The following is a 57,671-nucleotide window of genomic DNA, read 5'->3' as shown; positions in this document are numbered from 1 at the left end:
TTGATGATGTTGTAGCTAAAATACTGAATCATAATAAAATCGAACAAAAATTTGCAATTTATGGACATAGTATGGGCGCTTACATCGCTTATGAGGCAGTACAGATATTAAACAAACTAAATGATAATAGATTAGTTCACTTATTTGTTTCAGGGAAAGGAGCGCCTAATCTAACAAAAAAGGAATTTATAAGTGATTGGTCTGATGAGGAATTGATTAAGAAAATTGATGAATTAGGTGGTTTACATAATAGATTGAAAAATAACCGGGAACTTCTTAATGTGTTTATTCCTGTAATTAGAAATGATTACAGAATAATAGAGACATATAATCATAATATAAAAAATAAAATAGAAACTAAAATGACAGTTATTTCAGGTAAATATGATGAATCAATTTCCATGCAAGAGATACTAGGATGGAAAGAGTATTCACATAAAGAAGTTGATATCTTCCAAATTAATGGAGGGCATTTTTTTATAAATGAAAACGCCAAGGAAGTTATAAAAATTATAAAAGAAAAGCTTTTATTGAAGTAAGGAGGCTCTTTGTGAATAAATATTTTTGGGCACCAAGCATACAATGGAGACAAGAGGATAACGAGATAATAATTGGAGAATTAAAGTTTAAGGGTAAAGTAATTGATTTCTTCCCCGAAATATATTTTGAATTTCAAAAAGGGATTTTTTTAAATGAACTGCCTCTAATTTTTCAAGATTTTAATATTAAAATCTTGAAAATGTTTGTACGTGATTTAATTCGTAATAGGGTTTTGATAGATAGCTCTAGTACACCTAATGAGCTATTTAAAACTCAAAATCAATTTGTTCACAGTAATTTTGAAGAGAACTACTTTTTGAACAGTGAAAATATTAATGAATATAGGAATAATCAATTAAACAGGCTCGCCTCACTGAAATTTAAAGAAACAATTCAATTAAATGATTGTGAGGAAATACCCTCTTTTATTAAAGAGAGAAAGAGCACAAGAAATTTCGATTCATCAAAACCTATGAGTTTTTCAACATTTAGTAACATTCTTGGGGTGTTCCAACAAAAAAATATTAAAGGAAATACACAGTATTTTTATCCAAGCGCCGGAGGGCTTTATCCAGTCAATATATATCTATATATTAAAGAAAATAGAGTTGAGAATATTAAAAAAGGACTTTATTTATATAAACCTTCTGATAATTCAATCAACCTAATCGAGAGAGCAGAATTTAGCGAGATTAATTTTAATTACTTCATGAATTACGAAATATTCGAAAAATCAAATTTCACGGTTTTTTATACATTGGACAATGATGTGATTATACCCAAATACGGCGGAAACGGTTATTATTATGGGCTGCTAGAGGCGGGTGTGATGACTTCTCTTCTTTCATATATAACGGAGTATTTCAAAGTTGGATCATGCTCTATTGGTGAAATAAAATTCGATGAATTAAAGGAATATTTTAAACTTAAAAAAAATGAAGTCTTCTTGCATACAGTCGAAGTGGGTATAAAAAAATAAGGGGAAATTAAAAATGATAGAGACAAAGGCAAACATCATAAGTTTTAGAGATATAAGCAATTTTGTTTTAGATAATATTAACAAAGAGACCAAAAACAGAAATATTAATTTATCCTCTAGAATTTACGATTTTCATGTTTCATCTTTAGGGATATTAAGAATTTTAGGGGAAATAGAAGATGCTTATGGAATAAACTTAGAGATTTATGACTATGTGGAAAGTGAAAGTTTGTCTTCTTTCTGTGAGCTCATCTTTCATAAGGTTAAAAATCTAGATGAAGAACAGGAAAAGGATGTTTGCTTTTTAGTTAAAGATAACGAAGATGAAGAATTTGAATTGACAAACGTACAAATGGCTTATCTATCAGGAAGAGAAAATGAATTTGAATTAGGCAATACTTCAACACACGCTTATATTGAGCTTGAATGTAAGTTAGATATCTTAAAATTACAGTATTCTTTAAACAAAGTCATAGAGCGTCAAGGTATGCTTCGAGCTGTCATAATGCCTAATGGAAAACAAAAGATCCTTAAGAGTGTCCCATTATTTGAAATAGAAATTAATGATATTAGCAAACTTAGTAGCTTAGAACAAAAAAACAAAATACTTGATGAACGGAACAAAGCTTCACACAAAACGTTTGAACCCGATGTTTGGCCCTTATTTGAATTTAAAGCTTTAAAGTTAGATAAAAACAAGTATCGCTTGTTCTTTGGTATGGATATGTTAATTGCAGATGGGGCAAGTATTCAGCTGTTATTTAAGGAAATATCAACTATATATAATTGCGAAGAGAATTCTATAGACCCACTAGAAATCAGTTACAAGGACTATTTATTAGCTTATAAAAAGATCAAACAATCCAGTAAGTATCAAAAGGATAAAAGATATTGGTTAAACAAAGTTGGAGATTTTCCAGACCCTCCTTCATTACCTTTAAAAATGGATTTAAGAAGTGTTAAAAAACCCAGTTTTAAAAGATTAAAGAAAGTGTTAGATGAAAAAAATTGGGTGAAATTGTTGAAAATGTGCTCTGAGAATAATATTAGACCTAGTATGTTGTTCTTACTTATTTATTCTAAAGTATTAGCTAAGTGGAGTAATAAAAATGATTTGGCTATTAACACAACTTTATTCAATAGAAGAGCAATACATAAGCAGGTAAATGAAATTATAGGTGATTTTACAGAAATTATGATATTTGATGTTTGTTTTGATTCTAATAAAAATTTTTGGGATGATGCTAAAAGAATACAAAATAACTTCTTTGAATCCTTAGCTCATAATGATTTTGACGGAATAGAGTTTACAAGGGAATATTCTAAAATTAATAATTTGACTAATGGAAAGGCAGTTTTTCCTGTAGTTTTTACTAGTATGTTATTCGATGAGGAATTGAATCATCTTAATTCACTTGGTTTGTTTAAGGATAGTATTAGTCAGACATCTCAGGTTTACTTAGATCACCAAGTTATACAACTAGGCGATGGAGTTATGCTTAGCTGGGATTATGTGTCAGAGCTTTTCGAAGAGAATGTTATAGAATCCATGTTTAAAGACTACGTTGCTATAATAGAGAGTTTACTGGCTAATAATCAGTTTTCTTATCCTAGTCATTCTAATTTAGAGAGAGTGATTTCAGAGTATAATGATACTTCAAAAGTTATTCAACCTGATACTCTTTATCATCTTTTTGAAAGACAGGCTGTAGAAACACCTGAAAATATCGCAATTGAATATAAAGACAGAGATATTACTTATCAGCAATTAAGAGTGATGTCTAATCGAATAGCCCGTTATCTTGAAATTAATGGTGTCCAGTCTAATGATTTTGTAGGCGTCATTGTCAATCGTGAGATTGAAACAGTTGCTAACATTTTGGCTATCCTGAAAATTGGAGCTGCCTATATTCCGATTAACCCAGACTTTCCAAAAGAAAGGCAAACATACATCTTGCAAGATGGTGAATGTAAAGTCACATTAACATCTGAACTTGCAAAAAGTATTATATCTACTTATGAAGAATCTAAAAGTGATTGTAAAGTATCCCCTGATCAAATTGCTTATGCGATATATACCTCTGGAAGTACTGGAAAACCTAAAGGGGTAGTGATTACCCATCAAGCAGTAACTAATACAATCATTGATATTAATACAAAATTTAAAGTGAATGCCAGAGACCGTTTTATTGGCTTGTCCTCAATGTCTTTTGACTTATCAATTTATGATATTTTTGGAGCCTTTTCTGTTGGGGCAACATTGGTAATGATCGAAGATCAGAGAGATGTTAAGACTATTTATCATATAGTAAAGGAAAACGGTATTACAGTTTGGAACTCCGTTCCCATGATTATGGAAATGCTAGTAAACTATATGGATGAGGAAGAAAAAAAACCTAGTATTGAAGCAATTGACTATGATGCACTTCCAGATCTACGGCTAGTTTTATTAAGCGGAGACTGGATACCTGTTACTTTACCTGAAAGAATTCATGATCACTTTGTAGATAGTAAAGTAATTAGTTTAGGAGGAGCTACTGAGGCTTCAATATGGTCTATTTACTATCCAATTAATAAGGTAAAGAAAGAATGGACCAGTATTCCTTATGGCTATCCTTTAGCTAACCAGACATACTATGTTTTAGATTATAATAACGAACTTTGTCCAATAGGAGTAAAAGGAGAGTTATTTATAGGAGGAAAAGGGGTAGCAGAGGGATATTTGAATGCTAAGGAGAAAACAGAAGCTTCATTTATTGAACATCCGTCTTATGGGAGATTATATAAAACAGGTGATATGGGAGTCTTTACTCAAGATGGCTATATTGAGTTTCAAGGACGTAAAGATTATCAAATTAAAATCCGTGGATATCGTGTAGAACTAGGGGAAATTGAGAGTGTGATCTTGGAATACCGCAAGGTGAAAAATGTTACAGTCATTAATCGAAAAGACAAGAGAAATCAAGATGTTTTATGTGCGTACGTTGTAGGAAATCAATCATTAGACATAAATGAACTTAAAACATTTATTGGAAACCAGGTCCCTGGCTATATGGTGCCAACTTATATACTGCAAATTGGGGAGATTCCTCTTACTGGTAACGGGAAGGTAGATAGAAAAAGATTATTAGAAAAAGACATCACAGATCAAGACGAGGTTATCCAAAAGACTATAAAGCAAGCAAGAACTGAAACAGAGAAAAAACTTGTGGAAATTTGGCGAAATGTTCTGGATGTTGAAGACATCAGTATTGATGATAACTTCTTTGAATTAGGCGGAAACTCTATATTAATTATTAATTTAATTTCAGTTATTGAAGATCATTTCAATGTCAAATTAGATTTTAGAAGCTTTATCTCAAATAGTACGATTGAAAAATTAGCTCCATTCATCGATGTTCACGACAAAACAGTGAATGGAGAAAATATATACAATAACATTACAGTAGATAAAGAAAATGAGAATGAAGAGTTCGATTTAACTGATGTGCAAATGGCTTATTTGATGGGAAGGGATACACAATTTGAGTTAGGTGGTACATCAACCCATGCATATTTAGAAATTGAATCACAATTAGATATTGAGAGGTTTAATAAAAGTCTCCAAAAAGTTATAGATCGCCAAAGTATGCTCCGAGCAGTCATTTTGCCGAACGGAAAACAAAAAGTATTAGAACATGTGCCTCCTTATAAAATCCAAGTAGAAGATATAAGCAAATTGGGTGTAGAAACGAGAGAAAATAAAATATTAGAAGTTAGAAGAAAAACTTCTCACCATATTTTTGATCCAAATACATGGCCGTTATTCGAATTTAAAGCACTCAAACTAGGGGAAAGTAAGTACTTACTCTTCTTTGGGATAGATATGCTAATTGCTGACGGCGCAAGTATCCAATTATTGTTTAAAGAAATTTCTCAAATTTATAGTGAGAAAGAAAATGAAATATCTCAGTTGAAAATTAATTATCGAGATTACATGCTTGCTTATAAAAAAGTCAAAGATACAGAAAAGTATAAGAGTGATAAAGCATATTGGATAAACCAATTAGAAGACTTTCCAAGAGCACCGGTGGTGCCTTTAAAAGAAAAACTAAATAAAATAAGTAATCCTACTTTTAAAAGAAAATCAAAGATAATAAATATGCAAATGTGGGAGGAATTTAGCAGAAAAGCAGCTAATCACAATGTTACACCTGCAATTGTATTATTTACGGCCTATGCTAAAGTACTTTCAAAATGGAGCAATCAATCAAATGTAGCGATAAATACAACTGTATTTAATCGACAACCACTTCATCAACAAGTTAATGATATAATAGGTGACTTTACATCTTTAATTATGTTGAAAGCAAACTTTGCAGAGGAAAAAAGCTTCTGGGAAGAAGCAAAGAAAGTACAGCTTACGTTTATGGAAGCATTAGAACATAGGGATTATGATGGTGTTGAATTTATTAGAGAATATGCTAAATATAATGAATTAGATCAAAAAAGTGCAACAATGCCAGTCGTATTCACAAGTATGCTATTTGGAAAGACGTTTGATTTTGATAATGATTTATTAAATCTAAGTGAATTGAAAATGGCTGTAAGTCAGACATCTCAGGTTTACTTAGATCACCAAGTTATACAACTAGGCGATGGAGTTATGCTTAGCTGGGATTATGTGTCAGAGCTTTTCGAAGAGAATGTTATAGAATCCATGTTTAAAGACTACGTTGCTATAATAGAGAGTTTACTGGCTAATAATCAGTTTTCTTATCCTAGTCATTCTAATTTAGAGAGAGTGATTTCAGAGTATAATGATACTTCAAAAGTTATTCAACCTGATACTCTTTATCATCTTTTTGAAAGACAGGCTGTAGAAACACCTGAAAATATCGCAATTGAATATAAAGACAGAGATATTACTTATCAGCAATTAAGAGTGATGTCTAATCGAATAGCCCGTTATCTTGAAATTAATGGTGTCCAGTCTAATGATTTTGTAGGCGTCATTGTCAATCGTGAGATTGAAACAGTTGCTAACATTTTGGCTATCCTGAAAATTGGAGCTGCCTATATTCCGATTAACCCAGACTTTCCAAAAGAAAGGCAAACATACATCTTGCAAGATGGTGAATGTAAAGTCACATTAACATCTGAACTTGCAAAAAGTATTATATCTACTTATGAAGAATCTAAAAGTGATTGTAAAGTATCCCCTGATCAAATTGCTTATGCGATATATACCTCTGGAAGTACTGGAAAACCTAAAGGGGTAGTGATTACCCATCAAGCAGTAACTAATACAATCATTGATATTAATACAAAATTTAAAGTGAATGCCAGAGACCGTTTTATTGGCTTGTCCTCAATGTCTTTTGACTTATCAATTTATGATATTTTTGGAGCCTTTTCTGTTGGGGCAACATTGGTAATGATCGAAGATCAGAGAGATGTTAAGACTATTTATCATATAGTAAAGGAAAACGGTATTACAGTTTGGAACTCCGTTCCCATGATTATGGAAATGCTAGTAAACTATATGGATGAGGAAGAAAAAAAACCTAGTATTGAAGCAATTGACTATGATGCACTTCCAGATCTACGGCTAGTTTTATTAAGCGGAGACTGGATACCTGTTACTTTACCTGAAAGAATTCATGATCACTTTGTAGATAGTAAAGTAATTAGTTTAGGAGGAGCTACTGAGGCTTCAATATGGTCTATTTACTATCCAATTAATAAGGTAAAGAAAGAATGGACCAGTATTCCTTATGGCTATCCTTTAGCTAACCAGACATACTATGTTTTAGATTATAATAACGAACTTTGTCCAATAGGAGTAAAAGGAGAGTTATTTATAGGAGGAAAAGGGGTAGCAGAGGGATATTTGAATGCTAAGGAGAAAACAGAAGCTTCATTTATTGAACATCCGTCTTATGGGAGATTATATAAAACAGGTGATATGGGAGTCTTTACTCAAGATGGCTATATTGAGTTTCAAGGACGTAAAGATTATCAAATTAAAATCCGTGGATATCGTGTAGAACTAGGGGAAATTGAGAGTGTGATCTTGGAATACCGCAAGGTGAAAAATGTTACAGTCATTAATCGAAAAGACAAGAGAAATCAAGATGTTTTATGTGCGTACGTTGTAGGAAATCAATCATTAGACATAAATGAACTTAAAACATTTATTGGAAACCAGGTCCCTGGCTATATGGTGCCAACTTATATACTGCAAATTGGGGAGATTCCTCTTACTGGTAACGGGAAGGTAGATAGAAAAAGATTATTAGAAAAAGACATCACAGATCAAGACGAGGTTATCCAAAAGACTATAAAGCAAGCAAGAACTGAAACAGAGAAAAAACTTGTGGAAATTTGGCGAAATGTTCTGGATGTTGAAGACATCAGTATTGATGATAACTTCTTTGAATTAGGTGGCAACTCAATCACTTTATCACTCCTTTACTCAAAAATGCAGAGTGATTATAAAGATTTAAACATAGCGGATTTATTTAAATATCAAAGTATAGAAGAAATATCTCAGTATTTAAATAGTCAAACCAATTCATTGTCTAATTTACTATTAGATTCAATAGAAGTTCCTCAAAAAATCTTAAATGATGAACATAACTATGAGGGTAAGAAAATTATTATTTTAGAAAAAAAGATAAACTTAATCTTTAATAAGGAAGCAGAGTCTAACATTGTTAATACTTTTCTTTATTTATTATCAAGCTTTGTAGAAAAAGAAGAATACTATATATCTAGTTTGCAAAATAACGGCTATATATTATTTGAAAAAGTAGCAACAAAAAACTATCAAAGTCTTGATGAGCTCAGAAAACTTATAAAAAGTAACTCTGTTAAAAAAAGTTTCCTCAGTAAATTCCATTATTCAAAAAAAATAAATTTAAAAAACAATTCGTCTTCTATAAATGTAATAATGATGAATGGAGAGAACTCAAAAAATCCGCAATATAATCTGAGTAAGTATTATGATTTTATTTTTGAATATACTCAGAGGACAGACAAAAAAATACAATTTTCAATGATGTATTCGAATGATAAATTAAAAAATGATTCGATGGAATTGTTTTTTAAAACTTTTATAGATGTAATTTCTAAATTGAATTAAAAATAGAGCACCTTTTGATGAGGTGCTCTAAAGGAAGGAAGAACAAGTTTATGTTCAATATATTTGAACACATTAATACTAATGATCAACAAACATTCAATAGAAAAGAAATAAAAGATAAGATTGCTGTTATTGGTATTTCTTCGAAGTTACCTAAGGCAAATAACTATAAAGAATTTTGGGAAAACTTGATGAATAAAGTGGATTGTGTAGATTATATTGACAATGAAAGAAAGTTAGATTGTAATAATTTTTTCAACCATATAGGTATGAACTCAGAGAATTTAAAATACCAACAAATGGCGTTTGTGAGTGATGTAGATAAATTTGATTATAGATATTTTAAAATCCCGTATCAAGAAGCATGTTTAATGGATCCTAGACAAAGACTGTTTTTGGAAACGAGTTTTAATTCTTTATTGGATGCAGGATATACAGCAAATCATATTAAAGGGCAAAATGTTGGTGTATATGTTGGAAGTAGTAATAGTGATGCTATATATAATTACGATAAGATTATTTACGATTCATCAATTAGAGATCCAATTAGTATTGTAAACAATTTGCCATCAATGATAGCTAGTAGAGTTTCACATTACTTTGATCTAAAAGGACCAAGTTTGACCATAGATACCTCTTGCTCATCATCTCTAGTAGCTGTTCATGAAGCATGTAAGGCTATTTTATACAAAGAATGTGAAATGGCTATTGCTGGTGGATGTAACTTAAATCTTATACCTCTTCAACATGATGTAAAGTTGGGGATTGAATCAAAGAATTATAGGACAAAAGCATATGATGATGAATCGGATGGAACTGGTTTTGGAGAGGGGATAATTTCTTTCGTGTTAAAACCCTTATATAGTGCCCTAAGAGACAAAGATAATATCCATGCGGTAATCGAGGCAAGCAGCATTCAAAACCATGGAAATTCACTTGGAATAGCTACACCTAGTTTGGATGGCCAGAGAAATCTGATATCTGAAAATTTAAATAAATCTGATGTAGATGTTAATAATCTATCGTTTATAGAAGGTCATGGAACTGGAACAGCTATAGGTGATTTAATAGAATTGGAAGCGATGAGTCAAGTTTTAAAGGACAGAACAGCAAAAAAACAATATTGTCCTATAGGATCTGTTAAGAATAATATAGGTCATCTGCTCAGTGCCTCTGGAGCAGCAGGACTACTGAAATCTATATTGGCAATAAATGAGAAAAAATTTCCTCCTAATATAAATTTTAAAACACCTAACAAAAAAATTGACCTTAGTGACTCACCAATATACATAAATAAACAAGAAGTTAATTTAGATGAAAATGAAAGGTTATTTGCAAGTATAAGTTCTTTTGGAATGAGTGGAACTAACTGTCACATTATTATTTCTAATTACAAGAAAGAAAGAAATTTAACCAAAGAAAAGCCTCTGATTTTCACATTATCTGCTAATGATCTAGAGATTTTGAAAATTAAATTACAAGAATTTTATCACTTTATTTACAACGAGCAAGAATTGATTTTAACTGATGTATCATATACTTTAAACTGTAGAAGGGATCATAACAAATATAGATTAGCTATTATAGCCTCCAATAAAGAAGAATTAATGAAAAAACTCTATGAATGCCTGACTGAACTTGGAAAGGGGAATGAGAGTTTCCAATTACAAGATGCATTTTTAAACAATAATTTGGACATGAAGTATGGACAAATAGAGAGCGGGATTAATCCACTTAATCATGATTTACAGAATATATGTATACAGTATATCAAAGGTAAAAACATCGACTGGCATGAAATTTATCAATATGATTGTCAGGTTGTCTCGTTGCCTGTTTACCCATTTAAAAAAACAAGATGTTGGTATAGTGAAGAAAAAAGAAGTTATATCTTAAAGGATGACATTATTTTAAATAAAAATGAAAAACTTATTGTCGATGCATGGGCAAAAATCTTTGGCGTTAATGAAATTGATTTAAAGCAAGACATTTATGAGGTTGGAGGAGATTCATTAAGCCTAGTGAGTATGTATCATGAAATAAAGGATAAGTTGCCAGAAATAGTATTAGAAACTTTTATTCAAAATGAAAACCTAAGAGAGATACTAGATTATGTTAATCAAAAAGCTAAAAAGTGTGCAGAAATAGATGAACTAATATATGAAACGGATGATTATAAAATTTTTAAATTTTCTAATGGGGTGAATTCTTCAAACACATATTTAATCAGTAGTGAAAATCAAACAATCCTTATTGATTCTGGGGTTAGCATCGATTATTTAACACATTTCTGTGAAAAAGAAAAAATTAAAGGTATTAATCATATTATATTCACCCATTCCCATTTTGACCATACGTATTCAGCTCAAGAAATAAAGAAAAAATTCAAATGTAGTTTTGTAATACATGAAAAAGAATTGAATTTTGCAAAGGATTTAGTGAATAATGGATTGGGACTCATGGGAAAATCATTTATATTCGAAAAAAGCGATATTCTCCTTAAAGAAAATAAAATGATAAAACTTAAAGGATTAGAATTCCTGCCTATTCTTAGCCCGGGACACACATCCGGAAGTATATGTATAAAAATTGATGAATTATTATTTACAGGAGATACTCTATTTAAGGACGAAAATTCTGGAGTTGACAAAAAAACGGGTAACGGAGAATTATTACGAAGATCGATCTCTTATTTACTGAATAACATGAATGAAGATACTATTGTTTGCCCGGGGCACGGAGAAACTTGTTCAATTAAGTATATTAAGGAAAGGTATAAAGATAATAATATTATTTAGACAGTATAAGGGGTTTTTAAAAATGAAAATAAGGTTGAATGACAATGTTGCTGATTTCTCCGATAAAATATCTTCGATTTTATTTTTAAAACATACTAACTTTTTTATAGAATACTGTAATGAAATGAATTTGAACTTAGAAAAAGAATATTATCAATTGTTAGAGGAATTGAAAAAAATAAATAATTTAAACGAAGAATATTTAAACTTTTATTTTGGGAGTTTTTGTGAATATAAGGATGTTGTTAATGCTAATGTTTTTTGTTTAGCAACTTCCTTCTTTAAAGTGTCTGATATATATGACAAGAACTTTTCCGAAGTCATAGATTTTTTATTGAATTATTCTGATAAAGAAGTACAAACAAATATAATACAATCTTTATTGTATTTAAATGGACAATTAGATAGAACTGACATAGATGGATATTTAGATAATATAGATAAGACTTTTTCATTATTAAATGAGTTGAAGATAAAAAATGAATTTAAATGGATTATATTTAAGGTTTTAAAATCTCCGAAAAAATATATAGAACTTTTTTGTGAAAAATTACTATCCATTAATGATAGACTTAATCATGCTTTAACGATATTAATACCATTTAGAGATATTTGGATTGATCAATTGAAGAATATTAATGATGAATTCCCAAAATATATTATTGAGACAATTAAGGGGAAAGAGTATCTAAACTGTAGTTATATTAACATCTACCCTACTCTAATCCCGTATACGGCTACTATATCTAAAAAGCTTGATGAAATTTATCTAGGTCTTGGATATAAAGTTGACCAATTATTTAAAAATGAAAAAATAGATGTTGATCAAATAGTAAATTTATTAAAATTAATATCTGATAAAAGTAAGTTCAAAATATTAATTTTACTAAAAAATAAAAAGTTTTATGCTAACGAAATAGCGGAAGAATTAAATTTGACAAATGCAACAATATCTCATCATATGAGAGTTTTGACAATTCAAGGGTTAGTACAAAGTACCAGAATTCAAAATAAGACTTATTATTACCTAAATACAAAAAAAATAAAATTTCTTTTAGATAACTTAAATGAAAATTTTAAAAATATTATAGATATAGAGGAGAAAAAATGAATAATACAGTTTTTGACATAATAACCGATGCACAACACCGGAATAACAAAGGTATTACATTTATTAGCGGAGCTAATGATGAAACTTATGTTTCTTATCATGATTTATATGAGAAATCAATAAAAATTCTTGGTGTGTTACAAAAGAAAGGTCTGCAAAAAAACGATGAATTAATTTTGCAAATAACAGATAACACTACGTTTATACAAGTTTTTTGGGCATGCATTTTGGGTGGAATTATACCTGTCCCATTAAGTATAGGTTACAATCCTGAACATAAATTAAAGGTAATTCGTATATGGAAAATCCTCAATAATCCGTTTATTATAACAGATTTAAAAAATCTAACTTCTTTACAAGAAATTGCGGAATCGGATATTTCTAATGCTATGTCAAATAAGTCTATACAATTAAATGAAATTAAAGTTGATACTAATTTAATTGGAAAATTAATGCCACCCAAACCAGAAGATATTGCTTTTATTCAGTTCTCTTCAGGGACTACAGGGGATCCAAAGGGAGTTGTTTTGACCCATAAAAATCTTACTACTAATTTATCGGATTTAAATGATGCTTGGGGGACTACAGATGTTGATTCATCGTTAAGTTGGACGCCATTAACTCATGATATGGGGCTCATAGCTGTACATTTAGCATCAACTCTAAAAAAAATTCCACAATATATTATACCAACATCAGTTTTTATAAGAAGACCGAATTTGTGGTTAATGAAAGCAGATGAACATCGAATTACTCAGCTTTATTCACCAAACTTTGGTTTTAAATTTTTTTTAGATCATTATAAGAAAAGAGGTTCTTATAATTGGGATTTATCGTGTGTAAGGCTTATCGCTAATGGGGCTGAACCTATTTCTGCCTTATTATGTGATAACTTTCTACAAGAAATGCGTCAATTTGAATTGAATCCTAATGCGCTTAATACTGTATATGGTTTGGCGGAAGCGACCGTTGCTGTTAGTGTTCCTAAAGTTGGAGAACTTTTTGTTCCTGTCAATGTTGACAGGACTTCTGTTGGTATTGGTCAAAAAGTGAGGGAGATAAATAATCAAAAAGAAAGTATTACTTTTGTTGAAGTCGGAACAGCTGTTAATAATTGTTTACTCCGTATTTGTGATGATTTTAATAATGTTTTAAAAGATGGGTATATAGGTTTTATACAAATAAAAGGTGACAATGTAACATCCGGGTACTATAACAATGAAAGTGCTACAAATGATATTTTGACACCAGATGGTTGGCTAAATACAGGAGATATAGGTTTTATACGTGAAGGTGGTCTTGTTGTTACAGGCAGATCTAAAGATATTATTATTAAAAATGGGCAAAATTATTATGCCCATGATATAGAACGGATTGCAGAAAATGTAAAAGAGGTTGAATTAGGAAATATAGTTGCTTGCGGAATTTATAATGAAGTAAAAGGTGAGGAGGATCTTGTTCTCTTTTTTAGGTGTAAAAAAAGTTTTGACATGACTTTAGTGGATCAAGAGATAAAGAAAGAAATTTCCCAACAGTTAGGATTAGAGGTACATCAAATAATTCCAGTAAGAAAAATTTTAAAAACAACGAGTGGAAAAGTACAAAGAGGAAAAATGAAGGAATATTATAAAGATTATATTAATTAATTTTGTTTATCTAAAAAAAGTTAAATGAGTAGCTTATTGCATATTATTTATTTTATCAAATTGTTAAAGCTATAAATAAGCCTTTATGGAGGAGGTTTTTTATGGCAACAAGACAATCAGTAGATGAACATCTCCAGCAATGTATGCAGGCATATGATTATGCTGAAGAACAGCTGACAATCGCTTCTAAACAAGAGCATTATAATGACCAGGAATACAGCGATGCACAAATGCAGCTTGAAAATGCGGTAAATGCCATAAATAAGCTGTGGCTGTCATCAAATGATCAGCAAAGAGAACAGCTGTACAGAATGAGGCTTCAGCTTCAAGCTTTACAAAATAATATGATCCTGCAGCACCCTCTTGATGTGTAAGAAACGGACCCTTTTGATAAGGGTCCGTTTTTTTGTAGAAAAGGATTGACTTTGTGGATCATAGTGTTTATTGTATTAGGTGTACTAATTGAAGTAATACACTATAGACACTGATAGAAGTCATTTATATATTGAAATTAAAGGGAGGCAGTTATGAAACATAAAAAACGTAACAAACGCAATCTGCCGATGCTGATCGCGGCATCTGTGATCGCTTGTTCTTTTTTTCTTATTCTTGTGATGATCGGATTTGAATGGCAAAAAAGTATAATTGATCAGTTTTATCTATAAAAGGTTCAGATCGTATAGAAAGTAGGGAAGTAAATGATTCAAATCGATCCAAGGAGCTCAACACCTATTTACGAACAAATTATTCAGCAGATGAAAGAGCTTTGTTTGAAAGGGATCATGAAGCCTGGTGATAAGCTTCCTTCTGTCAGAGAATTGGCGACGATCATTATTGCGAATCCGAACACTGTCAGCAAAGCGTATAAAGAGCTTGAGCGAGAGGGGATTATTGAAACGCTTCGGGGCAGAGGGACCTATATATCGGAGAATGCAAAAACGACACTGGTTGAAGGGAAGATGACGATGATTAAAGAGCAACTGAAACAGCTCATCATCGATGCCCATTATACAGGGGTTGAGCTGGAAAAACTGCAGGAATGGATGAAGGAAATCAGCGCTGATGTGAAAGGAGGGCGAGAGAATGATTGAATTACGGCAGCTGTCAAAAACGATTGACGGAAATCAAGTATTAAAAGATGTTTCATTGACAATTGAAAAAGGAGAAATCTTCGGGCTGCTCGGCCGCAATGGGTCAGGCAAAACGACAATGCTTCGCTTAATCCAGCAAATCATTTTCGCCGACAGCGGGACGATCTTGTTTGATGGCGTAGAAATCAAAAAGCATCCGAAGGTCAAACAGAATATCATTTACATGCCTGTTCAAAATCCTTTTTACGACAAGTATACATACAAGCAGCTAGTCGATATCCTAAGAAGAATTTATCCGAAATTTGATGTCACGTACGCGAATGAGCTGATGAACAGATATGAAATTCCAGAAACGAAAAAATACCGCGAACTGTCGACAGGTTTGAAAAAACAGCTGTCGCTCGTTCTGTCGTTTGCAGCGAGACCGGCACTGATTCTTCTTGATGAGCCAACGGATGGAATAGACGCGGTGACAAGACATGATGTATTGCAGCTGATGGTCGATGAAGTGGCGGAGCGTGATACGAGCATCCTGATCACCTCCCACCGCCTTGAGGACATTGAGCGGATGTGCAACCGAATTGGTTTTCTCGAAGATAACAGACTAACCAACGTCATGGATCTTGATGAGTTAAAAGAAGAATACATTAAAATTCAAATGGCCTTCGATACAGATGTCAATTTGGCCATCAGAGAGCAAAACATTCCGATGCTCGATCAGGCCGGTGTGTTTTACACGGTGCTGATCCCGAAAAGCGATGAGGAGAACAAGAGCTTTTTGAGAGAGCTGAAGCCAAAAGTGTGGAATGAGCTTCCTGTCAACTTGGAAGAAGTGTTCATTGCGAAGTTTGGAGGGAAGCGGAGATGGTAGACCGAGGTCTCCTCTATCGAGAGTGGAAGCAGAATCAAGTGGTGATTTTGTTAAGTATTGTGTTTTTAGTGCTGGCAAATCCGCTTTCTATCGTTAATACGTATTTGTCTTATCAAGGGTGTTTGGCTCATCATGACCCGCAATATTGTGATTTTATTGTAAATTATCATAGAAGCAATCTGATAGGTATCAACTGGGTGCCGGGTGTCATTTTGGCGGTTTGCTTCCTGGGAATGGAACGTTCGAAAGGCACGATGGATTTTATATTAAGCCTCCCTTATAACAGAAGCCACATTTTTCAGACGAAATTTTGGTTAGGCGGTTTAGTGATTGTACTATCACAATTGATTGGCTTTTTACTCGCATGGCTGCTGATACTTGTTTACCAACCTGAGCATGTGTACTATTTCGAGCACAGCAGCGTTGGTGTAATGGTGATTAGTTTTATGGCTTACTGTTTGTTAATGGCCGCAGGGGCATTAACGGGGAATGTTTTTGCCCAATTATTAACGGCATTTGCTGCTGCGGTATTGCCCTATTTAATTGTTGCTTTGCCAGCTGGAAACGTTGAAGTCGTGCTTGGAGTGAGTATATGGGAACTATTCCCTTCCCCAAAGGCTTATTTTTCTCTAACGAGCAATTTATTGTATCTAGTACCGATTAGTTACGTTGCAAATGAATGGCTAGCTAACAGTAAATATATTTTGTTGATTCCATCGGTAATGAGCATTCTATTTTACTTGATTGGCTTTATAAGCTTCAAAAAGCATCCAAGTGAACGAAACGGACACTTTTTCCTTTGGAAGAGATTAGACCGTCCGGTACAAATACTGGTTATGTCTTTCGGAATTCTTGGATTTGGGTTATTTGGATATTACTCTGGAAATTCCTTCATTGGTTATGTTTTGGGGATGGTTATTGGAGCTGTAGTTGGATTCTTTGTGAGCTACTTCTCTATTTATAAGAAAACGAAACATTAAGAAATACTTTCGGTTTGGAGGGAAGTGATTTGCCGGACTTTGGGCTGTTTTATAAAGAGTGGAGGCAAAATAAAGCTCTGTTAACTACGATTTTTGTGGCATTTATGATTAACAATCCTTTTACCGTTTTAAGTAAGTATAACTCATATCGAGGTTGCGCCGCTCAACAGAGTGAGTGGGGAGGAACCTGCCTATTTACAATCGATTATTTTCACGGCACATTTATCTCATTGTTTTGGATTTGGGGTGTCGTTTTGGCCGTCAGCCAGATTGGGATTGAACGTAGTAAGGGTTTGTCTGAATTTACTTTAAGCCTTCCTTATACAAGAGGCCAGGTATTTAACGCAAAGTTTATGATAGGCGGCATGGTGATTGTGGTACCGCAACTCATAGGCTATGTTTTATCTGTTTTGTTGCTGGTGCTTTTGAAACCTGATCAGGTGTTTTATTTTCATTACTACAGCTTAGGCATGATTATCGTCAGCATGTTGGCTTATTCTCTTGTCATGGCGGGCGGAGCTCTTACAGGCCATATTTTTGCCCAGCTGCTAGTGTCATTTACCGTCGTTATTTCACCTTTTTTAGTTATTACCTTGCCTGCAATTAGTATGGATATCCTTTTTGGCGGGAGATTGGCATTTTTGGATTTCCCTATACCAGAATGGATGATGTATGTATTTCCGATTACGTATGTTGTTCCAAACTGGGTTGGGCATTCACCGTATTACTTAGTAATTCCGACTGTGATGAACATCATGTTTTACATCATCGGGTACATTAGCTTCACCAAAATGTCAAATGAACGAAACGGGTCCTTCTTTTTGTGGAAAGCATTGGATCTACCGGTGCAAGTGATTGTCATTATATTTGGCATTTTAGGCTTCGGCTGCTTCGGATACGCCGCAAGCGGGGGTATCGGAGGCTATCTCTTTGGCATGGCCGCAGGCGCTGTGATTGGTTTTCTTATCAGCTATTTTGCGATTTATAAAAAAACAAAACATGTATAAGGGAGAGAGAAAAGATGATTGATGTTCAGCATATTAACCATTCTTTCACGATCGGAAAAAAGGGCCGTGAGAATGAAGTGCCTGTCTTAAAAGATGTCTCGTTGACTGTTGCGAAAGGGGAAATCGCCTGTATCGTCGGACGAAGCGGGTCGGGGAAGTCAACGCTTCTGAATTTGATTTCAGGCTACATCTCACCAACAAAAGGGCGTATTGTGATTAACGGAACTGATGTCACGGGCTTTAATGAAAAGGAATGGGCTCAATTCCGCCTTGAACACTTTGGGTTTATATTTCAAAGCTTTCAGCTTATCCCGGGATTAACGACGTATGAAAATGTTGAAATGCCGCTGGCGTTAAAAGGGATTAAACCGTCTGAACGCAAGCAAAAGGTGCAGGACATGCTGAAACGCGTCGGTCTGGAAAATCACGCCGCCCATTATCCGAATGAACTGTCAGGCGGCCAGCAGCAGCGTGTCAGTATTGCGCGAGCGTTGATTTTAAACCCATCCATTATTTTAGCGGATGAGCCGACGGGAAGCCTTGATTCAGAAACGGAACAGGAAGTGCTGAATTTGATTCAACAGCTAAACCGTGAGCGGGGCATTACATTTGTGATCATTACTCACGATGATGAAGTGGCTTCCATCGGACACTCGAAATTTCAGCTTCATGACGGCGTGTTAAAAGGGGGAATTACCGTTGAGGTTTAAGGATCAGGTTCATTTTATTAGAAGAAATATGAAGAAAAACAGGCTCCGTGTCTTTATGACAGTGCTGGCGACGACAATGGCGTGTGCGTTTTTGGTTGTGCTGTCATCTGTTGGATTCGGCATTCAAAAGACGATTACGGATATCACGATGAGCCAGCAGGTTGTGACCAAAGTCAGTGTAATGGGCAAGGAAGGCGATAAGCCCATTAAAAAAGCTGATTTAGAGAAGTACAATCATGTAAGATCAGTTGTAGAAAGAACGCAAGTATATGAACCAAACAAAGCAACTTTAGGCAATCGTACAAATGAAAGCTCTAATTTAATCTTTACCAATATGAATGATGAACTGAAGGCCAATATGGAGTTGGAAAAAGGAAGAGTCGCAAAGTCGGAAAACGAAATCGTAGTAGGATACGACTTTGCAAAGAGATTATTAACGAAAAAAGAATCGGAAGATTATAACAAAAAAATCGAGGAAGCAAGTGGAAACCTGGATGATATAAAAGAACCAGAGGGCTATACGAAAGATATTCTGAACAAAACGATTGAATTAAGTGTATCAAAGACAGATTCTAAAACAGGGGATGTTGAAAAAACAAAAACATATGACTTTAAAATTGTCGGTATTACAAAAAAGCCATCTCAAGATTGGATGGAGGACTCAAACATTTTTATCAGTGAGCAATTTAAGAAAGATTTTTCGGAATTCTTAGACTTCAAAGGCGGAAATGCTGAAACAAACATTAGTGTTTTTGCTGATAAATTTGAGAACGTGGAACAGCTGACAAATGATCTGACAGATGACGGATACTATGTCACATCAGTTACGACCGAACTTGAAGGAGTCAACACCTTCTTCATGGTCTTTAAAATCGGCTTGATCTTTGTCGGATGTATCGCTGTTGTTATCTCAGCAATCGGCATTTTTAACACGATGACGATGGCAGTTACTGAAAGAACGCAGGAAATCGGCATTATGAAAGCGATTGGGGCGAGCCCGTCTATCATTCGCCGAATGTTTCTAATGGAAAGCGCGTATATTGGGATTTTAGGCTGTGTGATTGGGATTATTATTTCTTACGGCGTGAGCTACCTTGTCAACCTGGCCGTTCCAGTGATTCTCGCGGCGACAGGCGGAGGCGAAGCGGGCGATTTGAATTACACATTCTCCTATATCCCGGGCAGCCTTGTGATCATTGCCGTTGTGATTTGCGGAGGGGTTGCGGTGATTTCCGGTATGAACCCGGCAAGAAAAGCGACCAAAACCAACGTGCTGACTGCGTTGAGAAGAGAATTATAATGGTTACGAGCCGGCTGAGACAGCCGGCTTTCTCTATAGCGTATGAAGGTGTTTTGCTATACACTTGATAAAAAAGGAAAAAGTGCGGTGAGTCGATTGTTTAAACTTTTGCTGATTGAAGATGATGAATCGCTGTTTCATGAAATCAAGGATCGCTTAACGGGATGGTCCTATGATGTATATGGCATTCAGGATTTCAGTCAAGTGCTGCAGGAATTTGCGGCGGTTAAGCCTGATTGCGTCATTATTGATGTCCAGCTTCCTAAATTTGACGGGTTTCATTGGTGCCGGCTGATCCGCTCCCGGTCAAATGTTCCGATTCTCTTTTTATCCTCCCGTGATCATCCTGCTGATATGGTCATGTCCATGCAGCTTGGTGCAGATGACTTTATTCAAAAGCCGTTTCATTTTGATGTGCTGATTGCGAAAATCCAAGCGATTTTCCGGCGCGTGCATCATTATAATACGGAGCCGAGCACGATCAAAACATGGTGCGGGGCTGCCATAGACACAGAGCAGAACATCGTCAGCAATGACGAAGGCTCTGTTGAACTGACTAAAAATGAAATGTTCATTCTAAAACAGCTAATAGAACAAAAAAACAAGATCGTCAGCCGGGAAGAGCTGATCAGAAGCTTGTGGAACGATGAGCGTTTTGTGAGTGATAATACGCTGACCGTCAATGTCAACCGCCTGCGGAAAAAACTGGATGACTTGCAGCTTGGCACATATATCGAGACAAAGGTCGGCCAAGGCTACATGGCGAAGGAAGAGGATCATTTCTATGATTAAAGCATTCCTTACCGAAAGGCGAAGCTGGATTGCCGTGTTTTTGTTTCAGCAGGTTTTAATTTTATTCGTTGCTCTTGTTGATCCCTCTATTTCATTTGAAAATGTTCTTTATATGGTGTATTTGTGCGGCTTGTTCTTTATGATATTTCTTCTTGCCCGCTATCGGAAAGAAACGGTGTTTTATAAAAGCCTGCAAACATGGGAGAACAATCTTGATGTGACAGCGATAAATGAACCGGAAACGCCGTTTGAATCAATGGTTGAAAGAAGCATTATCGGGCAAACGGAACACTTGAAGCAGACAGCAGCCCGGCATCGCTTGGCATTAGAAAATGAAAAAGATGAGCTGATGGCATGGATCCATGAGGTCAAAACCCCATTGACAGCGATGCATTTAATCATTGATAGAATGGAAGACCAAGCTTTGAAATCCCAGCTATCATATGAATGGCTGCGTATTCACCTGCTTTTAGATCAGCAGCTGCATCAAAAGCGCATTTCATTTATTGAAAACGATCTGTCTGTGGAATTCATTCAGCTTCAGCCATTGATCTTTAAGGAAATCAAAGATTTACAATCGTGGTGTATCCAAAAAGGGATCGGCTTTGATATTCAGCTGGAGGCTGAAGAAGTGCTGAGCGATGCAAAATGGCTGGCGTTTATGATCAGGCAGCTGCTTACAAATGCGGTGAAATACAGCGAAGCCTCTGAAATTGAAATCAAAAGCTTTCAAAAAGGGGAACAGACACAGCTCCAAGTGAAAGACTTTGGCAGGGGCATTGCGCCAAAAGATATGCCGCGTATTTTTGAGAAAGGATTTACATCTACAACGGACCACCATGATCAAGCGTCCACTGGCATGGGACTGTACTTGGCAAAAAAAGCCGCGGCGCCGTTATTGATCCATATTGATGTTGATTCAAAGTTAGGTGTGGGGACAGTTTTTACATTAACCTTTCCGAAACGGAATCAATTTGAACGTGTCATAAGCATGTGACGAAAATGTCACATGCTTTTCTTTTTTGTTCGCCGTATCGAAGGAAAAGCCCGGCATTCCTTTTTATAATGAGATTATCCAATATAAAGGAGATTATAGAAATGATGATCTTACAAGCAAATAAAATTCGAAAAAGCTATGGAAACAAGCTGAATAAACAAGAAGTGCTCAAAGGCATTGATATCCATATCCAAAAAGGCGAATTTGTCAGTATTATGGGGGCATCAGGGTCCGGGAAAACCACATTGCTTAACGTACTGTCTTCGATTGATCAGGTCAGTCACGGAACGATCAACATTAACGGAAACGAAATGACTTCTATGAAGGAAAAGCAACTGGCTGAATTTAGAAAACAGCATTTAGGGTTTATCTTTCAAGATTACAATTTGTTAGACACATTGACAGTGAAAGAGAATATCCTTCTGCCATTATCGATCACGAAGCTATCAAAAAAGGAAGCCAATCGCAAATTTGAGGAAGTTGCAAAGGAACTGGGAATTTATGAATTGCGGGATAAGTACCCGAATGAAATTTCTGGCGGCCAGAAGCAGAGAACATCCGCCGCAAGAGCGTTTATTCATGATCCGAGTATTATTTTCGCTGATGAACCGACCGGTGCGCTCGATTCAAAATCAGCCTCTGATCTATTAAACAAGCTGAGCCAGCTCAATCAGAAACGCAGCGCCACGATTATTATGGTCACCCATGATCCTGTCGCGGCCAGTTACTGCGGGAGAGTCATTTTCATTAAAGACGGGCAAATGTTTACACAGCTGAATAAAGGAGGCCAAGACAGGCAGACGTTTTTTCAGGATATTATGAAAACGCAGGGCGTGTTAGGCGGGGTGCAGCATGAACATTAATCAGCTTATCCTGCGAAATCTGAAAAAGAATATCAGGAATTATTACCTCTATGTGTTTGCCTTAATCTTTAGTGTGGCGCTTTATTTCGCATTTGTCACACTCCAATATGACCCGTCCATTAATGAAGTAAAAGCTTCCATTAAAGGCGCCGCGGCTATTAAAACCGCTTCAATTTTGCTTGTGGCTGTTGTATCAATCTTTATTTTGTATGCCAATACCATTTTTATTAAAAGACGGAGTAAAGAGATCGGGCTGTTTCAACTAATCGGAATGACAAAACACAAGATCTTTCGTATCTTAAGTGCGGAAAATATCATGCTGTATTTCGGCTCCTTGGCGATTGGGGTAGTGGCTGGGTTTTCGATATCGAAGCTTGTTTTGATGATCCTGTTCAAAATCGTCGATGTCAAAGCTGATGCAAAACTGCATTTTTCAGAGCAAGCCTTGGTTCAAACAATCATTGTGTTCTGCGGCATTTACCTTTTGATTATGATCATGAATTATACATTTATTAAAAAACAAAGCATTTTATCTTTGTTTAACGTAACGTCTTCCACTGAGGATAAAGTGAAGAGAATCTCTTTTTTCCAGATGCTGATCGGGGCGCTGGGCATCGTGTTGATTTTAACGGGATATTACGTGTCTTCCGAGCTGTTTAGCGGAAAATTCAAGACCATAAACGAACTGTTTTTCGCAATGAGTTTTATCTTAGGGTCCGTCATTATCGGGACGTTTCTCTTTTATAAAGGATCGGTTACGTTTATCTCGAACATCATTCGGAAAAGCAAGGGCGGCTACTTGAATATCTCAGAGGTTCTGTCACTGTCATCAATTATGTTCAGAATGAAATCGAACGCGTTGCTATTGACGATTATTACAACCGTTTCAGCGCTCGCCATCGGGCTGTTATCGCTCGCTTATATTTCGTATTACTCGGCAGAAAAGACTGCTGAACAAAATGTAGCAGCTGACTTTTCATTCATGAATGAGAAAGATGCCAAACAATTTGAGAGCAGTTTGAGTGAAAATGACATTTCGTATGTTCGAAAAGAAATGCCTGTCCTGCAAGCGTCTTTTGATCTCACAAATATCATGGATGGAACCTCGAAAGAGATGCAGGGCGATCCCAGCAACACACAGCTTGCTGTTGTTAGCGAAAAAGATGTAAAAGGAGTCGATGTGGCGGCTGGAGAAGCCGTTTTCTCAGGATACACCGACTTGCTGAAAAAAATAATGGTTTTAAAAGATTCCGGCAGCATCAAAGTAAAAAGCAAGCATGAGACACAATCATTACACTATAAAGGATTAAGAGAGGAGTTTCTGGTATCCTACACGTTTACAAGCGGGGGAATGCCCGCAGTCATAGTGGATGACAACCTGTTCAAACAGCTGAACAAAGATAAAGACCCTCGCATTCAGCTGGCGCAACCTGAATTTATCGGCTTCAATATGAAACATGAAGAACAGCTTGAAAAAGCAAATGCGCTTTTTTATAAGGTGAACAAGAATGATCAGCATTTATCAAGATTGGATACAAGCATTGTCCAAAAATCACTGTTTGGTCTCGTGATGTTCATCGTCGGCTTCTTAGGATTAACGTTCCTGATTACATCAGGATGTATCCTTTATTTTAAACAAATGGGTGAAAGTGAAGATGAAAAACCGAATTATACGATTTTGAGAAAACTCGGTTTTACGCAGGGCGACCTGATAAAGGGGATACGCATTAAACAAATGTACAACTTTGGCATTCCGTTGGTTGTCGGCCTCTTCCACAGCTACTTCGCCGTCCAATCCGGCTGGTTCTTATTCGGATCTGAGGTGTGGACGCCAATGATAGTGGTGATGGTGTTATACACTGCGCTCTACTCCATTTTTGGTTTTCTGTCAGTTGTCTATTATAAGAAGGTTATTAAATCTTCGTTGTGAAACAGCAAAAGCTCCAGAAATTCTGGAGCTTTTTGTTTACCGTTTTGGTGCCCGGTAGCCGGCGGCTTCAGCTTCTTCAACTGAACAAAACATGTCAGCCGGGTCGGTTGTTCGGTCATAGTATGTACTGCCCGGCGTGTGGTAGATGCCGTTTTTGCTTCCTTTAATATTACAGCCCACTGCTGTGTCAGCTGTTGGGGCTTCATCGCTTGTATAGGTATTGTTTGAAGAATTTCCAGTGTCTTCAAGCGAACTGGCAGTTTGGCTTTTTGCCTCTTTCAATTGTTTTTCAAGCTTTGTGTTATCTTGGTGGAGTGTTTCATTTTCAGCCTTTACCGTTTTTGTATCTTCTTTGAGCTTTTTTTGATTTTCTTGAAGCTCTTTAATCTCAGTTTTTAATGATTTCTGAGTCTTTTTTAGCTCGCTATTTTCTTTTTCAAGCTGTTCAAGCTTGTCCTGATCTACTGTATTGTTTTTCAATTTTTTTGCTTCAGTGCTGACAGACTTATATTCTTTCTCAAGTGCTTCATGCTCTTTTGTGAGACTTTTATATTCGGCGTGTAGCGCTGAATACTTTTTTTCAGCATTAGCTGCAGCAGCATCAGGTTCTGACAATCCTGCTCCAATGAAAAGCAGCACCAGGCCTCCTATCAAAAGCGGCCAAAAGAGTTTCGTAGAGAAACGTCTTTCTTTTTTCAGCACATATCTGACGAGGTGATACAATCCATAGCCAAGCGAAATGAGACATGTGAGAAAACCTAAGAATGCGAATGCCATTTCCATAATATTCCCCCTTTTTCTACTTATTTTACAATTTTTGAACAATATTTGTTAGATTTTTTCACGCTCATCAGTTGAAAAATGTGAGACGGAGAGATAGAATGAATGTGCTATGATAACTCGATTCGTACGGAGCCGTTTTAGGTTTCGTTTTTTTCATGAGCTTTTTTAGGTAAGAAAGGGGGATTAGTATGCCGCGTGCTCTTAAAATTTTAATCATTGGAATGTTTATCAATGTGACGGGTGCTTCTTTTTTATGGCCGCTGAATACAATTTATATCCATAATCATTTAGGAAAGTCATTAACAGTAGCCGGGCTTGTGCTGATGCTGAATTCCGGCGCCAGTGTAGCAGGAAATTTATGCGGCGGTTTTTTGTTTGATAAAATCGGCGGCTTTAAATCAATTATGCTTGGGATTGCGATTACATTAGCAAGCTTGATGGGCCTTGTCTTCTTTCATGAGTGGCCTGCCTATATTGTGTTGCTGACAATTGTGGGCTTTGGTTCCGGTGTTGTTTTTCCGGCCAGCTATGCAATGGCTGGATCGGTGTGGCCTGAAGGGGGAAGGAAGGCATTTAATGCGATCTATGTTGCGCAAAACGCGGGGGTGGCCGTCGGCTCAGCGCTTGGCGGTGTCGTGGCGTCTTTCTCGTTTTCTTACGTATTTTTGGCGAATGCTGCATTGTATCTGCTCTTTTTCTTTATCGTATATTTCGGATTTCGAAATATACAGACGAAGGATGCGTCTCAAACATCGGTGCTTGATTATGATGCTGTAAACAGCAAAGCAAAATTTGCTGCACTCATCATATTAAGCAGCGGCTATGTGCTTGGATGGCTGGCATATTCCCAGTGGTCTACCACGATTGCTTCGTACACGCAAAGCATTGGGATATCTCTTTCCTTATACAGCGTGCTGTGGACGGTTAACGGAATTTTAATTGTGCTTGGCCAGCCGATTGTCAGCTTTGTGGTGAAAAAATGGGCAGAGTCGCTGAAAGCGCAAATGGTCATCGGATTTATCATTTTCATTGTATCCTTCAGTATGCTGCTGACGGCAAAGCACTTCCCAATGTTTTTGGCTGCCATGGTGATCCTGACCATCGGGGAAATGCTTGTCTGGCCTGCGGTGCCGACGATTGCCAACCAGCTTGCCCCTAAAGGGAAGGAAGGATTTTATCAAGGCTTTGTCAACAGCGCGGCGACAGGCGGCAGAATGATTGGTCCGTTGTTCGGCGGTTTGCTTGTCGATCACTTCGGCATTCAGGCTCTTGTTTTATCTCTTATGGTTTTGCTGTTGATTAGTATTGCCACAACGCTTTTATATGACAAACGAATAAAACCGGCTACAGAAACAAATAAGCGAGCATCAATCTCTTCATAATAAAAGATCCCGCCGGATGAGCGGGATCTTTCAGCGTGTCGACAAACCCTCGCATTCGTTGTCAGGCCTGCGCTTCGGTGCTCACGAATTAGAACATTCGCTCCGCTCCTATGCTCGTCCTTCCTAGACTTCAAGGGTTTTCAATCACGCTGAAAAGATGACAAAATCCTAAAATGAAAACCATTTTAGGATTTTGTCAACAATCTGAAAGATCCCGCCGGATGAGCGGGATCTTTTTACATTATCGGAAGCACGTTCACGGCATCCTTTACATTAGAATATGTTTTCAGCGATGAGAAATTGGCGTCCAGTTTATTCATTTTCATGGCCAATTCAGGCTTGATGCCGGTAATGATTAATTCGGTTCCAGTCAATTTCAGCAAATGGCTTAACTTGAAAATCTGGTCGGCGGTTTGTTCATTTACTTGGGCCAAACCCGATAAATCAATGATCAAATAATCGTCCTTGGATGTTGATAAGATATTCGTTAATGTGCTGACGATGTAATTAAATCGCTCCTCTGTCAGGTTGCCGACTAGCGGAAGAGCCGAAATGCCGTTGCGAATCGGGACAATAGGCGTTGAAAGTGCAGTAATTTCTGTGAGGGAATCCTCGAGAAGCTTTTCATACTCTTTTTGCTGGGTGATGTCCTTTTGAATTCCGACAAAATAGGTTTTGTCTTCGATCTCCAGCGGATCAATACTCAATTCATTCCAGAACATCGTTCCGTCTTTTTTGTAGTTTTGGATCTGAACGGTAACCGGCTCTTTATTTTGCAAAGCAATTCTGATGTTGTCTATATCAGCGGGTTCTGTATGTTTCCCCTGTAAGAAGCGGCAGTTCTTTCCTAGAATCTCCCCGGCTTCATAGCCGGTCATTTGAACAAAGCCTTGGTTTACGTAAACAATAGGATTATCTTCAAGTGCAGGATCTGTGATTACCACACCGACTCGTGCGTGGTCAAGCGCTTTTTTGATGACATCCAGCTGTCCTTGTATTCCAAATGATTGAAAACTAGCCATATAAATCCCCCTTAGGCTGTCAGCTAACTGTGCGAAAGCCTGATATTCCCCTTTTTTTAATGAATTCTACAGTAACCGTAGCACAACACATGTTCTGATTCAAGCAAGCGCAGTTTGATGTTTGTCATCAAGGCTTGTCCTCGTATACACTAAAAATAAGAACAGAGATTGAACATATGAATGGAAGTAGCTAAGTGAGTGACTAGGTCAATGTCACTGGGTGAAAAATGAATCCAATGCATCAAGCTTACCGATCATATGTTCACATATAATGGAAGAAACAAGCTTTTCTCAGATTTGCCAGTATGTAGATATCGAAAATCATCGGAATTGTTTAAGGGGGCTGGATGGCCTGAAGTCGCTTTACGAAATAAGGGCTTTAGGAAGGTGATGATGAAGATGCTGCATCAGGTACTCATTGCTTGTGTAATTGGAGGAATCATGGGGATTCTCGGTCATGTGAAAAAGAGAGGCAGGCTGGAGAAGCCCAGAATGACGAAGCGGTTTATTTATCTTGGATTTTTGGAAGATTGGTTTATCGGAATGACAGCTTCCATTTTACTTGTATTATCCGCTGACCCCGATTCAGGAATTCAACTTGTCATCTTATCCATTATCTCAGGCTACGGCGGTGAAGCTGTTCTCAGAAGCTTTGACTTTGTAAGAGAAATGAACAGCGGCGGCGAACCGGCCGAGTCCAAACGTCAAACCAAAACTCCACCCGAATAATTGTCCTCAATCTTCGCCCGTTCAGGGTACATTCCCATTGTATACAAACCTGCTTGCACTTATGAACAGAATTCTATAAAATACAGTTAAGATTACGGTTGCGATAAGAACAATGAAGAGGAGCAGTAAGAAGCAGATATTGTTGCAGAGAGTTGACGGCTGGTGAAAGTCAATCAAGTTTGTTTCCGAACTCACCTCAGAGTTGCAGCGGTGAAAAGCCGCTGACGCATAACTGCGTTAAAAGTATCAAGTGAGTGCGGCTCATGCCGCGCTAACGAGGGTGGTACCGCGGGAAAACGAAAGTCTCTCGTCCCTTTTTGGGATGAGGGAGTTTTTTTTAGTTTGGGAATATTCTGAATATAATTCTCTCCTTCCCGTCACTACTTAAACCATAAACGCCGTATTCAATCAGAAGGAGGTTTTTACTTTGAGTTTTCAGCACAAAGAGATAGAAAAGAAATGGCAAACATATTGGCTTGAAAACAAAACATTTGCCACTCTTGATCATAATGAAAAACAAAAATTTTACGCGCTGGACATGTTCCCTTATCCGTCTGGAGCAGGGTTGCACGTCGGCCATCCTGAAGGATATACAGCGACAGATATCCTGTCCCGTATGAAGCGTATGCAGGGCTATGATGTCCTTCATCCAATGGGCTGGGATGCATTCGGCCTGCCGGCTGAACAATACGCGCTTGACACAGGGAACGATCCCGCTGTGTTTACGAAGCAGAATATTGATAATTTCCGCCGCCAAATTCAGTCGCTTGGCTTCTCATATGACTGGGATCGTGAAATCAACACGACTGACCCCGAATACTATAAATGGACACAATGGATTTTCTTAAAACTTTACGAAAAAGGCCTTGCTTACGTTGACGAAGTGCCTGTAAACTGGTGCCCTGCGCTTGGGACGGTTCTTGCTAACGAAGAAGTCATTGACGGCAAGAGCGAACGCGGCGGCCATCCGGTCGAGAGACGCCCGATGAAGCAGTGGATGCTGAAAATTACAGCATATGCGGACAGGCTTCTTGAAGACTTGGAAGAGCTTGACTGGCCGGAGAGCATTAAAGACATGCAGCGCAACTGGATCGGCCGTTCTGAAGGCGCGCACGTTCATTTTGCTGTAGATGGACATGCTGAATCCTTTACGGTGTTTACGACAAGACCAGATACGCTGTTTGGCGCTACATACACTGTCCTTGCTCCGGAACACGCATTGGTGGAAAACATTACAACGGCAGAGCAAAAAGAAGCTGTTGAAGCATATATCAAAGACATTCAATCAAAGAGTGACCTTGAGCGTACAGATCTTGCGAAAACAAAGACAGGCGTTTTCACAGGAGCTTATGCGATCAATCCGGTAAACGGAGAAAAATTGCCGATCTGGATTGCGGATTACGTCCTTGCTTCATACGGAACAGGTGCTGTTATGGCTGTTCCTGGCCACGATGAGCGTGATTTTGAATTCGCCAAAACATTCGGCCTTCCGGTGAAGGAAGTCGTGAAAGGCGGAAACGTTGAGGAAGCAGCGTACATTGGCGACGGCGAGCACGTGAACTCAGATTTTCTGAACGGCCTTAACAAGCAGGAAGCGATTGAGAAAGTGATCGCTTGGCTGGAAGAAACGAAAAACGGCGAGAAGAAAGTGACGTACCGTCTGCGCGACTGGCTCTTCAGCCGCCAGCGTTATTGGGGCGAACCGATTCCGGTCATTCATTGGGAAGACGGAACATCAACGGCTGTGCCGGAAGAGGAGCTGCCGTTGATTTTGCCGAAAACGGATGAAATCAAACCGAGCGGAACAGGCGAATCACCGCTTGCGAACATTAAAGATTGGGTGGAAGTCACAGACCCTGAGACAGGGAAAAAAGGAAGAAGAGAAACGAATACAATGCCGCAATGGGCGGGAAGCTGCTGGTATTTCTTGCGCTATATTGATCCGCGCAATCCGGATCAGCTGGCATCACCAGAAAAATTGGAAAAATGGCTTCCGGTTGATATGTATATCGGCGGTGCAGAACATGCCGTGCTTCACCTTCTGTATGCCCGCTTCTGGCATAAGTTCCTTTATGATATCGGTGTAGTGCCGACGAAAGAACCGTTCCAAAAGCTTTACAACCAAGGCATGATTCTCGGCGAAAACAACGAAAAAATGAGTAAATCTAAAGGGAACGTTGTCAATCCTGACGAAATCGTTGCTTCTCACGGCGCTGATACGCTGAGATTGTACGAAATGTTTATGGGGCCGCTTGATGCTTCAATCGCCTGGTCTGAATCAGGCTTAGACGGCGCGCGCCGCTTCCTAGACCGCGTATGGCGCCTGTTTGTTGAAGACAACGGTGAGCTTAATGGCAAAATCGTTGAAGGCGCTGGTGAAACATTGGAGCGTGTGTATCATGAAACGGTCATGAAAGTCACAGACCATTATGAAGGCCTTCGTTTCAACACGGGTATTTCCCAGCTGATGGTCTTTATTAATGAAGCGTATAAAGCAACAGAGCTTCCGAAAGAATATATGGAAGGCTTCGTAAAGCTTCTTTCTCCAATCGCGCCTCACTTAGCGGAAGAGCTTTGGGAGAAGCTTGGCCATTCCGGCACGATTGCGTACGAAGCTTGGCCTGTATATGATGAAGCAAAACTTGTGGATGATGAAGTTGAAATCGTTGTTCAGCTGAACGGAAAAGTAAAAGCGAAATTACAGGTTCCTGCTGATGCAACGAAAGAACAGCTGGAAGAGCTTGCTCAAGCAGACGAAAAGGTCAAAGAGCAGCTTGAAGGCAAAACGATTCGAAAAATCATCGCGGTGCCTGGCAAGCTTGTCAATATTGTGGCAAACTAAGCCTGAGAAAAAACCCCCTTTGCCAAAAGGGGGTTTTTCATCAGTCTCTGAATAGCAATCGCACGGCTGACTTTGCTATACTGAACATGACCATTGTGAATAGGAGTGTTTTCATTGGAGATAAAAGAAATCAGCACAGCCGCTTTAAAAGAAAAGATTGAGGCGGACGAAGAATTATATTTGATTGATGTCAGAGAAGATGAAGAGGTGGCGGAAGGCATGATCCCGCAAGCCGTTCATATTCGGATGGGGGATATTCCTGAAAAAATGGACACCCTTGATAAAGACAAAGAGTACGTATTTATCTGCCGTTCAGGAATGCGCAGCATGAATGTCTGCAGATACTTGGATGAGCAGGGATTTAAAACAGTCAATGTTGAAGGTGGCATGATGGCCTGGGAAGGCGAAACAAAACCAAAAAACTAGGGGGAAAGCAGTCCCCTAGTTTTTTATTTGTATTCCGGAAGCCAATCGCCGTGTGCTGCAAATAAATCATCACACATGGAGATGATGTCAGACATGGAAAGCTCCGCGCTTGTATGAGGGTCAAGCATTGCCGCTTGGTAGACCGCTTCTTTTTTTCGTGTAACAGCGGCTTCAATTGTCATCAGCTGCGTATTAATATTCGTCCGGTTTAAGGCTGCAAGCTGCTCAGGCAGTTCTCCGGTGAAGCAAGGGGTAATTTTTTTTCTGTCGGCAACGCATGTCACTTCAACAACCGCTTTTGAAGGAAGATTGGTGATCAGTCCTGTATTCAAGACATTTCCACCGAAGATAAACGGCTCGTTCGTTTCCATTGCTTCTATAATTCTTGAGCCATATTCCTTTGAGCGTTCATGCGTAAGGTTTTTATTATTGACGATATCATCCCGCATTTTCTCCCAATTTTGAATCTGTTTGACGCATCTTCTCGGATATTCGTCGAGCGGGATTTGCAGCTCGCTGATCAGCTCGGGATAGTTCCGTTTAATAAAGTATGGATGGTATTCTGCGTTGTGTTCGGACGATTCCGTGACATAATAGCCGAACTTATCCATCAATTCAAACCGCACCATATCATGATGCTTTGTTTTTTGTTTTTCTATCGCTCTCCTTTTGATTTCGGGATATAGATCTACGCCGTCTTTTTTGACTTCCAAAAGCCAAGCCATATGATTGATGCCCGCGATGTGCTCCTCGATTCCGTCATGCTCCATTCCGAGAGATTTGAATAAATCCTTCGTGCACACTTGAACACTGTGGCAGAGTCCGATTGTTTTGACATTCGTATAGCGGAGCATGGCGCCTGTAAGAGAGGCCATCGGATTTGTATAGTTTAAAAACCATGCATCCGGGCACATTTCCTCCATATCTTTTGCGATATCAAATAAGACTGGGATTGTTCTGAGTGATCTGAAGATCCCGCCGATGCCGACTGTGTCGGCAATCGTCTGACGCAGCCCGTATCGTTTCGGAATCTCGAAATCGATGACTGTGCTCGGTTTATATCCTCCAACCTGAATCGCATTGATGACATAGCTTGCGTTCTGCAAGGCGAGTTTTCTGTCGGCATAGCTGTTGATGGCCACGCTTGGGTTATAGCGGTCTCTGAGATTCTCGAGCATGAGCTGGGATTCCTGTAAGCGTTTTGGATCAATGTCATATAGGGCGAATTCAAATCCATTCAGCGCTTCAGTTAACAAGCAGTCTCCCAATACATTTTTGGCGAAAATGGTGCTCCCTGCACCGATAAATGTAATCTTTTTCATATTGCTTCCTCCCTTAATGTTATCCCTTTACCGCTCCGGATGACAGGCCGGCAATAAAGTATTTTTGCAGCGCCAAAAACAGAATAACCATCGGCATCATCGCCATAAGTGCGGCTGCGGCAACTAAATGCAGATTGTTGGCGTTTTCACCGAAAAACCCTGCCATGGCTACTGTTAATGTCTGAACCTTTTGATCTTGTAAAAAGAAAATCGCAAATTGATAGTCGTTCCATATGAAGACACAGGAAATAATACAGATGGTCGCAGTGATTGGCTTCAGCAGAGGAAACACAATCGTAAAAAAGATTTTCAGCATGCCTGCGCCATCTATTCTTGCGGCCTCTTCAAGCTCTTTTGGAATGGTCGAACGGATGAAGCCAGAATACAAGAATACGGTTAACGGCATATAAGCCGCTGTATTGATCAAAATGGCGATGGCGTGTGTATTGACCATTCCGGCGTCCACGACCATTCGGTACAAAGGCACCATCGACGTTAACGGAGGGATGATCATAATGGAAATCAGCAAGGCAAATACAGCTTTATTCAGTTTCGTTTCCCGCCGTGCAAGCGGGTAGGCAGCAAGTGAGCCGAATATAATTAATAACAAGGCAGAAAAACCTGTGATGATGATGGTGTTCATAAAAGAGTTTCCTAACGAAGCGCGCTCCCATGCCTCTGAAAAATTGTGAAAGGAGATGTCGGCTGGAAACAGCCATTTTGAACTGTAGTCTCCTTTTGCTTTTAATGAAGTGGTCAGCAGGATGTAAAAAGGGATAACATGCGCACAGGCCACAATGGCTGCAAAAAGTGTAACGATCCGCAGTTTTTTTGAACGGGCGGCCTTCATGACGTTTCCGTCTCCTTTCTTTTAAAGTACGCAAGCGCGCAAAAGCTGATGATCAAAATGACAAATGCCATAAATATGCCTTGCGTTGCGGCATAGCCGGCATCCTGCCGTTTGAAATACAAATCATACATAAATGTGGACATGGATTGTGACGCGTTTCCGGGACCGCCTGCGGTGAGCGCGATAATGACATCAAACAGCTTTAAGCCTCCGATAATGTTGATGACCATATTAATCGTGATCGAGGGCATTAACAGCGGCAGCGTAATGCTGAAAAACTGCTGGCCTTGTTTCGCACCATCCATTTGCGCCGCTTCGTAGTAGTCTTTCGGAATGCTTTGCAGGCCGGCTAAGTAGACAACCATAGCAATCCCGACATATTGATACGTGTTAATCATGACAATGAGCCACGGGTTGAGCGATGGACTGGCGAGCGCATTGATCGGGCTGATGCCGAATACACCGAGCAAATCGTTAAGCGCGCCTCCGTCATAGGAGAAGAAAAAGTACCAAATATAGCCCATAATGAGCGGGCTGATCATCACCGGCAAATAGACAATTGTTCTTGTCATCGCTTTCATTTTAATGCTTTGATTCAAGAGCAGGGCGTACAGGAGTCCGATTACATTTTGGAAAAAGGTGCTACCGAGCCCGTAAAGCAGCGTGTTTTTTAAGATGTGCCAAGTGTCGGGATCAGAAAACAGCCTTTCATATTGCGCGAATCCCACCCATTGGTAGACTTGTGAAAAGCCGTTCCAGTTTGTAAAGGTGATCAATGTTCCTTTCACAAACGGATAAATCATAAAGATCAGAACGGAGAGCAAAGCAGGAATATACATCCACCAAAGGGAGGACTGCTTTTTCAGCTTAACCTGTTTCACATGAACGTCTCTTGCGATCTCACTCATTGTTCTTCAGCTCCCTGTGTTTCCGATTGCTCCCGGAGTCGTTTGTATTCTCTTCCCAGCTTCTTCGAAATCTCTTGAGGCGTTAAAATATCAGCCATAAGCTCCTGCCCGACCGTGCCTAGGACATCCCACATTCCGTTTGGCAAATATAAACGGTCGAAGTAAGGCTCGACTTTGACATCTTGATAATGCTCATAGTCATTTGAATAGAAAATATCAGCTTTGACATTGGTCAGACCTGATGGAAGCGATGTGGCTTCAGCCATTCGTTTGGCATTGGCGGGACGGGCCATAAATGCGATGAATTCTTTTGCTTCCTTTACGTGAGGGGAGTCTTTCCATGCTGCAAGTGTGTAGCGTTCACCGCCGATCCATATCGGCTCATCACCTTCATGTATGGCAGGTGTGGGGATAATGCCGACCTTGACCTTTGGATTGATCTGGGCAACGTCTTGGCCGAGCGTGCCGCCTTGCATCGTAAAGGCGATTTTGTTTTGGGCCATTAATTCAATGAGCTGTGATTTTTTTGCGGTTACGGCGTCAATATTAATCAATTTTTCTTTCTGCATTTGTTTAAGGATGTCTGATAAGTAAGTGAATTTGTTCCATTGAAAAGTGCCGTTGGTGAGCTGTTTTTTTTCATTATGGGCAGGATCTGTGATGAGAAGAGGTGTAGCGAATTGGTCGTAATATTGGGCGAATGAGCTTTTGTCATATCCGGCAAACCAGAAGGGAACAATGCTTCCCTTGCTCTTTTCTTTAATCGTTCTCAGCGCTTTGATAAAGTCATCCATGGTCTCCGGCGGGTTAATGCCATAACGGTCTAAAATATTGCGGTTATATGCTAGGCCGTCTTTTGCCTGATTGATCGGATAGGCATACACCTTTCCGCTTTTATTTTTGAGGATGCTGTTTAAATTGGGATCAAGAGCTTGGGTCCATCCCATATCCCTGAGATCCGCTGTATATTCTCCATACCTGATTTTTCCCCAGCCATGTGTATCGAAAAGGTCAGGCAAATCATTGGCTGCCATTCTGACACGCATCATATTTTCATAGTCATTGCCTGGGAAATGAAGGCTGACACGAAGGTCTCTGTGTTCCTTTTCAAACGCTGCCGCCAGTTTTCTGAACGTATCTCTTTCACTGTCAGTTGACATTGTAGAATAAATGGTTAACGTCTTTTTTGCGGTATCTGCTGAGCTTTTCTCTGCTGAGCAGCCGGGCAGAACAAGCAGAATAAGAGAGAGAAATAAAACAAAAGTGTGTTTCATCTTTTCCTCCTTATCATCGTGATGAATGCTTGCTTATGTCACCTCCTTAGCTGTATATCCGCAGCTTTGTCTCACGATTAATGTTGTGGGCAGGGTGACATGGTGAGGGAGGGTTCGGCCATTGAGGCGGTCAAGCAGCAGTTTTACGCCTGTTCGGCCCATTTCCTCTGTGTATACCTTCACCGTCGTTAAAGGCGTACTGGCAAATTCAGCTTCTTCAATGCCGTTAAAACTGACGATCGCTGTATCGCGCGGCACTTGCAATCCGGCTTCCTGAAGCGCTTTTAACGCGCCGATCGCCATGGAATCACTCGCGATAAAGAATGCTTCCGGCAGATTGCCTTTGGCGATTGCTTTCTTCATCAGGCGATAACCCTCGCGCATGCTGTATTCTCCGATCAGTACATGCTCAGGCTGGGGGGCGGAGGACTCCAAAAAGGCGGTCAGCCGTTTGTCTTCTATGGTTCTGCGAATGCTTTGACCGTCCTTCAGCGTATGCTCTTTTTCCTGCCCGCCTATGTAACCCAACCGTTTGTAACCAAGACAGAAAAGGTGATTAATCGCTTGGTGTGAAGCGGATTCAAAATCAATGCCAATCGAATCGTATGCTTGCGGATCGGGAGAATGATTGATAAATACGGCATGTTCTAGCCTTCCGCTGATATGCTTAACCGCTTCATCATGAACACGGCCGACGACAATGACACCATCCAGTGCCCGAAAGATAGGCTCCTGAAAGGAACCGAGATGAATCGAATTGGTAATGAAAATTTCCTGTTCGAAGCATTCCTTTTCAATGCCTTTGCGAATCGAGGAAAAATAAGGGTCCTGCCTTTCTTGATCAAGGGGCAGACAGCTCAGCACGCCGATCAGCGGATGGGCCCGCTGTTTTTGCCCGCGGGTTTTTCGGCGTTTAGCAACCGTTTGATAGCCGAGCTCTTCTGCGATAGCGATGACCCTTTGCCTTGTTTCGCCTGCCACAGAAAGCGACTCATCTTCGTTCAAAATTCTGGAAACAGTTGCGCTGGAAACATTAGCTTTCATAGCGATATCTTTAATCCGAACCATAGGTATCCCTCTCATCTATTTTAGTAAAATGTTAACCCATCTGTTTTGATAAATTGATGCTATCACATGAAAGTAAGCGGTTACAACAGTTATTTTCAGAATATTTAATTATATTTACTAAATATTTAGTAAATGATTCAATTTGTTTTGGAAAAATAAAGGGGAAACCAGATTCATCTCGTAAATGTGAAGTAAGCGAATAAGGAAGGGTGAGAGAATGAGTACGGAAAGAAGAAAGCAACTGTTTCGATTGCTTGGAGATTTGCCTGATCAGGGGGAAATCAGTACAGAGATATTGCGTATTGAAGAAAGAGAAGGAAACATCATTGAAACGCTCCTGCTCCATCTAAACGGACATGAAAAGGTGCCCGCTTATTTTGTGAAACCGAAATCTGCAAAAGGGCCTTATCCAGCCGTATTGTTTCAGCATTCGCATGGCGGCCAGTATGACAGGGGAAAGAGTGAACTGATTGAAGGAGCGGATTATTTGAAAGCGCCTTCTTTTTTCCGTGAGCTGACTTCTCTTGGGTACGGCGTGCTGGCGATTGACCATTGGGGATTTGGAGATCGGCGGGGAAAAACGGAAAGCGAGATTTTTAAAGAAATGCTTCTTACCGGAAGAGTGATGTGGGGCATGATGATTTATGACAGTTTAAGAGCGTTAGATTATTTGCAGTCTCGCCCTGATGTGAAGCCTGACAGAATCGGGACCATCGGCATGTCTATGGGAGGGTTGATGGCGTGGTGGACAGCGGCGCTCGATGACCGGATTAAGGTGTGTGTGGATTTGTGCAGCCAGGTAGATCATCACGTGCTGATGAAAACACAGAATCTTGACCGGCATGGCTTTTATTATTACGTTCCGTCGCTTGCAAAGCATTTTTCTGCCTCAGAGATCCAAAGCATGATCGCACCGCGCCCGCACCTTAGCCTTGTTGGTGTACACGACCGGTTAACGCCGGCTGAGGGTGTGAACAAAATCGAAAAAGAATTGACAGCTGTGTATGCTGGACAGGACGCTTCTGATTGCTATCGGGTGGTCCGTTCCGCTTCTGGCCATTTCGAAACGGCAGTGATGAGGCATGAAGCCGTCCGGTTTTTGCAAAAGTGGCTGTGACCGTTACGGGAAACTGGCAGAAGGCCAGGTGAAAGAGTTTTGTTAGAAACATATCACATTTCAATGAATTAGCGAGGGATGTGGAACCAATAGAATTACAAGACATTTTGGATTGGGCTTTCCGACGGCATCTCAATCCATTAATCTGGTATATTCGTCCCCTCTTTTTACTCGTATTGGTTTATGCTGCGTATAAGCGCAGCTGGAAAGGCATCATCATCACTTTTGTATTGATGATGAGCAGTATGGTCTGGTTTCCGGAACCTAAGAAGATTCATCTGCAAATGCAAGAAGTGCTCGAATTCGAGCAAATGCTTTTAAGCAGTCCGGTCTCGGCTGTTTTAACAATTGCTTTCATGATGGTTTTTCTCAGTTTTATTTTGGCTGCTTTCTGGAAGCGGTCGCTTGTATTTGGTTTCATTCTATTGAATGTGACACTTGTTGGGAAGGTGGCCCTGTCCTTATCTTTCACAGGTAAAAATGGTTGGGCGCCGTTGGGCAATACGGTTTTTGGGCTGTTGATGATAAATGGGATCGGCTTGTTTATCAAGTGTAGAAGTCGAAAAAAACGCAGAGGAATAGACATCTAAGGGGCCGTTTTCCTGTAAAACGGTCTTTTTGCTCGTTTTAAGAACCAGCTCTAAAACAAAATGAAGATTTCCTATATTGACAGAATCGTATGTGAATAATAATATTCTAACTGTTAACTTTAATTTATATTTGGTTAACAATTAGAATAAGATGTGATATACGTTCTTCAGTTATCAGTGAAAGGGCGAGAAAAGATGCAAGAAGAAGTATTTTATAGTGTCAGAATGAGAGCTTCTATGAATGGATCTCATGAAGACGGCGGAAAGCATATATCTGGCGGAGAACGGCTTATTCCTTTCCATGAGATGAAGCGTACAGTCAATTTTTTACTAGAGAAAGGGTTATCCCACTCAAGGGGAAAACCTGATTTTATGCAAATTCAATTTGAAGAGGTACATGAGCCGATAAAAACCATTCAGCCATTGCCAGTGTATACGAACGAAGTGAGTTCCCCGAAAGAGGGACAAAAGCTTGCCCGATTGTTGTTGGAAAGAGAAGGCATTTCACGAGAAGTGATTGAAAAAGCATATCAACAAATTCATTCATGGTCGGGTGTCAGGGGAGCTGTTTTGTTTGATATTCACTCAGGCAAACGGATTGATCAAACAAAAGGAAAAGGGGTGAGGGTCTCCAGAATGGATTGGCCGGACGCCAACTTTGAAAAATGGGCGCTTCGCTATCACGTGCCGGCGCATTCTAGAATAAAAGAGGCACTTGCGCTCGCCACAAAGGCTAGCCGGTACCCGGCAGCCGTTGCAGAATTATGCTGGTCAGATGACCCTGATTACATAACAGGCTACGTTGCAGGCAAGAAAATGGGCTATCAGCGTATTACAGCAATGAAAGAATACGGGTCTGAAGAGGGCTGCCGCATCTTTTTTATTAATAGCTCCGAAGATGTAAATACGTACATACATGATCTGCAGAAGGAGCCTATTTTAATCGAGTGGGAGGAAGACCATGACTCATGATTTGATAGAAAAAAGTAAAAAGCACCTCTGGCTGCCGTTTACCCAAATGAAAGATTATGATGAAAACCCATTAATCATCGAAAGCGGCACTGGTATCAAAGTCAAAGACATATACGGCAAGGAATACTATGACGGGTTTTCTTCTGTTTGGCTTAATGTCCATGGGCACCGCAAAAAGGAATTAGATGACGCCATAAAAAAACAACTCGGAAAAATCGCGCACTCCACGTTATTGGGCATGACTAATGTTCCTGCAACCCAGCTAGCCGAAACATTAATCAACATCAGTCCGAAAAACCTTACGCGAGTCTTTTATTCAGACAGCGGTGCAGAAGCGATGGAAATCGCCCTAAAAATGGCGTTTCAGTATTGGAAGAACATCGGAAAGCCTGAGAAACAAACATTTATCGCAATGAAAAATGGCTATCACGGTGATACGATTGGCGCTGTCAGTGTCGGTTCAATTGAACTGTTCCACCACATATACGGCCCGTTAATGTTTGATAGTTACAAAGCTCCGATTCCTTATGTGTATCGCTCTGAAAGCGGAGATCCTGATGAGTGCCGTGATGAGTGCCTGCGAGAGCTCAGACAGCTGCTCGAAGAACATCATGAGGAAATTGCTGCGCTTTCAATAGAATCAATGGTCCAAGGGGCGTCCGGTATGATTGTGATGCCGGAAGGATATTTGGCGGGCGTGCGCGAGCTATGTACTACATACGACGTGTTGATGATTGTTGATGAAGTGGCTACAGGTTTTGGCCGTACCGGAAAAATGTTTGCGTGTGAACACGAGAATGTCCAGCCTGATCTAATGGCTGCCGGCAAAGGCATTACAGGAGGTTATTTGCCAATCGCCGTTACGTTTGCCACTGAAGACATCTATACGGCATTCTATGATGATTATAAAAACCAAAAAACCTTTTTCCACGGTCATTCCTACACAGGAAATCAGCTTGGCTGTGCGGTTGCACTTGAAAATCTGCGGTTATTTGAATCTGAAAACATTGTGGAACAAGTAGCGCAAAAAAGTGAAAAACTCCATTTCCTTCTTCAAGATTTGTATGCTCTTCCTCACGTGGGAGATATTCGGCAGCTGGGCTTTATGTGCGGTGCAGAGCTTGTTCAGTCAAAGGAAACCAAAAAGCCTTACCCTGCTGATCGGCGGATTGGCTACAAAGTATCCTTAAAAATGCGGGAGCTTGGCATGCTGACAAGGCCGCTTGGGGATGTGATTGCATTTCTGCCTCCTCTCGCCAGCACAGCTGAAGAGCTCGCGGAAATGGTTGCCATTATGAAACAAGCGATCCAAGAGGTTACCAGCCTTGAAGATTGACGCCTGGTTAATCGAGCGGTTAGACAGAGCAAAGGAAGCCGGCTTATACCGTAATTTGCGGACAATGAACGGGGCTCCGGTTCCAGAGAGGAACATTGATGGAGAGAATCAAACGGTCTGGTCTTCAAACAATTATTTAGGACTGGCAAGCCATAGCCGCTTGATTTCTGCAGCCCAAGAAGCACTGCAACAATTTGGGGCAGGAAGCAGCGGCTCCCGTTTAACGACAGGCAATTCGGCTTGGCATGAAAAGCTTGAAAAAAAGATTGCCGCCTTTAAACGGACGGAAGCGGCTTTACTGTTTTCGAGCGGTTATTTAGCCAATGTCGGTGTCCTTTCATCATTGCCAGAAAAGGAAGATGTCATTTTAAGTGATCAACTCAATCATGCAAGTATAATTGATGGCTGCCGGCTGTCCAAGGCTGATACAGTTGTTTACCGGCATATTGATATGGATGATCTTGAAAACAAGCTGAATGAAACACAGCGTTATCAGCGCCGTTTTATCGTAACAGACGGGGTATTCAGCATGGATGGCACAATTGCCCCTCTTGATCAGATCATCTCACTTGCGAAACGCTATCATGCCTTCGTGATCGTTGATGATGCCCATGCAACAGGTGTTTTGGGTGATTCGGGAGGAGGAACGAGTGAGTACTTTGGTGTTTGTCCTGACATTGTGATTGGCACCTTAAGCAAAGCTGTTGGCACGGAAGGAGGTTTTGCCGCAGGTTCAGCGGTCTTCATCAAGTTTTTGCTCAACCATGCCAGAACATTTATCTTTCAAACTGCTATTTTGCCAGCCAGCTGTGCAGCCGCTTATGAGGCTTTCAACATCATTGAAGCCAGCAGGGAGAAACGGAAGCTTTTATTTTCTTATATCAACATGATCAGAACCAGTCTGAAGAACATGGGTTATGTGGTAAAAGGTGATCACACGCCGATTATTCCTATAGTCATCGGCGATGCCCGAAAAACAGTCACATTTGCTGAAAAACTGCAGGACAATGGAATTTATGCCCCTGCCATTCGGCCGCCGACCGTTGCGCCAGGTGAAAGCCGGATCCGATTAACAATCACTGCTGATCATAGTATGGGTGATATTGATCATTTGCTGACATCATTTCAATCAATTGGAAAGGAGCTGCATGTCATTTGAGGGGTTTTTTTGTAACAGGAACAGATACAGAAGTGGGGAAAACGGTTATATCCAGCGGAATCGCCGCTTTATTGCGAGAACATAACAAAGATGTCGGGGTGTTTAAACCATTTTTAAGCGGTATATCTCGACATCATCCGGATAGTGATACAAGTCTGCTGAAAGACATGTCACAGACCAAGCTTTCTCATGAAGATATTACGCCTTTTGCCTTCAACGCACCGCTTGCACCATATATCGCAGGAAAGCTGGAAGGAAAGGCTGTCTCTATGGAAGAGGTCTTAAGCCATTGGGAGCGGATAAGAGAAAAACATGAATGCTTTATCGTAGAAGGTGCGGGCGGTATTTCTGTGCCATTGGGAGAGGATTTTTTAGTCAGTCATGTCATAAAAGCGCTACAGCTTCCCATCATCATAGTGGCACGTCCTCATCTCGGAACAATCAATCATACCTTTTTAACCTGCCAATATGCAAAAAGCATGGGTCTGCCAATTGCCGGAATTGTCATTAATGGAATCAGTGATTCTCTTGGCGATGATGAAAAAAACAATCCAGAAATGATTGAGCGCTTATGCGGTGTGCCGATTTTAGGGATTACGCCAAAGCTTGCCAATGTGACGAAAGAAACGGTTCTCCATATGGTAAAAGACCATATCAATCTATCATTACTGATGAATCAAGTGGGGGTATGAGAATGAATCAATGGATGGAACTCGCAGACCGGGTGCTTGCTGGAGCAGAAGTGAGCGACGAAGAGGCGCTTTCGATATTAAACTGTCCAGATGAAGAGATTTTGCTATTAATGCATGGGGCTTTTCATATCAGAAAACACTTTTATGGAAAAAAAGTAAAGCTCAATATGATTATGAATGCGAAATCAGGACTCTGTCCCGAAAACTGCGGCTATTGTTCACAGTCCGCAATTTCAAAAGCGCCGATTCAATCTTACCGGATGGTGAATAAGGAAACGCTTCTTGAAGGCGCAAAGCGGGCGAACGACCTAAATATCGGCACATATTGCATCGTGGCAAGCGGCAGGGGGCCGTCCAACAGAGAAGTGGATCAGGTCGTAGACGCGGTGCAGGAAATTAAAGAGACTTATGGACTGAAGGTTTGTGCGTGTCTCGGACTGTTAAAGCCGGAGCAGGCAAAGCGGCTGAAGGAAGCCGGAGTAGACCGCTATAATCATAATTTGAATACGTCACAGAGAAACCATTCCAACATCACGACTTCACATACATACGATGACAGGGTCAAAACGGTTGAAATGGCAAAGGAATCAGGGCTGTCTCCGTGTTCAGGCGCCATTATCGGAATGAAGGAGACGAAACAGGACGTCATTGATATTGCAAAAAGCTTGAAGGCTCTTGACGCGGATTCCATTCCGGTGAATTTTTTGCATGCGATTGACGGGACGCCGTTGGAAGGCGTCAACGAATTAAACCCGCTGTATTGTTTAAAAGTGCTGGCGCTGTTCCGTTTTATCAATCCGTCAAAAGAAATCCGCATTTCCGGAGGAAGAGAGGTCAATCTCCGCTCATTACAGCCATTAGGGCTTTATGCCGCTAACTCCATTTTTGTCGGAGATTACTTAACAACTGCAGGACAAGAGGAGACGGAGGACCATAAAATGCTGAATGATTTAGGCTTTGAAGTCGAATCTGTTGAAGAAATGAAGGCCAGTTTAAGTGCGAAAAGCTGAAAGAATCAATAAAAGCAATCGGTTGATGTCGATTGCTTTTAATTTTTAATAGAGAGGAAAGGCACACATGACAATTGCATGTTCAACGGCATCTTCTGAGTTTTTGAAACATCCATATCCTTTTTACGAAACATTGCGGACTGTTCATCCTATATATAAAGGGAGTTTTCTAAAAAACCCGGGCTGGTATGTCACAGGATATGAAGAAACGGCAGCTATCCTGAAAGATGCCAGATTCAAAGTCCGGACTCCGCTCCCTGAGACGTCAATCAAATATCAGGATCTTACACATGTACAAAATCAGATGATGCTGTTTCAGAATCAGCCTGATCATAGACGATTGCGGACGCTGGCCAGCGGAGCGTTTACTCCGAGAATGGCAGAGAGCTATCGTCCGTATATCGATGAAACTGTCCATCACTTGCTTGATCAAGTGCAAGGTGAAAAAAAGATGGAGGTGATTTCGGACTTTGCTTTTCCTTTAGCGAGCTACGTCATAGCTAACATGATAGGTGTACCGGCAGAACATAGGGCGCAATTAAAAGAATGGGCTGCAAGTCTTATTCAAACGATTGATTTTACCCGGTCAAGAAAGGCATTAACGGGGGGCAATCATATCGCTGTACAGGCTATGGCATATTTTAGAGAGCTGATTCAAAAGCGAAAACGGCATCCGCAGCAGGACATGGTCAGCATGCTCTTGAAGGAGAAAGAAAAGGATAAGCTAACGGAAGAGGAAGTGGCCTCTACATGCATATTGCTTGCGATCGCCGGACATGAAACAACGGTCAATCTCATCAGCAATTCAATCCTTTGTCTGCTGCAGCACCCAAAACAGCTTTTGGAGCTAAAAGAAAACCCAGATCTTATTGCGTCCGCAGTTGAGGAATGTTTACGCTTTGAAAGTCCTACGCAAATGACAGCCAGAGTGGCGTCTGAAGATATTGATATTAGCGGGGTGACGATTCGTAAAGGGGAACAAGTCTATCTGCTGTTAGGGGCTGCCAATCGAGATCCAAACAAATTCACGCGCGCTGATGTCTTCGATATCACCAGAAGCCCTAATCCGCATCTTTCATTCGGGCAGGGCCATCATGTTTGCCTAGGATCCTCACTTGCACGATTAGAAGCACAAATGGCGATTCATACCCTTCTGCAGCGAATGCCCGGTCTCAAGCTCGCTCATTCTGAATGGCGGTACCGGCCTCTTTTTGGTTTTCGGGCGCTTGAGAAGCTGCCGGTGACTTTTGAATAAACCAGAGCATGTGAGTGCCAAAAAAAGTGTCAGCCCCGCCGAAAATGGGCAATCTATAAAAAAGGGGAGTGAACACAGTGAAAAAAGTGCTGATTGCCGGCGGAAATGGTGTGATTGGGAGACTACTGACGGAAGGGCTTACTTCAGATTATGAAGTGACAGTGCTTGATAAAGATCATTTTGATGGCACAGCCTCTTCCATTCAGGCTGATGCGGCAAATTATGAGGAGCTGTTAAAGAAAATTCCGAAAGATACCGATGTGATTTTGAATCTATTGGCTGTCAAAATAAAATACGATGTCATGGACATCGCTGAATTCGAGAAAATGACGGATGTTTTCTATAGGGCAAGCTATTATCTGTGCCGCGCAGCAGCGGAGCTCGGCATTCCAAAGCTCGTGTTCGCCAGCAGCAATCATGTCACAGATGTATACGAAAAGGACGGGCGTTCTCTCTTAGGACGGGAAATCACAACAAGCGATTATCCGTTGTCCAAAAACTTGTACGGTGTTTTAAAGCTGACCTCGGAACAGATCGGCCATTTATTTTATTTGGAAAATAAGCTTTCAGTGATCAATCTTCGAATTGGAACAGTCGTCACAGATGAAATGGATACGCTGCATGAAAAAGAACGGACGAAAAAAACACTGCTTTCCCACCCCGATCTGCTGTCGATTTTTAAAGCTGCCATTGAAACCAATATCCGGTACGGCACTTATTACGCCGTCTCTGATAATCCGGGCCGGCCATGGTCGATTGAATCCGCTGTGAATGAACTTGGATTTTCGCCGCAAATCAATACGGCCGAGCTTCTGAATGAGGAAGAGAACGGAGCATAATCATTTTCTAAGATGATGCTCTTTTTCTTTTTTCATCGGTTTTAATCCACGCCAGCCCCCCCGCCGTGCCGGGGCTCTGTTTAAATGATTATAGACATGGCAATCACAGATTTGCTACATTTTAGACACGATATCGTCACATGCTGCAGCTCGTTTAAAAAAGAATGACAACGCTTACAAAAAAGAGAGGTGGGGGCTATCGCACATTCACTGAAAAATCGCCTGTTTGATATTTTGATTTACGGGTTTTTGCTGATGTTCGCTTTAATATGCGTACTTCCGTTTATTCATGTCATCGCGGCATCTTTCGCCACAGTAGAAGAAGTCGTGTCGAAGAAATTTATTTTAATACCGACCACTTTTTCGCTTGATGCTTATCGTTACATTTTTTCAACAGATATTATTTATAAGAGTTTGCTTGTTTCTGTGTTTGTGACAGTGATAGGCACTGCGGTCAGCATGTTTCTTTCGTCACTGATGGCTTACGGGTTATCCCGCCGTGATTTAATCGGCCGGCAGCCGCTCATGTTTCTCGTCGTATTTACGATGCTCTTCAGCGGCGGTATGATTCCGACGTTCCTTGTCGTCAAATCGCTTGGATTGCTCGATTCTTACTGGGCGCTCATTTTGCCGACAGCCATTAATGCCTTTAACCTGATCATTCTCAAAAACTTCTTTCAAAATATCCCGTCAAGTTTGGAAGAGTCTGCGAAAATTGATGGGTGCAATGATCTGGGCATTTTCTTTAAAATTGTGCTGCCGCTGTCTCTTCCTGCGATCGCAACGATTTCACTATTTTATGCGGTTACGTATTGGAACACGTACATGACTGCGATCTTGTACTTAAATGATTCAGCAAAATGGCCGATTCAGGTGCTTCTGCGCCAAATCGTGATTGTATCAAGCGGGATGCAGGGGGATATGTCAGAAATGGGGTCGGGCAGCCCGCCGCCTGAGCAAACCATTAAAATGGCCGTGATTGTGGTGGCAACCATCCCGGTTCTGCTCGTCTATCCTTTTATACAAAAGCATTTTGCAAAAGGAGCTTTGCTGGGATCTGTCAAAGGATAAACAATATGAATGGAGGGGTACGATGGGAAACAAATGGAGAGTGCTTTTGATTGTGCTAATACTTGCACTTGGCGGAGTGCTGGCGGGCTGTAAAGGGGCTGATCAGTCTTCGGCTGAAGGCAAAGCTGACTCGAATTCAAAGGTGAAGCTGTCTTGGATGGCGATTTTGTATCACCAGCAGCCACCGAAAGACAGGGCGATTAAAGAAATTGAAAAGCTGACAAATACTGAACTGGACATCACCTGGGTACCAGACGCGGTGAAAGAAGACAGGCTGAATGCAGCGCTTGCAGCCGGCAATCTTCCGCAAATCGTAACCATCCAGGATATTAAAAATTCGTCAGTCATGAATGCCTTTAGATCAGGAATGTTCTGGGAGATTGACGATTATATCAAAGATTATCCGAACTTAAACAAAATGAACAAACTTATTAAAAAAAATGTAACGATCGACGGCAAGCTCTACGGGATATACAGAGAACGTCCGCTTTCCAGACAGGGGATCGTCATTCGGAAGGACTGGCTGGATAATTTGAATTTGAAAACGCCGAAAACACTGGATGAGCTTTATGAAGTGGCCAAAGCATTTACGGAGGATGATCCGGATAAGAATGGGAAAGACGATACATTTGGGCTGACAGACCGCAATGACTTAATTTACGGGGCATTTAAAACGCTCGGCTCTTATGAAGGCATGCCGACAGATTGGAAGGAATCAGGCGGCAAATTCACGCCTGATTTCATGACGCAGGAATACAAAGACACAATGAACTATATGAAAAAGCTGCGTGACAACGGCTATATGAATAAGGATTTTCCTGTCACAAGCAAAACCCAGCAGCAAGAGCTGTTTTCTCAAGGAAAAGCCGGCATCTACATTGGGAATATGGTAGATGCGGTTAATCTGCGCGACCATGCCTCTGATAAATCGATGAAGCTTGAAATCATAAACCGCATAAAAGGCCCGGATGGGAAAGAGCGGGTGTGGGCATCGGGAGGGCATAACGGCTTGTTTGCTTTTCCAAAAACGAGTGTGAAAACGGAAGCTGAGCTTAAACGGATTTTGGCGTTTTTTGACCGAATTGCCGAGGAAGACGTCTATAGTCTAATGACCTACGGCATTGACGGTGTTCATTACAACAAAGGAGAGGGCAAAACGTTCACACGCGAAGAAAGCCAAGTGAAAGACTGGCAGACTGATATTCAGCCGCTGTCCGGCTTAATCGCCATTGATAAAGCTTACTTAAAAAACACTGGGGATCCGCTTCGGACGGCGTACGAGGAGCTGACTGAAGACAATGAAAAGATCATCGTCTCAAACCCTGCTGAAAGCCTGTATTCCGCTGCGGAGTCGGAACGGGGAGATGAACTGAAGAAAATCATCGATGACGCGACCTATAAATATATGATTGGAGACATCACAGAAAGCCAGTTTGATAAAGAAGTGGAAAAATGGAAGTCAAGCGGCGGAAATCAAATTATTCAGGAATACGAGGAAGCGTTTAAAGAATCAAAATAATACTGGAAAAACCCAAAACCGCTTGCGTGTTTTGGGTTTTTTTTACATGCTTCTTTTTTGCTGGCGGTAGTTTCCCGGTGTAATCCCCTCCAGCTTCTTAAATGACCTGATAAAGTTTTGTGAGTTTTTGTATTTCAGCTTTTCAGCAATGTCTTTCACTGCCATATCGGTTTCGGCAAGCCAGCTTTTCGCCATATGGTGGCGGTAGCTGGAGACATATTCGCTGAATGAAATGCCCATTTCTTTTTTGAAAATGCTGCTTAAATAGTTTGGATTGTAATGCAGCCTGCGGGCGATTTCGTCAAGTGTCAAATCGGATTCAAACTCATGGTGGATGATATGAATAATGTTGTCGGAAATATTTTTGTACTGGGCACCCGCACGGGCGTTCACTTTGTCTGTCATTGGATGAATGAACTCATTCTTGAGCCAGTTTTCGGTATCCTCAAACGTTTTCAGTTCAAAAATTTGGTCATACAGCATTTTGTTTTCTTCAAGCTCAAACAATTCGATCCCGAGCACATGCATTAACTCAATCACATGGTTCAAAAAGCGGGCGATTGCGATTTGAAATTGATACGGGTTGGTGTTTTGGGTGAAAATAGCTTGCAAAATCGCGTGCAGGCATTTGTCCGCTTTCTCCTTGTCTCCCGCTTTTACGGCATCGAACAGCTCATGCTGAAGCTGCTTTGGAAAATGGGTTTTGAAGGTTTTTTTCTGGTCAAGGTCTTCGTAAAAGATAATCGATTTGTTTTCCGCTTTGAGCCGGTATTTCAACGCTTCTGAGCCTTCCGCATAGGCTGTTTTCGCTTTGGTGAGCGCATCAAACGGCTGGCTGATGCCGATGCTGACAGACAGCTGCAGCTCAGCTTCCGCTTTTTCCTGAATCATTCTTGCAGCCTCTCTCAGCTCAGCCAAGAATTCTTCCTTTGTCCCGTTCTGGTTGATCAAAATGGTTGCTTGCTGTTTGTCCACAACAGCGGGTGCAAGATGTTTGTCTGCCGGAATGTTTCGCTCAATCAGGCTGTTGACGGCGAACAAAAGCAAATCCATATCTTTTTTCTCATAAGGCGTATGATTCAGCGTATCAATTTGAAGCACAAGCAAGGCGAGATGCCGCCAATTTTGCTTTAAACCAAGGCTTTCAAAACGATTATTGACCTCCTCATCCGTTAGTTTTCCAAGCATGAGCCTGACCATAAAATATTGCTGCAGGTGAGTTGCCTGCTGTTTCATCGTTTCTTCAAGGTCGTCATTTCTGTTTTTTAACTGCTTAAAGCTCTGTTCAATTAACTCAAATTCATTTAGAGGCGCCTGTTTCTCTTGTATGGCGCCATGCCTTGCAAATGATTCGTAAAGCACTTTGATCGGCTTGTAAAAATGGCGTGAGCCAAGCCAAGAGAACAGTAATGAAAGCGCTAACAAAATAAAGCATACCGTAAAAGTGATCCAGCCAATTGACTTGGCCTCTTTTTTTAATTCAGGCAAGGAGACGAGAGAGAAATAAGTCCATGTGTTATAGTCAGATTTTTGATAGGTGACTTTATAATGAATCCGATCAATAACTGTTTCAAATTGACCGCTAATGGCGGTCTGCGAAAGCATTTTTTGGACAAAGTCGTCGTTTTGAAGAGATTCACCGATGTCAGACATGTTGTTATGCAGGATGATGCGGCCTTTTTCATCAATGATAAACAGGTTGTTGGCGTTTGAATAGTCAGGCATGTTTTTGACAAGCGAACAGCTCGGGATGCTTGCGGCGGCCAATCCCTTCGTATTAGTGCTGTTTAGAGGAAGCTGTTTAATCAAATTGATATTGTAGCGGCAGTTGTCTGATGTGCCTTCTTTTGTTGAAATCAAATGATTGTTTTCTTCAAGCGTCCAATACGAGCGGCTTGCTTTGTGTTGCGTGTACGCTGCTGATGCTTCATGAAGGGAGTCTGTATTCAAACGATACAAGCCGGAATTGTTCATATACCATTTTTTCGCATAACTCACTAGCGTCATGTTGGACAGGTCGGTATCAAAACTTTGCAGATAGTTGAGTTCTTGGTTTACTTGGTTATAAATTTGAAATTGGTCAGAGTGCAAAGGCTCGGACAGTGTGCGAAGGAGAGGCGGCGAACTCACATAGTGGGTTAAAGAGTGATCAACGGTTTTCAAAATATGCTCAATGCTTTGCTGGGTCTGCTGAAGTGTGTCGAGTTTTTCCTCCGAAACATTGGAGATAGCTGTTTTCTTAGAGTGCTCGTACGAAAACAATCCGACCAGAATGACCGGAATGGTGCTGAGCAGACAGAAAAACGTGATGAGTTTGTAATAAAACTTGTATTGGCTTCTTTTCATAAAACCCCCCATTTCATAACATCCACTTCATCATAATACAATTAATCCAAAGATTGATAGATATTGTCAATAATCATTTTCTAATATCGGTGTCTTTTTTTCAGGTGGAACGGCTGAAGCCTTGTTCATAAAGGGATAAGGCAGGATGTGATCATATGATTGTAGACGGACTTTTGCCTGCTGCGCTACAGTGAATGCAAGAACCCGTGAAAGGAGGCTTGGAAAAGATGAAAACAGCAGAAGCGCAAGCAACGGCTGTTGAGGCAGTCATTTTAAAAAAAGAAAAAAGAAAGCGCTTACTAAGCAAGCTTATCCAACAGAAATATTTGTACTTAATGATTTTGCCGGGGTGTATTTATTTTTTGCTTTTTAAGTATCTCCCAATGTGGGGAATTGTGATTGCGTTTCAGGATTATCAGCCGTTTCTCGGCATTTTGGGCAGTGAATGGGTCGGGCTGAAGCATTTTATCAGGCTGTTTACAGAGCCTACATTTTTTCTCCTGTTAAAAAACACGCTCGTGTTATTTGCTTTGAATCTGGTTATATTTTTCCCGGTGCCGATTTTGCTGGCGCTTCTATTAAACGAGGTGCGGATCGCTCTCTTTAAAAAGTTTGTTCAGACACTGATTTATATCCCGCATTTTATGTCTTGGGTCATTGTTGTATCGCTTTCGTTTGTACTTTTAACGGTAGACGGAGGATTGATTAATGAACTGATTGTGTTTTTTGGCGGCGAAAAAATCAATTTTCTGCTGAACGAAGATTGGTTCCGGCCCTTGTATATTCTGCAGGTCATTTGGAGGGAAGCGGGCTGGTCGACGATCATTTATCTGGCGGCCATTACAGCGGTTGACCCCCAGCTGTATGAAGCGGCAAAAATGGACGGAGCGGGACGGCTGCGGCAAATGTGGCATATTACGCTGCCCGCCATTAAAAGCGTTATCGTCGTTTTGCTGATTCTGAAAATCGGAGACACGCTGGAGCTTGGCTTCGAGCATGTGTATTTGCTGTTAAACGCGACAAACAGGGAAGTGGCGGAAATTTTTGATACGTACGTTTATACTGCAGGGCTGAAACAGGGCCAGTTCAGCTACAGTACAGCGGTCGGCGTGTTTAAAGCTGCGGTCGGGCTGATTTTGGTCATGCTTGCGAATCGTTTGGCGAAGAAATTTGGCGAGGAAGGAATCTATTAAGAAAGGAATGGGATCAATGGATCAATCAATCGCTGTAAAATCGCCTCTTACGTACGCGGAGGCATTGGCAAAAACCATTATGAACAAGTACACAGTGGAGGAGCTGCCGCCTGCAAACCGCTGGCACTACCATCAGGGTGTTTTCTTATGCGGTGTATTGCGGCTGTGGGAAGCAACCGGGCAAAAGCGGTATTTTGAGTATGTGAAGGCTTATGCAGATCTTTTAATCGATGATTATGGCAATCTATTATTCAGAAGAGATGAGCTTGACGCTATTCAAGCGGGTCTTATTCTTTTTCCATTATACGAGCAAACCAAGGATGAGCGGTATGTCAAAGCGGCAAAGAGGCTGCGGGGCTTGTATGGGACACTGAACCGGACGTCTGAGGATGGCTTTTGGCACAAGGACGGCTATCCTTATCAAATGTGGCTTGACGGTTTATACATGGGCGGGCCGTTCGCACTGAAGTATGCGAATCTGAAGCAGGAGCCGGAGCTGTTTGATCAGGTCGTGCTCCAAGAGTCGCTAATGAGAAAGCATACGAGGGATTCAAAAACCGGACTCTATTATCACGCTTGGGATGAAGCGAAAAAAATGCCTTGGGCCAATGAAGAGACAGGCTGTTCACCGGAATTCTGGGCACGTTCCATCGGGTGGTACGTCATGTCTCTTGCTGACATGATTGAAGAGCTACCGAAAAAGCACCCAAACCGTCACGTGTGGAAAAAAACGCTGCAGGACATGATTAAAAGCATCTGCCGCTATCAAGACAAGGAGACGGGGTTATGGTACCAGATCGTTGATAAGGGCGACAGGTCCGATAACTGGCTGGAAAGTTCAGGATCCTGTCTGTACATGTACGCAATCGCGAAAGGAATCAATAAAGGATATCTAGACAGAGCATACGAACCAACCCTGTTCAATGCGTATCAAGGTTTGATTCAGTATAAAACCGAAACGACAGCCGACGGTGCGTTTCTCGTCAAAGATATTTGTGTCGGAACGTCAGCCGGTTTTTATGACTATTATGTCAGCCGGGAAAGAAGCACAAACGACCTGCACGGGGCCGGCGCGTTTATTTTGGCCATGACAGAGCTGGAGCCTCTTTTTAGGTCAACGGGGAAATGACAACAAGTATACGTACGGCTTTGTGTGTGATCGTTTCATTGCTCTTTTTGGCATCATGCTCAAGCAGGCCGGACGGAATGCATGTCATCCTCTTTTCTGATATGCAGGCAGGCGTACAGAAAAACATCAAAGAGGCTGCTGAGCAGAAGGCCGGGAAGGTTGATATCTTTCCAGCCTTTCCGGAAAAACTGCTGACTGAAATCACCGCTCACGAGGGAGATGTTTTCATCGTGCCTGAAGACATGTTTCAAGCGTACGATGATCCGGAAAATTTTCAGCCGTTAGACGGCTTACGATTGGAAAAAACATCTCCTTATACAACGGTTAATAAAAAAACAGGAGAGAAAACGGTCTATGCCGTTCAAATCAAAAAAGGGAAAAAACAGCTGAATGGCTATTCTTTTCAATTGAATCGAGATATGGCGGCGTTTATCCCTGTGTATGCTAAAAAAACAGAGGAAGCGCTGCAGCTGATTTCTCAACTAACTGAAGCCCGATAGAGGTGAGGACATTGAAGAACATCGTCATTTGCGGATTGAGCAGCAGAGCTCTCAGTATGTTTATCAAACCGCTGATGGAGCGGTTTTCAACACATTATGAGATTACAGGGTTGCTGGATGCAGATCCGAAACGTTTTGCCGTATGCAAGAAGAAGTTTCCAGAGCTTGCCCACGTACCGGAGTACAACGAAGATGCATTTGATGAGATGATGCGCGTTTCAAAGCCTAATATCGTCATTGTGGCAGGCAGGGATGACACACATGTCACATATATCTTAAAAAGCCTTCAGTGGGATACGGATGTGATTACAGAAAAACCAATGGTGACGACGGTGCAGGATGCGAATCGGGTGCTTGAGGCTGAGGCGAAAAGCAAAGGGAAAGTCACCGTCACGTTTAACTATCGCTATAGCCCGTTCCATCGGAAAATAAAAGAAATGATTCTGGACGGAAAAATAGGCAGGATAACCTCTGTTGATTTGAATTGGTATATTGATACGTATCACGGCGCCAGCTATTTTAAACGCTGGAACCGGTCAAGGCCACTTTCCGGCGGTCTTTCTGTCCATAAATCAACACACCACTTCGATCTCGTTAATTGGTGGCTCGGGCAAAATCCAGCAGAGGTATTTGCTTACGGCGCCCTGAATTACTATGGGCCGGACAGTGAGTGGAACCCGCTGCCGGAAGAAGACGGGCGTTTTTGCGGGACGTGCCGGGTTAAAGAAAGATGCCTTTACTATTCAAGATGGCATCCCCGCTCCTCTAAAGCCTTTGTTAAGGATGATCATCTCCAAGCGGGAGACCAGTCCAGCTTATATACCGCATACAGGCCTGACGCGTGTATTTTTGACGAAGAGATTGACATCGAAGATACGTACGTGGCGGCTGTCAAATATGACGGCGGCGCGCTTTTAAGCTACTCAATCCTATTTTCCGCCCCGTATGAAGGCTACCGGCTGACGATCAACGGCACAAAAGGGCGTATCGAATCAAATGAATTTCACGAGCCTTCCAGAATTCCGTTTGCTTTTCCTGAGCAGACGATTGAATACTATCCGCTATTTGAATCAAAGCAGACGATACAAGTAGTCAAAAATGAGGGAGGACACGGCGGCGGCGATCCGCTTTTGCTTGAGGATCTTTTTTTAGGAAGAGACCCGCTGCGCCGCTATGACATTTTAGCCGGGGCTGAAGCAGGAGCCTACTCCATCGCGGTTGGTGAGGGGATGTGGCGCTCGGTTGCCGAAAAGAAGCCAATCGACATTAAAAGGCTTTTACAGATGCAAAATGTATAATGCGGAAAAGGAGGGGCCGCCGTGGAGCATGATGGTTCAATGGGGCGGGTGTTGCGCTTTTGCGAGTGGATCATGAGATTGGCGTATACAAACTTGCTTTGGTTGGTTTTTATGTTGCTCGGTCTCGGTGTGTTTGGCGTCATGCCCGCGACCGCGGCTTTATTCGCTGTCATGCGGAAATGGATTCAGGGCCAGGACAACATTCCAGTGTTAAAAACGTTTTGGCGGGAATACAAGGCTGAATTTTTTCGTTCAAATCTGATTGGCGCTGTATTGGCGGTCATCGGATTGATCATTTATATCGATTTGGCCTTTATTTATCCGAGTCATTTCCTTCTGCATGTTCTGCGCTTCGCCATTATGATATTTGGGTTTTTGTTCGTATCCATGCTTTTTTATGTGTTTCCGCTGCTTGTCCATTTTGACTGGAAAAAACGTCTATATGTGAAGTTTTCGCTCTTGCTCAGTGTGGCGTATTTACAATATACGCTCGTCATGCTTGCGCTGACTGTCGCTCTCTTTTTCTTGCTTGCATACCTGCCCGGCATTGTCCCTTTTTTCAGCGTCAGCCTGATCAGCTACTGTCATATGCGAATTGTTTATGCCGTGCTGCTGAAAGTGGAGCAGCAAGACGGTGTGGCGCAGAAGAAACACCATACACGGAAAGCTTTTTATCCGGAGGCGAGGTGATCATCATTTCTCTATCATAACGCTGTTCCAAACGGAATAGATTGATAGAGAAAGGAGAGCGGATAAGATGCTGAAGGTGGCAGTATTTGACGAAGAGCATGAAAAAGACTTGCAGACGGAAATCAATTCATTTTTAAAAGGGATATCGGAGGAGCAGCTAATTGATATCAAATATACGGTTTCGGCGGCGTGTGACCCAGACGGTGAGCAGCTTTACTGTTTTTCCGCCCTTATTTTATATCGCAAATAAAAAGATCTTTCCGCAACTGCGGAAAGATCTTTTTTGTTAATATGCCTTCTTCACTCTTGGACTTCTCGGTTTGTCGATTTTCTCTGCTTTTTTAATCTCTTTCCGTTCTTTTGAGAGCGATTTATAGAGTGAGACAATCATCAGCAGGATGACGATAGAAAAAGGAAGCGCTGCTAGGATCGCTGTATTTTGCAAAGCGGAAAGCCCGCCGGTATACAAGAGGACAGCAGCCACGGCAGATTGAATGATGCCCCAGCTGAATTTTACTGAATTGTCCGGATTCAATGAACCGTATGTCGTCTGCATGCCGAGCACAAATGTTGCAGAGTCAGCAGATGTAATAAAGAACACAGCGATCAGGATTAATGACAAAATAGATGTCACCATCGACAGTGGATAGTGGTCAAGTGTTCCAAACAGCATCGTTTCAGTTGACAGTTTTGCTACATTGAATGTGCCGTTCTGCTGGAGATCCATAGCCGATACGCCAAAGATAGAGAACCATAGGAACGCGAGAATACATGGTGTTACCAAGACGCCGATCAAAAATTCACGAATCGTCCGCCCTCGGGATACCCGGGCGATGAAAATGCCGACAAATGGAGACCAGGAAATCCACCATGCCCAATAGAAAATTGTCCAGCCGTTAATCCATTCACGTTTCTCAAGTTCGTACGGCGTCAGTCTGAAGCTCATTTGCACGATGTTTTGTATATACTGTCCGATAGAATCTGTAAAAGAGTTCATAATCAATACAGTGGGGCCAGCAAACAGCACAAACAGCATTAACAGTCCAGCCAATACCATATTGGAGTTGCTCAAATACTTCATGCCTTTTCCGAGTCCGCTCCACGAAGAAACCAAGAAAAGGATCGTAACAACTGCTATTAAAATAAATTGAACGAGAAAGTTATTTGGTATCCCAAATAAGTAATTCAATCCGCCATTGATTTGAGTTGCCCCGATACCAAGGCTTGTCGCTACCCCGGCAACTGTGGCAAAAACAGCGATACAGTCAATCAGTTTTCCGATCGGGCCGTTCACTTTATCGCCGAGAATCGGTGTCAGCGTACTGCTGATTAATCCCGGAGCGCCTTTTCGGAATTGGAAATAAGCGATACATAATGCCACAACGGCATAAATGGCCCAAGCGTGCAGACCCCAGTGGAAAAACGTATAACGGAGCGCATCTCTGAAGGCTTGGGGGGTTTCTGTTTCACCTGATGGAGAGCTAATTGCGTAATGGCTGATCGGTTCAGCCGCACCATAGAATACCAAGCCGATTCCCATGCCTGCGCTGAACAGCATGGCAAACCATGATAGCAACCCGAATTCCGGTTTTTCATCGGGCCTACCGA

At 40.7% G+C, this 57,671-nt stretch carries 47 protein-coding genes, 1 pseudogene and 1 other annotated feature (2 of these 49 cut by a window edge); of the genes and pseudogenes, 39 read left to right on the top strand and 9 right to left on the bottom strand.

The genetic code is table 11. From position 1 onward, the window contains the following. The 18 genes and pseudogenes from Q3W56_RS10795 to bceB form a co-directional block, all read left to right on the top strand. A pseudogene (locus tag Q3W56_RS10795) lies at window positions 1-539 on the top strand (thioesterase II family protein) (its annotated part extends 16 nt beyond the left edge of the window); the annotation flags it as partial. Between the two features lie 11 nt (window positions 540-550). After that, a complete protein-coding gene (locus Q3W56_RS10790; RefSeq protein WP_302895482.1) occupies window positions 551-1,519 on the top strand; it encodes a SagB/ThcOx family dehydrogenase in 969 nt (322 codons plus the stop codon). 13 nt (window positions 1,520-1,532) lie between these two features. Beyond that, entirely contained in the window at window positions 1,533-8,645 is a 7,113-nt protein-coding gene (locus tag Q3W56_RS10785; protein ID WP_302895480.1) for a non-ribosomal peptide synthetase, read from the top strand. 50 nt (window positions 8,646-8,695) lie between these two features. After that, complete coding sequence (locus Q3W56_RS10780; RefSeq protein WP_302895477.1) at window positions 8,696-11,443, top strand: beta-ketoacyl synthase N-terminal-like domain-containing protein; 2,748 nt, start codon at window positions 8,696-8,698, stop codon at window positions 11,441-11,443. Window positions 11,444-11,465: 22 nt separating this feature from the next. Further along, the gene (locus Q3W56_RS10775; RefSeq protein ID WP_302895475.1) at window positions 11,466-12,554 is read left to right on the top strand and encodes an ArsR/SmtB family transcription factor; all 1,089 of its coding nucleotides are present in this window, start codon (window positions 11,466-11,468) and stop codon (window positions 12,552-12,554) included. Next, a complete protein-coding gene (locus Q3W56_RS10770) occupies window positions 12,551-14,200 on the top strand; it encodes an AMP-binding protein (RefSeq protein WP_302895473.1) in 1,650 nt (549 codons plus the stop codon). The genes Q3W56_RS10775 and Q3W56_RS10770 overlap by 4 nt, the downstream gene beginning before the upstream one ends. 101 nt (window positions 14,201-14,301) lie before the next feature. Next, window positions 14,302-14,574, top strand: a complete 273-nt coding sequence (locus Q3W56_RS10765) for a YtzC family protein (RefSeq protein WP_019715455.1) — start codon at window positions 14,302-14,304, stop codon at window positions 14,572-14,574. Between the two features lie 153 nt (window positions 14,575-14,727). Beyond that, window positions 14,728-14,865, top strand: coding sequence for a hypothetical protein (locus tag Q3W56_RS10760; protein ID WP_019715453.1), 138 nt, complete (start codon window positions 14,728-14,730; stop codon window positions 14,863-14,865). A gap of 33 nt (window positions 14,866-14,898) precedes the next feature. After that, window positions 14,899-15,291, top strand: a complete 393-nt coding sequence (gene ytrA, locus Q3W56_RS10755) for a GntR family transcriptional regulator YtrA (RefSeq protein WP_302895470.1) — start codon at window positions 14,899-14,901, stop codon at window positions 15,289-15,291. After that, on the top strand, window positions 15,284-16,162 hold the full coding sequence (gene ytrB / locus Q3W56_RS10750) for an ABC transporter ATP-binding protein YtrB (protein ID WP_003223329.1): 879 nt from the start codon (window positions 15,284-15,286) through the stop codon (window positions 16,160-16,162). Before ytrA ends, ytrB begins: the two co-directional genes overlap by 8 nt. Continuing rightward, entirely contained in the window at window positions 16,156-17,142 is a 987-nt protein-coding gene (gene ytrC, locus Q3W56_RS10745; RefSeq protein ID WP_302895467.1) for an ABC transporter permease YtrC, read from the top strand. Before ytrB ends, ytrC begins: the two co-directional genes overlap by 7 nt. A gap of 29 nt (window positions 17,143-17,171) precedes the next feature. After that, window positions 17,172-18,149, top strand: coding sequence for an ABC transporter permease subunit (locus tag Q3W56_RS10740; RefSeq protein ID WP_302895466.1), 978 nt, complete (start codon window positions 17,172-17,174; stop codon window positions 18,147-18,149). Window positions 18,150-18,163: 14 nt separating this feature from the next. Beyond that, on the top strand, window positions 18,164-18,859 hold the full coding sequence (ytrE, locus tag Q3W56_RS10735; RefSeq protein ID WP_003223334.1) for an ABC transporter ATP-binding protein YtrE: 696 nt from the start codon (window positions 18,164-18,166) through the stop codon (window positions 18,857-18,859). Next, window positions 18,849-20,159 (top strand): ABC transporter permease YtrF, encoded by a 1,311-nt coding sequence (gene ytrF / locus Q3W56_RS10730; RefSeq protein WP_302895464.1) that lies wholly within the window; start codon window positions 18,849-18,851, stop codon window positions 20,157-20,159. The genes ytrE and ytrF overlap by 11 nt, the downstream gene beginning before the upstream one ends. 96 nt (window positions 20,160-20,255) lie before the next feature. Continuing rightward, window positions 20,256-20,951 carry a two-component response regulator BceR gene (gene bceR / locus Q3W56_RS10725; protein WP_029317101.1) on the top strand — a complete coding sequence of 232 codons (696 nt, stop codon included), beginning with the start codon at window positions 20,256-20,258 and terminating at the stop codon, window positions 20,949-20,951. Then, entirely contained in the window at window positions 20,944-21,948 is a 1,005-nt protein-coding gene (locus Q3W56_RS10720; RefSeq protein WP_302895462.1) for a two-component sensor histidine kinase BceS, read from the top strand. Before bceR ends, Q3W56_RS10720 begins: the two co-directional genes overlap by 8 nt. Window positions 21,949-22,049: 101 nt before the next feature. After that, window positions 22,050-22,811: a bacitracin ABC transporter ATP-binding protein BceA gene (gene bceA / locus Q3W56_RS10715; protein WP_302895461.1), complete on the top strand. Its 762-nt coding sequence runs from the start codon at window positions 22,050-22,052 to the stop codon at window positions 22,809-22,811. Next, window positions 22,801-24,741: a bacitracin ABC transporter permease BceB gene (gene bceB, locus Q3W56_RS10710; protein ID WP_302895460.1), complete on the top strand. Its 1,941-nt coding sequence runs from the start codon at window positions 22,801-22,803 to the stop codon at window positions 24,739-24,741. Before bceA ends, bceB begins: the two co-directional genes overlap by 11 nt. 36 nt (window positions 24,742-24,777) lie before the next feature. On the opposite strand, the gene Q3W56_RS10705 is transcribed toward bceB, so the two are convergent. Then, window positions 24,778-25,524 (bottom strand): LMBR1 domain-containing protein, encoded by a 747-nt coding sequence (locus Q3W56_RS10705; protein ID WP_302895459.1) that lies wholly within the window; start codon window positions 25,522-25,524, stop codon window positions 24,778-24,780. Window positions 25,525-25,712: 188 nt separating this feature from the next. On the opposite strand from Q3W56_RS10705, the gene Q3W56_RS10700 reads away from it, so the two are divergent. Then, window positions 25,713-26,906, top strand: coding sequence for an MDR family MFS transporter (locus Q3W56_RS10700; protein ID WP_302895458.1), 1,194 nt, complete (start codon window positions 25,713-25,715; stop codon window positions 26,904-26,906). 236 nt (window positions 26,907-27,142) lie between these two features. Here Q3W56_RS10700 and ytvA read toward each other — a convergent pair whose 3' ends face one another. Beyond that, a complete protein-coding gene (ytvA, locus tag Q3W56_RS10695) occupies window positions 27,143-27,928 on the bottom strand; it encodes a YtvA family blue-light photoreceptor (RefSeq protein WP_302895457.1) in 786 nt (261 codons plus the stop codon). Window positions 27,929-28,321: 393 nt separating this feature from the next. Between ytvA and Q3W56_RS10690 the strand changes: the two genes are divergently transcribed. The 3 genes from Q3W56_RS10690 (at window position 28,322) to Q3W56_RS10680 (ending at window position 31,925) form a co-directional block, all read left to right on the top strand. After that, window positions 28,322-28,657, top strand: coding sequence for a DUF4257 domain-containing protein (locus Q3W56_RS10690; protein ID WP_003223352.1), 336 nt, complete (start codon window positions 28,322-28,324; stop codon window positions 28,655-28,657). 103 nt (window positions 28,658-28,760) lie between these two features. Then, window positions 28,761-28,975: a binding site (T-box leader), on the top strand. 109 nt (window positions 28,976-29,084) lie between these two features. Next, window positions 29,085-31,499 carry a leucine--tRNA ligase gene (gene leuS / locus Q3W56_RS10685; protein WP_302895456.1) on the top strand — a complete coding sequence of 805 codons (2,415 nt, stop codon included), beginning with the start codon at window positions 29,085-29,087 and terminating at the stop codon, window positions 31,497-31,499. 114 nt (window positions 31,500-31,613) lie between these two features. Then, on the top strand, window positions 31,614-31,925 hold the full coding sequence (locus Q3W56_RS10680; RefSeq protein ID WP_003237998.1) for a rhodanese-like domain-containing protein: 312 nt from the start codon (window positions 31,614-31,616) through the stop codon (window positions 31,923-31,925). A 23-nt stretch (window positions 31,926-31,948) separates the two neighbouring features. Here Q3W56_RS10680 and melA read toward each other — a convergent pair whose 3' ends face one another. Genes melA through Q3W56_RS10655 form a run of 5 tightly spaced genes read right to left on the bottom strand, consistent with a single transcriptional unit; the run spans window position 31,949 to window position 37,347 of the window. Then, complete coding sequence (melA, locus tag Q3W56_RS10675) at window positions 31,949-33,247, bottom strand: alpha-galactosidase MelA (protein WP_302895455.1); 1,299 nt, start codon at window positions 33,245-33,247, stop codon at window positions 31,949-31,951. 19 nt (window positions 33,248-33,266) lie between these two features. Beyond that, entirely contained in the window at window positions 33,267-34,097 is an 831-nt protein-coding gene (locus Q3W56_RS10670; protein WP_302895454.1) for a carbohydrate ABC transporter permease, read from the bottom strand. Beyond that, entirely contained in the window at window positions 34,094-35,005 is a 912-nt protein-coding gene (locus Q3W56_RS10665; RefSeq protein WP_302895453.1) for a carbohydrate ABC transporter permease, read from the bottom strand. Before Q3W56_RS10665 ends, Q3W56_RS10670 begins: the two co-directional genes overlap by 4 nt. Further along, a complete protein-coding gene (locus tag Q3W56_RS10660; protein ID WP_302895452.1) occupies window positions 35,002-36,279 on the bottom strand; it encodes an ABC transporter substrate-binding protein in 1,278 nt (425 codons plus the stop codon). The genes Q3W56_RS10665 and Q3W56_RS10660 overlap by 4 nt, the downstream gene beginning before the upstream one ends. A 33-nt stretch (window positions 36,280-36,312) precedes the next feature. Beyond that, window positions 36,313-37,347 (bottom strand): LacI family DNA-binding transcriptional regulator, encoded by a 1,035-nt coding sequence (locus Q3W56_RS10655; protein ID WP_302895451.1) that lies wholly within the window; start codon window positions 37,345-37,347, stop codon window positions 36,313-36,315. A gap of 217 nt (window positions 37,348-37,564) precedes the next feature. On the opposite strand from Q3W56_RS10655, the gene Q3W56_RS10650 reads away from it, so the two are divergent. The 11 genes from Q3W56_RS10650 (at window position 37,565) to Q3W56_RS10600 (ending at window position 48,907) form a co-directional block, all read left to right on the top strand. Beyond that, window positions 37,565-38,464, top strand: coding sequence for a dienelactone hydrolase family protein (locus tag Q3W56_RS10650; protein WP_302895450.1), 900 nt, complete (start codon window positions 37,565-37,567; stop codon window positions 38,462-38,464). 89 nt (window positions 38,465-38,553) lie between these two features. Then, the gene (locus tag Q3W56_RS10645; RefSeq protein WP_302895517.1) at window positions 38,554-39,054 is read left to right on the top strand and encodes a hypothetical protein; all 501 of its coding nucleotides are present in this window, start codon (window positions 38,554-38,556) and stop codon (window positions 39,052-39,054) included. A 195-nt stretch (window positions 39,055-39,249) separates the two neighbouring features. Next, window positions 39,250-40,026, top strand: coding sequence for a 6-carboxyhexanoate--CoA ligase (bioW, locus tag Q3W56_RS10640; protein ID WP_302895449.1), 777 nt, complete (start codon window positions 39,250-39,252; stop codon window positions 40,024-40,026). Next, a complete protein-coding gene (bioA, locus tag Q3W56_RS10635) occupies window positions 40,016-41,362 on the top strand; it encodes an adenosylmethionine--8-amino-7-oxononanoate transaminase (protein WP_302895448.1) in 1,347 nt (448 codons plus the stop codon). The genes bioW and bioA overlap by 11 nt, the downstream gene beginning before the upstream one ends. After that, entirely contained in the window at window positions 41,352-42,521 is a 1,170-nt protein-coding gene (gene bioF, locus Q3W56_RS10630; RefSeq protein ID WP_302895446.1) for an 8-amino-7-oxononanoate synthase, read from the top strand. Before bioA ends, bioF begins: the two co-directional genes overlap by 11 nt. Then, the gene (bioD, locus tag Q3W56_RS10625) at window positions 42,518-43,213 is read left to right on the top strand and encodes a dethiobiotin synthase (protein ID WP_302895445.1); all 696 of its coding nucleotides are present in this window, start codon (window positions 42,518-42,520) and stop codon (window positions 43,211-43,213) included. The genes bioF and bioD overlap by 4 nt, the downstream gene beginning before the upstream one ends. 2 nt (window positions 43,214-43,215) lie before the next feature. Further along, a complete protein-coding gene (gene bioB, locus Q3W56_RS10620; RefSeq protein ID WP_019715427.1) occupies window positions 43,216-44,223 on the top strand; it encodes a biotin synthase BioB in 1,008 nt (335 codons plus the stop codon). A gap of 67 nt (window positions 44,224-44,290) precedes the next feature. Next, on the top strand, window positions 44,291-45,478 hold the full coding sequence (gene bioI, locus Q3W56_RS10615; protein ID WP_302895444.1) for a biotin biosynthesis cytochrome P450: 1,188 nt from the start codon (window positions 44,291-44,293) through the stop codon (window positions 45,476-45,478). A gap of 77 nt (window positions 45,479-45,555) precedes the next feature. Continuing rightward, a complete protein-coding gene (locus Q3W56_RS10610; protein ID WP_302895443.1) occupies window positions 45,556-46,317 on the top strand; it encodes an NAD-dependent epimerase/dehydratase family protein in 762 nt (253 codons plus the stop codon). A gap of 210 nt (window positions 46,318-46,527) precedes the next feature. Continuing rightward, window positions 46,528-47,388, top strand: coding sequence for a carbohydrate ABC transporter permease (locus tag Q3W56_RS10605; RefSeq protein ID WP_080010351.1), 861 nt, complete (start codon window positions 46,528-46,530; stop codon window positions 47,386-47,388). Between the two features lie 22 nt (window positions 47,389-47,410). Next, a complete protein-coding gene (locus Q3W56_RS10600) occupies window positions 47,411-48,907 on the top strand; it encodes an extracellular solute-binding protein (RefSeq protein WP_302895442.1) in 1,497 nt (498 codons plus the stop codon). 42 nt (window positions 48,908-48,949) lie between these two features. On the opposite strand, the gene Q3W56_RS10595 is transcribed toward Q3W56_RS10600, so the two are convergent. Then, entirely contained in the window at window positions 48,950-51,265 is a 2,316-nt protein-coding gene (locus tag Q3W56_RS10595; RefSeq protein ID WP_302895441.1) for a helix-turn-helix domain-containing protein, read from the bottom strand. Window positions 51,266-51,480: 215 nt separating this feature from the next. On the opposite strand from Q3W56_RS10595, the gene rmgP reads away from it, so the two are divergent. From rmgP to Q3W56_RS10565, 6 genes are all read left to right on the top strand, one after another. After that, window positions 51,481-52,446 (top strand): polygalacturonan/rhamnogalacturonan ABC transporter permease, encoded by a 966-nt coding sequence (rmgP, locus tag Q3W56_RS10590; protein WP_302895440.1) that lies wholly within the window; start codon window positions 51,481-51,483, stop codon window positions 52,444-52,446. A gap of 7 nt (window positions 52,447-52,453) precedes the next feature. Beyond that, window positions 52,454-53,575: an unsaturated rhamnogalacturonyl hydrolase gene (rmgQ, locus tag Q3W56_RS10585; RefSeq protein WP_302895516.1), complete on the top strand. Its 1,122-nt coding sequence runs from the start codon at window positions 52,454-52,456 to the stop codon at window positions 53,573-53,575. Continuing rightward, window positions 53,572-54,075 carry a lipoprotein YteS gene (locus Q3W56_RS10580; protein WP_080010345.1) on the top strand — a complete coding sequence of 168 codons (504 nt, stop codon included), beginning with the start codon at window positions 53,572-53,574 and terminating at the stop codon, window positions 54,073-54,075. The genes rmgQ and Q3W56_RS10580 overlap by 4 nt, the downstream gene beginning before the upstream one ends. A gap of 11 nt (window positions 54,076-54,086) precedes the next feature. After that, entirely contained in the window at window positions 54,087-55,373 is a 1,287-nt protein-coding gene (locus tag Q3W56_RS10575) for a Gfo/Idh/MocA family oxidoreductase (RefSeq protein WP_302895439.1), read from the top strand. A 21-nt stretch (window positions 55,374-55,394) separates the two neighbouring features. Then, on the top strand, window positions 55,395-56,063 hold the full coding sequence (locus Q3W56_RS10570; protein ID WP_302895438.1) for a YesL family protein: 669 nt from the start codon (window positions 55,395-55,397) through the stop codon (window positions 56,061-56,063). A gap of 67 nt (window positions 56,064-56,130) precedes the next feature. After that, window positions 56,131-56,313, top strand: a complete 183-nt coding sequence (locus Q3W56_RS10565) for a sporulation protein Cse60 (protein WP_003223398.1) — start codon at window positions 56,131-56,133, stop codon at window positions 56,311-56,313. Window positions 56,314-56,349: 36 nt separating this feature from the next. Here the strand turns inward: Q3W56_RS10565 and opuD are convergent, their stop codons facing one another. Then, window positions 56,350-57,671: the 3' portion of a glycine betaine transporter OpuD gene (gene opuD, locus Q3W56_RS10560; RefSeq protein ID WP_302895437.1), read on the bottom strand. It continues 214 nt past the right edge of the window; the window shows 1,322 of its 1,536 coding nt (coding positions 215-1,536); the start codon falls outside the window, past its right edge; the stop codon is at window positions 56,350-56,352.

Origin of the sequence: Bacillus sp. C28GYM-DRY-1 (assembly GCF_030519405.1) — a bacterium.
GTDB lineage: Bacteria > Bacillota > Bacilli > Bacillales > Bacillaceae > Bacillus > Bacillus spizizenii_A.
The sequence above is the reverse complement of the archived record's forward strand: the minus strand, read 5'-3'. Positions and strand labels throughout refer to the sequence as shown.

What these genes read in the sequence shown, in the direction of transcription:
- Q3W56_RS10785 (WP_302895480.1), top strand. Translation starts at nt 1,533, where the DNA reads ATGATAGAGACAAAGGCAAACATCATAAGTTTTAGAGATATAAGCAAT.
- Q3W56_RS10780 (WP_302895477.1), top strand. Translation starts at nt 8,696, where the DNA reads ATGTTCAATATATTTGAACACATTAATACTAATGATCAACAAACATTC.
- Q3W56_RS10775 (WP_302895475.1), top strand. Translation starts at nt 11,466, where the DNA reads ATGAAAATAAGGTTGAATGACAATGTTGCTGATTTCTCCGATAAAATA.
- Q3W56_RS10770 (WP_302895473.1), top strand. Translation starts at nt 12,551, where the DNA reads ATGAATAATACAGTTTTTGACATAATAACCGATGCACAACACCGGAAT.
- Q3W56_RS10765 (WP_019715455.1), top strand. Translation starts at nt 14,302, where the DNA reads ATGGCAACAAGACAATCAGTAGATGAACATCTCCAGCAATGTATGCAG.
- Q3W56_RS10760 (WP_019715453.1), top strand. Translation starts at nt 14,728, where the DNA reads ATGAAACATAAAAAACGTAACAAACGCAATCTGCCGATGCTGATCGCG.
- ytrA (WP_302895470.1), top strand. Translation starts at nt 14,899, where the DNA reads ATGATTCAAATCGATCCAAGGAGCTCAACACCTATTTACGAACAAATT.
- ytrB (WP_003223329.1), top strand. Translation starts at nt 15,284, where the DNA reads ATGATTGAATTACGGCAGCTGTCAAAAACGATTGACGGAAATCAAGTA.
- ytrC (WP_302895467.1), top strand. Translation starts at nt 16,156, where the DNA reads ATGGTAGACCGAGGTCTCCTCTATCGAGAGTGGAAGCAGAATCAAGTG.
- ytrE (WP_003223334.1), top strand. Translation starts at nt 18,164, where the DNA reads ATGATTGATGTTCAGCATATTAACCATTCTTTCACGATCGGAAAAAAG.
- Q3W56_RS10720 (WP_302895462.1), top strand. Translation starts at nt 20,944, where the DNA reads ATGATTAAAGCATTCCTTACCGAAAGGCGAAGCTGGATTGCCGTGTTT.
- bceA (WP_302895461.1), top strand. Translation starts at nt 22,050, where the DNA reads ATGATGATCTTACAAGCAAATAAAATTCGAAAAAGCTATGGAAACAAG.
- bceB (WP_302895460.1), top strand. Translation starts at nt 22,801, where the DNA reads ATGAACATTAATCAGCTTATCCTGCGAAATCTGAAAAAGAATATCAGG.
- Q3W56_RS10705 (WP_302895459.1), bottom strand. Translation starts at nt 25,524, where the DNA reads ATGGAAATGGCATTCGCATTCTTAGGTTTTCTCACATGTCTCATTTCG.
- Q3W56_RS10700 (WP_302895458.1), top strand. Translation starts at nt 25,713, where the DNA reads ATGCCGCGTGCTCTTAAAATTTTAATCATTGGAATGTTTATCAATGTG.
- ytvA (WP_302895457.1), bottom strand. Translation starts at nt 27,928, where the DNA reads ATGGCTAGTTTTCAATCATTTGGAATACAAGGACAGCTGGATGTCATC.
- Q3W56_RS10690 (WP_003223352.1), top strand. Translation starts at nt 28,322, where the DNA reads ATGAAGATGCTGCATCAGGTACTCATTGCTTGTGTAATTGGAGGAATC.
- melA (WP_302895455.1), bottom strand. Translation starts at nt 33,247, where the DNA reads ATGAAAAAGATTACATTTATCGGTGCAGGGAGCACCATTTTCGCCAAA.
- Q3W56_RS10670 (WP_302895454.1), bottom strand. Translation starts at nt 34,097, where the DNA reads ATGAAGGCCGCCCGTTCAAAAAAACTGCGGATCGTTACACTTTTTGCA.
- Q3W56_RS10665 (WP_302895453.1), bottom strand. Translation starts at nt 35,005, where the DNA reads ATGAGTGAGATCGCAAGAGACGTTCATGTGAAACAGGTTAAGCTGAAA.
- Q3W56_RS10660 (WP_302895452.1), bottom strand. Translation starts at nt 36,279, where the DNA reads ATGAAACACACTTTTGTTTTATTTCTCTCTCTTATTCTGCTTGTTCTG.
- Q3W56_RS10655 (WP_302895451.1), bottom strand. Translation starts at nt 37,347, where the DNA reads ATGGTTCGGATTAAAGATATCGCTATGAAAGCTAATGTTTCCAGCGCA.
- Q3W56_RS10650 (WP_302895450.1), top strand. Translation starts at nt 37,565, where the DNA reads ATGAGTACGGAAAGAAGAAAGCAACTGTTTCGATTGCTTGGAGATTTG.
- bioW (WP_302895449.1), top strand. Translation starts at nt 39,250, where the DNA reads ATGCAAGAAGAAGTATTTTATAGTGTCAGAATGAGAGCTTCTATGAAT.
- bioA (WP_302895448.1), top strand. Translation starts at nt 40,016, where the DNA reads ATGACTCATGATTTGATAGAAAAAAGTAAAAAGCACCTCTGGCTGCCG.
- bioB (WP_019715427.1), top strand. Translation starts at nt 43,216, where the DNA reads ATGAATCAATGGATGGAACTCGCAGACCGGGTGCTTGCTGGAGCAGAA.
- bioI (WP_302895444.1), top strand. Translation starts at nt 44,291, where the DNA reads ATGACAATTGCATGTTCAACGGCATCTTCTGAGTTTTTGAAACATCCA.
- Q3W56_RS10600 (WP_302895442.1), top strand. Translation starts at nt 47,411, where the DNA reads ATGGGAAACAAATGGAGAGTGCTTTTGATTGTGCTAATACTTGCACTT.
- Q3W56_RS10595 (WP_302895441.1), bottom strand. Translation starts at nt 51,265, where the DNA reads ATGGGGGGTTTTATGAAAAGAAGCCAATACAAGTTTTATTACAAACTC.
- rmgP (WP_302895440.1), top strand. Translation starts at nt 51,481, where the DNA reads ATGAAAACAGCAGAAGCGCAAGCAACGGCTGTTGAGGCAGTCATTTTA.
- rmgQ (WP_302895516.1), top strand. Translation starts at nt 52,454, where the DNA reads ATGGGATCAATGGATCAATCAATCGCTGTAAAATCGCCTCTTACGTAC.
- Q3W56_RS10580 (WP_080010345.1), top strand. Translation starts at nt 53,572, where the DNA reads ATGACAACAAGTATACGTACGGCTTTGTGTGTGATCGTTTCATTGCTC.
- Q3W56_RS10565 (WP_003223398.1), top strand. Translation starts at nt 56,131, where the DNA reads ATGCTGAAGGTGGCAGTATTTGACGAAGAGCATGAAAAAGACTTGCAG.